This is a genomic window from Xanthomonas sp. D-109 (genome assembly GCF_017746095.1).
In the GTDB taxonomy this organism is placed as follows: domain Bacteria; phylum Pseudomonadota; class Gammaproteobacteria; order Xanthomonadales; family Xanthomonadaceae; genus Xanthomonas_A; species Xanthomonas_A sacchari.
In genome coordinates, this window is sequence record NZ_JAGHWV010000003.1 from 1 (window position 1) to 56,727 (window position 56,727).

Annotated in this window: 49 protein-coding genes, 1 tRNA gene and 1 pseudogene (1 of these 51 only partly in view); 24 read left to right on the forward strand and 27 right to left on the reverse strand. The window is 69.7% G+C overall.

Translation table 11 applies throughout. From position 1 onward, the window contains the following. Window positions 1–413: 413 nt before the first annotated feature. On the reverse strand, window positions 414–1,625 hold the full coding sequence (tyrS, locus tag J7357_RS04360; RefSeq protein ID WP_209245030.1) for a tyrosine--tRNA ligase: 1,212 nt from the start codon (window positions 1,623–1,625) through the stop codon (window positions 414–416). Between the two features lie 168 nt (window positions 1,626–1,793). On the opposite strand from tyrS, the gene J7357_RS04365 reads away from it, so the two are divergent. Then, window positions 1,794–3,248, forward strand: coding sequence for a peptidoglycan DD-metalloendopeptidase family protein (locus tag J7357_RS04365; RefSeq protein ID WP_209245031.1), 1,455 nt, complete (start codon window positions 1,794–1,796; stop codon window positions 3,246–3,248). 89 nt (window positions 3,249–3,337) lie between these two features. Then, complete coding sequence (locus tag J7357_RS04370; RefSeq protein WP_209245032.1) at window positions 3,338–4,468, forward strand: anhydro-N-acetylmuramic acid kinase; 1,131 nt, start codon at window positions 3,338–3,340, stop codon at window positions 4,466–4,468. A gap of 15 nt (window positions 4,469–4,483) precedes the next feature. Here J7357_RS04370 and J7357_RS04375 read toward each other — a convergent pair whose 3' ends face one another. The 3 genes from J7357_RS04375 to J7357_RS04385 form a co-directional block, all read right to left on the reverse strand. After that, on the reverse strand, window positions 4,484–4,711 hold the full coding sequence (locus J7357_RS04375) for a hypothetical protein (RefSeq protein WP_010342053.1): 228 nt from the start codon (window positions 4,709–4,711) through the stop codon (window positions 4,484–4,486). Between the two features lie 65 nt (window positions 4,712–4,776). Then, window positions 4,777–6,096 (reverse strand): MFS transporter, encoded by a 1,320-nt coding sequence (locus J7357_RS04380; protein ID WP_209245033.1) that lies wholly within the window; start codon window positions 6,094–6,096, stop codon window positions 4,777–4,779. After that, on the reverse strand, window positions 6,093–6,893 hold the full coding sequence (locus J7357_RS04385) for an exodeoxyribonuclease III (RefSeq protein WP_209245034.1): 801 nt from the start codon (window positions 6,891–6,893) through the stop codon (window positions 6,093–6,095). The genes J7357_RS04380 and J7357_RS04385 overlap by 4 nt, the downstream gene beginning before the upstream one ends. 129 nt (window positions 6,894–7,022) lie before the next feature. Between J7357_RS04385 and pyrE the strand changes: the two genes are divergently transcribed. Then, complete coding sequence (gene pyrE / locus J7357_RS04390; protein WP_209245035.1) at window positions 7,023–7,682, forward strand: orotate phosphoribosyltransferase; 660 nt, start codon at window positions 7,023–7,025, stop codon at window positions 7,680–7,682. A gap of 18 nt (window positions 7,683–7,700) precedes the next feature. Further along, window positions 7,701–8,372: a hypothetical protein gene (locus J7357_RS04395; protein ID WP_209245036.1), complete on the forward strand. Its 672-nt coding sequence runs from the start codon at window positions 7,701–7,703 to the stop codon at window positions 8,370–8,372. A 49-nt stretch (window positions 8,373–8,421) separates the two neighbouring features. On the opposite strand, the gene J7357_RS04400 is transcribed toward J7357_RS04395, so the two are convergent. From J7357_RS04400 to coaBC, 3 genes are read right to left on the reverse strand one after another with little or no spacing between them, the layout of a single operon-like run. Then, complete coding sequence (locus J7357_RS04400; protein ID WP_209245037.1) at window positions 8,422–10,755, reverse strand: phosphomannomutase/phosphoglucomutase; 2,334 nt, start codon at window positions 10,753–10,755, stop codon at window positions 8,422–8,424. Window positions 10,756–10,770: 15 nt separating this feature from the next. Beyond that, window positions 10,771–11,241 (reverse strand): dUTP diphosphatase, encoded by a 471-nt coding sequence (gene dut, locus J7357_RS04405; RefSeq protein ID WP_010342059.1) that lies wholly within the window; start codon window positions 11,239–11,241, stop codon window positions 10,771–10,773. Next, window positions 11,238–12,512, reverse strand: a complete 1,275-nt coding sequence (gene coaBC, locus J7357_RS04410) for a bifunctional phosphopantothenoylcysteine decarboxylase/phosphopantothenate--cysteine ligase CoaBC (RefSeq protein WP_209245044.1) — start codon at window positions 12,510–12,512, stop codon at window positions 11,238–11,240. Before coaBC ends, dut begins: the two co-directional genes overlap by 4 nt. A 96-nt stretch (window positions 12,513–12,608) precedes the next feature. Between coaBC and radC the strand changes: the two genes are divergently transcribed. The 6 genes from radC to J7357_RS04440 all read left to right on the forward strand — a co-directional run bounded on the left by radC (window position 12,609) and on the right by J7357_RS04440 (window position 20,800). Then, on the forward strand, window positions 12,609–13,283 hold the full coding sequence (gene radC / locus J7357_RS04415) for a DNA repair protein RadC (protein ID WP_209245046.1): 675 nt from the start codon (window positions 12,609–12,611) through the stop codon (window positions 13,281–13,283). A gap of 209 nt (window positions 13,284–13,492) precedes the next feature. After that, window positions 13,493–15,181, forward strand: coding sequence for an arginine--tRNA ligase (gene argS, locus J7357_RS04420; protein ID WP_209245048.1), 1,689 nt, complete (start codon window positions 13,493–13,495; stop codon window positions 15,179–15,181). A 15-nt stretch (window positions 15,182–15,196) separates the two neighbouring features. Then, window positions 15,197–16,033, forward strand: a complete 837-nt coding sequence (locus J7357_RS04425; protein ID WP_209245049.1) for an SPOR domain-containing protein — start codon at window positions 15,197–15,199, stop codon at window positions 16,031–16,033. A gap of 374 nt (window positions 16,034–16,407) precedes the next feature. Then, window positions 16,408–17,163, forward strand: coding sequence for an SDR family NAD(P)-dependent oxidoreductase (locus J7357_RS04430; RefSeq protein WP_209245051.1), 756 nt, complete (start codon window positions 16,408–16,410; stop codon window positions 17,161–17,163). A gap of 253 nt (window positions 17,164–17,416) precedes the next feature. Continuing rightward, the gene (locus J7357_RS04435) at window positions 17,417–19,468 is read left to right on the forward strand and encodes a TonB-dependent receptor (protein WP_209245054.1); all 2,052 of its coding nucleotides are present in this window, start codon (window positions 17,417–17,419) and stop codon (window positions 19,466–19,468) included. A 324-nt stretch (window positions 19,469–19,792) separates the two neighbouring features. After that, entirely contained in the window at window positions 19,793–20,800 is a 1,008-nt protein-coding gene (locus J7357_RS04440) for a pyridoxamine 5'-phosphate oxidase family protein (RefSeq protein WP_209245055.1), read from the forward strand. Window positions 20,801–20,818: 18 nt separating this feature from the next. On the opposite strand, the gene J7357_RS04445 is transcribed toward J7357_RS04440, so the two are convergent. From J7357_RS04445 to J7357_RS04455, 3 genes are read right to left on the reverse strand one after another with little or no spacing between them, the layout of a single operon-like run. Beyond that, entirely contained in the window at window positions 20,819–21,373 is a 555-nt protein-coding gene (locus tag J7357_RS04445; protein WP_209245056.1) for a DUF4865 family protein, read from the reverse strand. After that, on the reverse strand, window positions 21,370–21,768 hold the full coding sequence (locus tag J7357_RS04450) for a tautomerase family protein (protein WP_209245057.1): 399 nt from the start codon (window positions 21,766–21,768) through the stop codon (window positions 21,370–21,372). The genes J7357_RS04445 and J7357_RS04450 overlap by 4 nt, the downstream gene beginning before the upstream one ends. Beyond that, window positions 21,768–22,118: a carboxymuconolactone decarboxylase family protein gene (locus J7357_RS04455; protein WP_209245058.1), complete on the reverse strand. Its 351-nt coding sequence runs from the start codon at window positions 22,116–22,118 to the stop codon at window positions 21,768–21,770. Before J7357_RS04455 ends, J7357_RS04450 begins: the two co-directional genes overlap by 1 nt. Before the next feature lie 102 nt (window positions 22,119–22,220). Here J7357_RS04455 and J7357_RS04460 point away from each other — a divergent pair, with 102 nt between their 5' ends. After that, window positions 22,221–23,132, forward strand: a complete 912-nt coding sequence (locus J7357_RS04460; protein WP_209245059.1) for a LysR substrate-binding domain-containing protein — start codon at window positions 22,221–22,223, stop codon at window positions 23,130–23,132. 14 nt (window positions 23,133–23,146) lie between these two features. On the opposite strand, the gene J7357_RS04465 is transcribed toward J7357_RS04460, so the two are convergent. The 3 genes and pseudogenes from J7357_RS04465 to speA all read right to left on the reverse strand — a co-directional run bounded on the left by J7357_RS04465 (window position 23,147) and on the right by speA (window position 27,087). Then, window positions 23,147–23,806 carry a carboxypeptidase-like regulatory domain-containing protein gene (locus tag J7357_RS04465; protein ID WP_209245060.1) on the reverse strand — a complete coding sequence of 220 codons (660 nt, stop codon included), beginning with the start codon at window positions 23,804–23,806 and terminating at the stop codon, window positions 23,147–23,149. A 92-nt stretch (window positions 23,807–23,898) separates the two neighbouring features. Continuing rightward, window positions 23,899–24,998: pseudogene (locus J7357_RS04470) on the reverse strand (acyltransferase). 199 nt (window positions 24,999–25,197) lie between these two features. Beyond that, window positions 25,198–27,087 carry an arginine decarboxylase gene (speA, locus tag J7357_RS04475; RefSeq protein WP_209032645.1) on the reverse strand — a complete coding sequence of 630 codons (1,890 nt, stop codon included), beginning with the start codon at window positions 27,085–27,087 and terminating at the stop codon, window positions 25,198–25,200. A 300-nt stretch (window positions 27,088–27,387) separates the two neighbouring features. On the opposite strand from speA, the gene speE reads away from it, so the two are divergent. Together speE and J7357_RS04485 are read left to right on the forward strand one after the other, a co-directional pair. Further along, window positions 27,388–28,239, forward strand: a complete 852-nt coding sequence (gene speE, locus J7357_RS04480; RefSeq protein ID WP_017916998.1) for a polyamine aminopropyltransferase — start codon at window positions 27,388–27,390, stop codon at window positions 28,237–28,239. A 239-nt stretch (window positions 28,240–28,478) separates the two neighbouring features. Continuing rightward, window positions 28,479–29,210 carry a hypothetical protein gene (locus J7357_RS04485; protein WP_209245061.1) on the forward strand — a complete coding sequence of 244 codons (732 nt, stop codon included), beginning with the start codon at window positions 28,479–28,481 and terminating at the stop codon, window positions 29,208–29,210. Between the two features lie 161 nt (window positions 29,211–29,371). Here the strand turns inward: J7357_RS04485 and J7357_RS04490 are convergent, their stop codons facing one another. Then, window positions 29,372–29,710: a P-II family nitrogen regulator gene (locus J7357_RS04490; protein WP_010341856.1), complete on the reverse strand. Its 339-nt coding sequence runs from the start codon at window positions 29,708–29,710 to the stop codon at window positions 29,372–29,374. A gap of 176 nt (window positions 29,711–29,886) precedes the next feature. Between J7357_RS04490 and J7357_RS04495 the strand changes: the two genes are divergently transcribed. Both J7357_RS04495 and J7357_RS04500 read left to right on the forward strand, forming a co-directional pair. Beyond that, window positions 29,887–30,156 carry an accessory factor UbiK family protein gene (locus J7357_RS04495; protein WP_017908021.1) on the forward strand — a complete coding sequence of 90 codons (270 nt, stop codon included), beginning with the start codon at window positions 29,887–29,889 and terminating at the stop codon, window positions 30,154–30,156. A gap of 13 nt (window positions 30,157–30,169) precedes the next feature. Next, window positions 30,170–31,690: a YifB family Mg chelatase-like AAA ATPase gene (locus J7357_RS04500; RefSeq protein ID WP_209245063.1), complete on the forward strand. Its 1,521-nt coding sequence runs from the start codon at window positions 30,170–30,172 to the stop codon at window positions 31,688–31,690. A gap of 216 nt (window positions 31,691–31,906) precedes the next feature. Here the strand turns inward: J7357_RS04500 and J7357_RS04505 are convergent, their stop codons facing one another. From J7357_RS04505 to J7357_RS04515, 3 genes are all read right to left on the reverse strand, one after another. Next, window positions 31,907–33,982, reverse strand: a complete 2,076-nt coding sequence (locus tag J7357_RS04505) for a hypothetical protein (RefSeq protein WP_209245064.1) — start codon at window positions 33,980–33,982, stop codon at window positions 31,907–31,909. 130 nt (window positions 33,983–34,112) lie between these two features. Further along, window positions 34,113–34,958 (reverse strand): alpha/beta hydrolase, encoded by an 846-nt coding sequence (locus J7357_RS04510; RefSeq protein ID WP_209245065.1) that lies wholly within the window; start codon window positions 34,956–34,958, stop codon window positions 34,113–34,115. A gap of 238 nt (window positions 34,959–35,196) precedes the next feature. Beyond that, a tRNA-Arg gene (locus J7357_RS04515) sits at window positions 35,197–35,273 on the reverse strand. A 334-nt stretch (window positions 35,274–35,607) separates the two neighbouring features. Here J7357_RS04515 and ubiA point away from each other — a divergent pair. Then, entirely contained in the window at window positions 35,608–36,510 is a 903-nt protein-coding gene (gene ubiA, locus J7357_RS04520) for a 4-hydroxybenzoate octaprenyltransferase (RefSeq protein ID WP_209245368.1), read from the forward strand. 132 nt (window positions 36,511–36,642) lie between these two features. Here ubiA and J7357_RS04525 read toward each other — a convergent pair whose 3' ends face one another. Further along, window positions 36,643–37,122 carry a preprotein translocase subunit SecD gene (locus J7357_RS04525; protein ID WP_244667277.1) on the reverse strand — a complete coding sequence of 160 codons (480 nt, stop codon included), beginning with the start codon at window positions 37,120–37,122 and terminating at the stop codon, window positions 36,643–36,645. Window positions 37,123–37,380: 258 nt separating this feature from the next. Beyond that, complete coding sequence (locus tag J7357_RS04530; RefSeq protein WP_209245069.1) at window positions 37,381–38,112, reverse strand: ComF family protein; 732 nt, start codon at window positions 38,110–38,112, stop codon at window positions 37,381–37,383. Between the two features lie 49 nt (window positions 38,113–38,161). On the opposite strand from J7357_RS04530, the gene bioB reads away from it, so the two are divergent. The 6 genes from bioB to bioC all read left to right on the forward strand — a co-directional run bounded on the left by bioB (window position 38,162) and on the right by bioC (window position 43,996). Beyond that, the gene (gene bioB, locus J7357_RS04535; protein WP_209245071.1) at window positions 38,162–39,205 is read left to right on the forward strand and encodes a biotin synthase BioB; all 1,044 of its coding nucleotides are present in this window, start codon (window positions 38,162–38,164) and stop codon (window positions 39,203–39,205) included. A 105-nt stretch (window positions 39,206–39,310) separates the two neighbouring features. After that, the gene (gene bioF / locus J7357_RS04540) at window positions 39,311–40,516 is read left to right on the forward strand and encodes an 8-amino-7-oxononanoate synthase (RefSeq protein WP_209245072.1); all 1,206 of its coding nucleotides are present in this window, start codon (window positions 39,311–39,313) and stop codon (window positions 40,514–40,516) included. Then, window positions 40,513–40,866 carry a hypothetical protein gene (locus J7357_RS04545; RefSeq protein WP_209245074.1) on the forward strand — a complete coding sequence of 118 codons (354 nt, stop codon included), beginning with the start codon at window positions 40,513–40,515 and terminating at the stop codon, window positions 40,864–40,866. The genes bioF and J7357_RS04545 overlap by 4 nt, the downstream gene beginning before the upstream one ends. Before the next feature lie 49 nt (window positions 40,867–40,915). Continuing rightward, on the forward strand, window positions 40,916–41,677 hold the full coding sequence (gene bioH, locus J7357_RS04550; RefSeq protein ID WP_209245076.1) for a pimeloyl-ACP methyl ester esterase BioH: 762 nt from the start codon (window positions 40,916–40,918) through the stop codon (window positions 41,675–41,677). A gap of 521 nt (window positions 41,678–42,198) precedes the next feature. After that, window positions 42,199–42,981, forward strand: coding sequence for an SDR family oxidoreductase (locus J7357_RS04555; protein WP_209245078.1), 783 nt, complete (start codon window positions 42,199–42,201; stop codon window positions 42,979–42,981). Between the two features lie 124 nt (window positions 42,982–43,105). Next, window positions 43,106–43,996, forward strand: coding sequence for a malonyl-ACP O-methyltransferase BioC (bioC, locus tag J7357_RS04560; RefSeq protein ID WP_209245081.1), 891 nt, complete (start codon window positions 43,106–43,108; stop codon window positions 43,994–43,996). Here the strand turns inward: bioC and J7357_RS04565 are convergent. From J7357_RS04565 to J7357_RS04580, 4 genes are all read right to left on the reverse strand, one after another. After that, a complete protein-coding gene (locus J7357_RS04565; protein WP_209245082.1) occupies window positions 43,964–45,478 on the reverse strand; it encodes a glycosyltransferase family 39 protein in 1,515 nt (504 codons plus the stop codon). The two genes, bioC and J7357_RS04565, sit on opposite strands and share 33 nt — an antisense overlap. Window positions 45,479–45,594: 116 nt before the next feature. Then, window positions 45,595–46,023 carry a ketosteroid isomerase-related protein gene (locus tag J7357_RS04570; RefSeq protein WP_010341872.1) on the reverse strand — a complete coding sequence of 143 codons (429 nt, stop codon included), beginning with the start codon at window positions 46,021–46,023 and terminating at the stop codon, window positions 45,595–45,597. A gap of 31 nt (window positions 46,024–46,054) precedes the next feature. Further along, complete coding sequence (locus J7357_RS04575) at window positions 46,055–46,690, reverse strand: YdcF family protein (RefSeq protein WP_209245083.1); 636 nt, start codon at window positions 46,688–46,690, stop codon at window positions 46,055–46,057. After that, window positions 46,675–47,634: a pyridoxal-phosphate dependent enzyme gene (locus tag J7357_RS04580; RefSeq protein WP_209245084.1), complete on the reverse strand. Its 960-nt coding sequence runs from the start codon at window positions 47,632–47,634 to the stop codon at window positions 46,675–46,677. The genes J7357_RS04575 and J7357_RS04580 overlap by 16 nt, the downstream gene beginning before the upstream one ends. A gap of 164 nt (window positions 47,635–47,798) precedes the next feature. On the opposite strand from J7357_RS04580, the gene J7357_RS04585 reads away from it, so the two are divergent. Both J7357_RS04585 and mnmG read left to right on the forward strand, forming a co-directional pair. Next, window positions 47,799–48,317: a hypothetical protein gene (locus tag J7357_RS04585; protein ID WP_209245086.1), complete on the forward strand. Its 519-nt coding sequence runs from the start codon at window positions 47,799–47,801 to the stop codon at window positions 48,315–48,317. Between the two features lie 507 nt (window positions 48,318–48,824). After that, window positions 48,825–50,714, forward strand: coding sequence for a tRNA uridine-5-carboxymethylaminomethyl(34) synthesis enzyme MnmG (gene mnmG, locus J7357_RS04590; RefSeq protein ID WP_209245087.1), 1,890 nt, complete (start codon window positions 48,825–48,827; stop codon window positions 50,712–50,714). Between the two features lie 352 nt (window positions 50,715–51,066). On the opposite strand, the gene J7357_RS04595 is transcribed toward mnmG, so the two are convergent. From J7357_RS04595 to J7357_RS04610, 4 genes are all read right to left on the reverse strand, one after another. Next, the gene (locus J7357_RS04595) at window positions 51,067–52,020 is read right to left on the reverse strand and encodes an alpha/beta hydrolase (RefSeq protein WP_209245089.1); all 954 of its coding nucleotides are present in this window, start codon (window positions 52,018–52,020) and stop codon (window positions 51,067–51,069) included. 268 nt (window positions 52,021–52,288) lie between these two features. After that, window positions 52,289–53,146: a PA4780 family RIO1-like protein kinase gene (locus J7357_RS04600; RefSeq protein WP_209245090.1), complete on the reverse strand. Its 858-nt coding sequence runs from the start codon at window positions 53,144–53,146 to the stop codon at window positions 52,289–52,291. A 429-nt stretch (window positions 53,147–53,575) separates the two neighbouring features. Beyond that, window positions 53,576–55,024, reverse strand: coding sequence for an efflux transporter outer membrane subunit (locus J7357_RS04605; RefSeq protein ID WP_209245091.1), 1,449 nt, complete (start codon window positions 55,022–55,024; stop codon window positions 53,576–53,578). Then, window positions 55,021–56,727, reverse strand: partial view of an efflux RND transporter permease subunit gene (locus J7357_RS04610; protein ID WP_209245093.1) — the 3' portion only. It continues 1,422 nt past the right edge of the window; the window shows 1,707 of its 3,129 coding nt (coding positions 1,423–3,129); its start codon lies off the right edge, out of view — the gene reads right to left on this strand; its stop codon occupies window positions 55,021–55,023. The genes J7357_RS04605 and J7357_RS04610 overlap by 4 nt, the downstream gene beginning before the upstream one ends.

Below are 56,727 nucleotides of genomic sequence, written 5' to 3' on the forward strand. Positions count from 1 at the left end.
ACACCTTTTTGATCAGGTGGTTGGCGCCGCTTCTTCGTCCAAACCCGTAGGCTTTTCCTCGAAGCTAGCCGGCCATATTAGCCGACTTTTTCACTTCGTCAACACCTTTTTGAAGAGGTTTTGACGCCCTTGCCGCGTTGCCGTGAAGGCGTTGCGTCAGGGGAGGGAAAGTATGGCCCCAAATCGTCCATTTGGGAAGAGGGTGTGAAAAATTTTTTCACTCTCCCGTCGCGGCAAGCCTGCTGGCAGGTCGTCAGGCCCCGCTGGGGCCATCCACACCTGGAAGTAGCCGGCGTCTCTGTCGATAGGCAGACCGACTGTAGATCGACCGCTATCTAAATAGAGAGCATGCGCCGCACGCATGCCCTTGACCTCCCGCCACTGCGGACCAGCCGCAGTGGCGAGGCGCGGCCTTACCCGGCGATCAGTTGCACCCGGGCGAACGTCCGCTTGCCGACCTGCAGCACGCCTTCGAAGCCCGGCGCGAAGCTCTGCTGCGGATCCTCGACCACTTCGCCAGCCACGCGCACCGCCCGCTCCTTCAGCTTGCGGCTTGCCTCGGAGTTGCTGGCGGTCAGCCCGGCAGCGGTCAGCAGCGCGGCGATCCGCAGGCCTTCCGCCGGCACGGCGACTTGTTGCAACGGCAAGGCGCTGGTGTCGCCCTGCCCGGTCACCACGGCGTGCCAGCCGACGATGGCCTGCTCGGCGGCGGCGGCATCGTGGAAGCGGGTGGTCAATTCGCGTGCCAAGCGCAGCTTCACCTCGCGCGGATGCAGGCTGCCGGTCTGCACCTGCTGGCGCAGCGCCTGCGCTTCGTTCACGCCGATATCGAAGGACAGCAGTTCGATCCAGCGCCACATCAGCTCGTCGCCGATCTTCATGGTCTTGGTGACGATGTCGATCGCCGGTTCGCTGATGCCGATGTAGTTGCCCAGCGACTTGGACATCTTGTTGACCCCGTCCAGCCCCTCCAGCAGCGGCATCGTCAGCACGATCTGCGCCGGCTGCCCGTAGTGCTCCTGCAGGCCGCGGCCCATCAGCAGGTTGAACTTCTGGTCGGTGCCGCCCAGTTCGACGTCGGCCTTCAGCGCCACCGAGTCGTAGCCCTGCACCAGCGGGTACAGGAACTCGTGGATGGCGATGGACTGCTGCGCCGCGTAGCGCTTGGCGAAGTCGTCGCGCTCGAGCATGCGCGCCACGGTGTGCTGGCCGGCCAGGCGGATCATGTCGGCCGCACTCATCTGCCCGAACCATTCGGAGTTGAAGCGGACCTCGGTGCGCTCCCGGTCCAGCACCTTGAACACCTGCTCCTCGTAGGTGCGGGCGTTGGCCAGCACGTCCTCGCGGGTCAGCGGCTTGCGGGTGACGTTCTTGCCGGTGGGGTCGCCGATCATGCCGGTGAAGTCGCCGATCAGGAAGATCACCTGGTGCCCCAGGTCCTGGAACTGGCGCATCTTGTTCAACAGCACGGTGTGACCGATGTGCAGGTCCGGCGCGGTGGGATCGAAGCCGGCCTTGATCCGCAGCGGGCGGCCGCTGCGCAGGCGGGCCTCCAGTTCTTCGCGCTTGAGGATTTCGTCGGCACCGCGGCCGATCAGGGCAAGGGACTCTTCGATCGTGGACAAAACAGGAACTCCGGCGAATGGCGTCAACAAACGTGAATGGCGTTAAGAGCGAGTTAACCGTGCGGCCAGATGAAAATTCGAGCCGGCTCAATGGTTTGACGCGCTGTGGAACGATGTTTATGGTAGCCGAGTTTTGAGCTCGCGCTTCGGGCTCGTGAGGAAGCCTTGATGCCCAACAGTGATCAGGAACGCGCGCGCCGGCAGCGGTTCCAGCAACGCCTTCACGTTCTCCACGACACTGCGCTGCATCGCAAGTTGAAGGAACATCTTCCCGCCGGCCGCTGGACGCGCCGCCACTGGATCCACGCCAGCCTGTTCGCCACCATCGGTGCGATGGTCGCCACCATCGTCCCGGGCTTCTCCAACGCCATCGACGTGCCGCTGCAGACCACGCAGGCGACGCTGGCGCTGCCGTTGCCGCCGATCTCGCTGGCGCAGCAACAGCAGGCGGCGATCACCGACAACTGGCAGGTGGTGCGGATCGAGTCCGGGCAGACCCTGGGCTCGGTGTTCGAGAAGCTCGGCATCCCCGCCACGGTGATGCAGCGGGTACTGGACCATCCGGGCACGCACGACGCGCTGACCAAGCTGCGTCCGGGCGCCGAGATCGGCTTCGACCTGGCGACGACCGGCGATCTGCGCGCCCTGCGCTTCGACCGCGATGCCACCCACCGGGTGGAACTGTCGCTGCTGGACGACGACATCAAGGAGAAGGTGATCGAGCGCGAGACCAGCACGCGCACCGTGGTCACCAGCGGCGAGATCACCAGCTCGCTGTACGTGGCCGCACGCAAGGCCGGGCTGTCGCCGTCGGCGATCGCGACGATGACCGACGAGATCTTCAAGTACGACATCGACTTCGACAAGGACCTGCAGCCGGGCGACCGCTTCAGCGTGGTCATGGACGAGACCTGGCGCGAAGGCGAGCGCATCGACACCAGCAAGATCCTGGCGGCGACCTTCACCACCCGCGGCAAGACCTACAGCGGCTTCCGCTTCGAGCGCGGCGGCAAGCCGGCCGAGTATTTCGACGTGACCGGGCGGCCGCTGAAGAAGAGCTTCATCCGCATGCCGGTGTCCTACAGCCGCATCAGCTCCACCTTCGGCGCGCGCAAGCACCCGGTGCTGGGCACCATGCGCATGCACAAGGGCATCGACTACGCGGCGCCGACCGGCACCCCGATCATGGCCGCCGGCGATGCGCGGGTGCAGTTCGTCGGCACCCAGCGCGGCTACGGCAACGTCGTCATCCTGGATCACGGCAAGGGCTACAGCACGCTGTACGGGCATATGTCGCGCTTCGGCGGGATCAGGGCCGGCCAGCGCATCAACCAGGGCACGGTGATCGGCTACGTCGGCATGACCGGCATGGCCACCGGTCCGCACCTGCACTACGAATTCCGCGTGGACGGCGTGCAGCGCAATCCGGCCTCGGTGACGATGCCGCCGCCGACCCCGCTGGCCGGGGCCGAACTGGCCGCGTTCCGTGCGCAGACCTCGCCGGCGCTGGCGCGCATCCAGCGCGTGGAAAAGCTGATCTACGCCGATGCCGACGAGCCGGGGGCGAAGAAGAAGAAGGTCGTCGCCTCGTCCAAGGCCGCCGCCTCGCACGACGCCGGCTGAGCACTGGCGTCCGCGTCCGCCGCGCCGCGCATTGACGGGCGGCGGCGCCTGGCACACGCTGCGGCGCCGACCGCCGCCTGGTGCCCAGCATGTCTTCTCCTTCCGCCGTTCCCGACGACGCCCTGTTCCTGGGCCTGATGTCCGGCACCAGCGCCGACGGCATCGATGCCGCGCTGGTGCGCTTCGGCCACGACGGCAACCCGAAGCTGCAGCTGGGCCGCACCTATGCCTGGGCACCGCAGCAGCGCGCGGCGCTGATCGCGCTGGGCGAAGGCGGCGACATCGCCTCGCTGGACGCGCTGGGGCAACTCGATGCCGAGGTCGCGATCGCCTTCGCCGAGGCGGCGCTGCGCCTGCTCGACGACGCCCGGGTGGCGCCGGCCGCGGTGCGCGCGATCGGATCGCACGGGCAGACCGTGCGCCATCGCCCGCTGGCGAACCCCGCCTTCACCTGGCAGCTCGGCGACGGCAACCGCATCGCCGAACTGACCGGCATCGCCACGGTCTGCGATTTCCGCCGCCGCGACGTCGCCGCCGGCGGCCACGGCGCGCCGCTGATGCCGGCCTTCCACGCAGCGATGCTGGGTGCGGCGCACGAGGACCGGGCGGTGCTCAATCTCGGCGGCATCGGCAACCTGACCCTGCTGCCGGCGCACGGCGCCGTGCGCGGGTTCGACACCGGCCCGGCCAACGCGCTGCTCGATGCCTGGTGCCAGCGCCATTGCGGCCAGCCCTACGATGCGGGCGGCGCCTTCGCCGCCAGCGGCGCGGTCGACGCCGACCTGCTGCAGCGCCTGCTGGCCGATCCGTGGTTCGCACTGCCGCCGCCCAAGAGCACCGGGCGCGAGCAGTTCCACCTGCGCTGGCTGGAGGCCTGCCTGGACATCCCGGCGCCTACGCCGGCCAGCGTGCAGGCGACGCTCCTGGAGCTGACCGCGGCCACTGTCGCCGATGCATTGCTGGCGCAGCAGCCGGGGACCCGGCAGTTGCTGGTGTGCGGCGGCGGCGTGCACAACCCGCTGCTGCTGGCGCGGCTGCAGGCGCGCTTGCCGGGGGTGCAGGTGCAGTCGACCCAGGCACAGGGCCTGGACCCGGACTACATCGAAGCGATGGGCTTTGCCTGGCTGGCGCGGCAGACCCTGGCCGGGCTGCCGGGCAACCTGCCGTCGGTCAGCGGCGCGCGCGGGCCGCGCATCCTTGGCGCGATCCACCCCGCGTAAGCGAGGCGTCGGGATTCAGAAACCGCTGCCGGCGGGCAGCGCGCGCAACGCCGCGATCGCCTCCGACAGCGCATCCACTTCGCGGTGCTCGAACCCGCTGCGTACGTCGTACTCGCTGGAGAACAGGCCCTGCTCGATCAGCGCCAGCACCGCCTGGCGCTGGGTCCAGCCGCGCGCGACGGCGATGCGGCGGATGCGTTCGAGCAGGAACGGGTCGATATCGCGCAACACAAGGTCGCTCATGCGGACTCCCGGACGGCGGCGCACGCATGCGCCGCTGCCCATCATCCCTGCCCGGGGACGGCCTTTCAATCGCTGGAGGCGGCCGCCAGTGGCGTCTGCTCGCGGATCCGCGGCCACAGCCAGGCCAGCAGCAACAGGGTCGGGATCACGGTGAAGGCGCTGAGCACGAAGAAGGTGCTGTAGGAGGTGGCTTCGACAATGTAGCCGGAGACGCCGCCGACGAACTTGCCCGGCAGGTTGGCCAGCGACACCAGCAGCGCGTACTGGGTGGCGGTGAAGTTGCGGTCGGTCAGCGAGGACATGAAGGCGACCAGCACGGTGCCGGCGAAGCCCTGGAACAGGTTGTCGGCGCTGAGCGCGGCGTAGAACGACCAGAGTTGGCCGGGGTTGTGCGCCATCAGCAGGAACGCCAGGTTGGACAGCGCCACGCCCAGCGCGGCGACGAGCAGCATGCGTCGGAAGCCGAAGGCGGCCACCGCCAGGCCGCCGGCGAAGGCGCCGGCAATCCCCATCCAGACCCCGAACAGCTTGGAGACGGTGGCGATGTCGGCCTTGTCGAAGCCCGAGTCCAGGTAGAACGGGCCGGACATCACCCCGATCACCTGGTCGGGGAACTTGAACAGGCCCACGAACAGCAGCAGGGCCAGGCCCAGCGCCAGGCCGTTGCTGGAGAAGAAGCTGGAGATCGGCTGCCAGAACGCACCGACCACGTCGATCCTGCGCACCACGGTCGACACCGGCACTTCCGGCTCGCGGCACACCAGGGTGGTGACGATCGGCAGCAGCATCAGCCCGGCCATGACCAGATAGGCCAAGGTCCAGTTGCCGAACTGCGCCAGATACAGCGCGCCGGCGCCGGACAGGATCAGGCCGATGCGATAGCCGAAGGTGTAGGTCGCGGCGAGCGCGGCCTGCGCCGAGGACGGCGCGATCTCGATGCGGTAGGCGTCCACCACCGAGTCCTGGGTGGCGCCGGCGAGGGAGGCGATCAGCACCCACAGCACCAGCGCGCCCACGCTCAGCTCCGGGCGGGTGAAGGCCAGCGCCACCAGGCCGATGGCCACGCCCAGCTGCGCGACCAGCAGCCACGAACGGCGCCGGCCGAGGAAGCCGAACAGCGGGAAGCGGTAGCGGTCCAGCAGCGGCGCCCACAGGAACTTGAGCAGGTAGAAGAAGCTGGCCAGGCTGATCAGGCCGATGCTGCCCAGGTCCAGGCCGACGTCGCGCAGGCGCGTGGACAGGGTCTGCGAGGCGATCAGCAGGAACGGCAGGCCGCTGCCGAAGCCCAGCAGCGCCATCGTCGCCGCCGATGGCGTGGCGAAGGCGCGCTTGATCCCGGCCCAGCCCTTGTAGGACACCGGCGCCGCGGAGGTGCCGCCGCTCATTCGCGGTAGTCCACCGTGAACGGCGCATGGTCGGAGAAGCGCTGCGCGGTATAGATGGAGCAGCCCTGCAGGCGCTCGCGCAGGGTCGGGGTAACGAACTGGTAATCGATGCGCCAACCGACGTCGTTGGCGCGCGCCGCGCCGCGGTTGCTCCACCAGGTGTAGTCCTGGCCGTCCGGATGCAGCGCGCGGTACGCATCCACCCAGCCGCGGCCGCTGGCCGGGTCGGCCTCGTCGGCACGGTCGGCGCACAGGCCGTTGAGCCAGTCGCGCTCGGCCGGCAGGCAGCCGGAGTTCTTCTGGTTCGACTTCCAGTTCTTGATGTCCAGCGCCGAGCGCACGATGTTCCAGTCGCCGCACAGCACGTAGTCGCGGCCGCTGTGCAGCCACTCCACCAGGATCGGCCGCAGCCAGTCCATGACCTGGAACTTGTAGCCCTGGCGCAGCTCGCCGGAGGACCCGGAGGGAATGTAGAAGGACACCACGCTCAGGTTGCCGAAGCGCGCCTCGAGGTAGCGGCCTTCCTCGTCGAACTCCGGCCAGCCCAGCGCGGTGCGCACCTCGTCGGGTTCACGCTTGCTGTAGATGGCCACGCCGCTGTAGCCCTTCTTGGTGCTGGCGTCGCGGAACCAGACCCGGTAGCCGTCCGGCAGGAACGCCGGCCCGGCCAGTTGATGCTCCTGCGCCTTGGTCTCCTGCACGCACAGCACATCGGCCTGCTGGGTGGCGAACCACTCGAAAAAGCCCTTGGTGGCGGCCGACCGCAGGCCGTTGGCGTTGAAGCTGATGATGCGCATGGAAGAGCCGGGAATGGGGAAAGGGGAATAGGGAATGGTGAAAAGCATAGCGGTTGTTCCGTCTTCGCGGTCCTGCTGGGGTACGCTTTATCGATTCCCTATTCCCGTTTCTCCATTCCCGGCCCCCCAATGACCGACTACCGGCACCGTTTCCTGCAACTGGCCCTGGACGCGGAGGCGCTGCGCTTCGGCGAGTTCACGCTGAAGTCCGGGCGCCTCAGCCCCTATTTCTTCAACGCCGGGCGCTTCGACTCCGGTACCAGCATGGCGCGGCTGGCGGCGTGCTACGCCGATGCGGCCGACGCGGCCGGGCTCGACTTCGACCTGCTGTTCGGCCCGGCCTACAAGGGCATTCCGTTGGCCACGGCGGTGGCCTGCGAATACGCGCGGCGCGGGCGCGACCTGCCGCTGGCGTTCAACCGCAAGGAAGCCAAGGCGCACGGCGAAGGCGGCAGCCTGATCGGCGCGCCGCTGGCCGGCCGCCGGGTGCTGATCGTGGACGACGTGATCACCGCCGGCACCGCGATCCGCGAGGCGCTGGGCATCATCCGTGCCGCCGGTGGCGAGCCGGCCGCGATCCTGGTCGCGCTGGACCGCCAGGAGATCGCCGCCGAGGACGACCGCCGCTCGGCGGCGCAGGCGGTGGCCGCCGAAGCCGGCGTTCCTGTGGTGTCGGTCGCGCATCTGGGCGACCTGCTTGCATTCATCGACGGAAACGCAGACCTTGTCGGCTTCCGCGAACCGCTGCTGGCCTACCGGGCCCGCTACGGTTGCGCTTCGTCTGGCTGACAGCAGGGGGCTGCCACGATGCCGATCCGACCACGCAACCGCGTCCTGCCGGCCGTGTTGGCGCTGCTGGCCTTGCCGGCCACCGCGCAACAGGCGTCGGCACCGTCCAAGAAGCTGTATTGCTGGAACCAGGGCGGCCAACGCACCTGCAGCGATGCGCTGCCGCCGGAAGCGGTGAACCAGGCACGCGACGAGTTCAACGCCACCAGCGGCATGCGCAGCGCCGAGGTCGGGCGTGCGCTCAACGCCGACGAACGCGCCGCGGCCGCGGCCGATGCCGCGCAGCAGCGCGCCGACCAGGCCGCGCTGGAGACGCGCAAGCGTACCGACCAGGCGATGCTGCTGTCGTACCAGACCGAGGACGAACTGCGCCGGGTGTTCGCCGAGCGCATCGGCATCGTCGACAACAACATCAACACCGCCCGCTACAACGTCGACAGCCTGCGCCAGGGCCTGATCGGCCTGCTGTCCGGCGCTGGCGCGCGCGAACTGGCCGGGCAGAGCGTGCCGGCCAAGATCGCCGACGACGTGCAGCAACGCCACCGCGCCCTGCTGTGGCAACTGCGCATGCAGAAGAACTTCGAACAGCAGCGACTCGGCCTGGACCAGGAAATCGAGGACGTGCTGCAGCGTTATCGCGCGGCCCGCGGCGGCGGCCCGGCAGCGACCCCGACCACCGCCGGCGGCTGAGCCGCCGCGGTGCCCGGCGCCCGGACCGGCCCGGGCGCGTGCCGCTGGCTCAGAAGGTCGGCGCCAGGCCCGGCAGCACCGCCTGCACCTGGGCGCGGAACAGCGCCTTGATCCGCTCCAGCGCCGCCGCGTTGTCGGCCTCGAAGCGCAGCACCAGCACCGGCGTGGTGTTGGACGCGCGCACCAGCCCCCAGCCATCCGGGAAGTCGACGCGCAGGCCGTCGATGGTCAGCAGCCGCGCGCCGGCGAACGGCGAGCCCTCCTGCTGCGCCTGGGCGACCAGGTCGGCGACCAGCGCGTGCGCGTCCCGCCCGTCCACCGGCAGCTTGATCTCCGGCGTGGCCACGCTGTCGGGCAGTTCGGCCAGCACTTCCGACGGCGATTCCTCGCGCTGGGCCAGGATCTCCAGCAGCCGCGCCGCCGCGTACAGGCCGTCGTCGAAGCCGTACCAGCGCTCCTTGAAGAAGAAATGGCCGCTCATCTCGCCGGCCAGTTCGGCGTCGGTCTCGCGCATCTTCGCCTTGATCAGCGAATGCCCGGTCTTCCACACCAGCGGGCTGCCGCCGTTGCGCAGCACGTAGTCGGACAGCTTGCCGGTGCACTTGACGTCGTAGATCACCAGCGCGCCGGGGTTGCGTTGCAGCACGTCGGCGGCGAACAGCATCAGCAGGCGGTCCGGGTAGATCACCGTGCCTTCCTTGGTGACCACGCCGAGGCGGTCGGCGTCGCCGTCGAAGGCCACGCCCAGGTCGGCGTCGAAGCGCCGCACGGTCTGCACCAGATCCTCGAGGTTGTGCGGCTCGCTGGGATCGGGATGGTGGTTGGGGAAGGTGCCGTCGACGTCGCAGTACAACGGCACCACCTCGGCGCCGATCGCTTCCAGCAGCCGCGGCGCCAGTTCGCCGCCGACGCCGTTGCCGGCATCGGCCACGACCTTGAGCGGGCGGTCCAGCTGCACGTCGTCGGCGATGCGCTGGATGTAGTCGTCGCCGACGTCGCGCTGCTGCAGCCGGCCCGGCTCCTCGGCCGTGGGCAGGCGGCCGGCGCTGATCCGCGCGTACAGGTCGGCGATGGCAGCGCCGGACAGCGTCTCGCCGCCGACCACGATCTTGAAGCCGTTGTAGTCGGCCGGGTTGTGGCTGCCGGTGACCGCCACGCAGCTGCCGGCGCGCAGGTGGTAGGCGGCGAAGTAGACCACCGGGGTCGGCGCCAGGCCGATGTCGGTGACATGGCACCCGGCGCGGCGCAGGCCTTCGATCAGCGCGGCCGACAGTTCCGGCCCGGACAGGCGGCCATCGCGGCCGACCACCACCTCGTTGAGTCCCTGCTCCTGCATCACCGCGCCGACCGCCTGGCCGATCAGCGCCGCGACCTGCGGGCTGAGGTCGCGGCCGACCACGCCGCGGATGTCGTAGGCGCGGAAGATCTCCGGCGCCACCGCGAACGCCGGCACCGGCTTGGCCGGCGCGACCTCCTCGGCGGCAGGCGGCGGCGGGGGCGGCTCCTGGCGCTGCAGGCTCTGCTGCAGAGTGTGTTCTTCGGTGGCCGCGGCGTCGGCGCGGCGTACCCGCGGCTGCGGCAGGCGCCCGCGCGCGGCCAGCAACAGCAGTGCGCCCAGCACCAGGCAGAGGCCGGCGACCAGCAGGCAGGGCAGCGCCCCCAGCCCCAGCGGGCCGGCTTCGCTATCCGGCAGCGAGGCGACCATGCGCAGGCCGCTGTCGCCGACCGGGCGCGACAGCGCGTCGGCACGGTCGTGCAGCGCATTGTTGCCGGCGGCAATCACGTCGTAGTTGCCCTGGCGCAGCGCCAGATAGCCGCTGCCCGGCACCGGCGCCTGCGCGACCGGGTCGGTCAACAGCGCCAGCGGCAGGCGCAGGTAGGCCACCGCGGCGTTGCCGCTCAGCGACACCGGCGCGGCCAGCCCGAGGCGTGGGCCGCCGCCGTCGCGAATCACCGCGCTGGCGACCTTGTCGCTCAGCAGGGTCTTTTCCAGCAGCGCCAGGCGGCCGTAGCCGAAGCGCGCCGCATCGGCATAGCCCGGTTCCAGGTCGGCCGGCAGCACCTGCGCGTCCTCGGCCTGCGCCCAGTCCGCGCGCAGCGCCTGGGCCGCGGCCGCGGCGTCGCCGCGGCTCAGGGCCGCCTGCACGGCCGGCTGCTGCAGGCGCTCGGACAGGCGTTTGCCCGCCCCCGCCAGCGCCTGCTGGGTCTGCGTCACCGCGGTATCGCGCGCCTGCTCCAGGGTGGTGGCGGCCTGTTCGGCGCGCCATTGCTCCACCCCGCTCCAGCCGAACCAGACGACCATCAGCACCAGCAGCACCGTCAGCAGAGGCGCCACCTTGCGCAGACCCTGCGGCACCGGCCGCGCTTGTGTTGCCTCGCTCATGCAGACGATCCCCTGTCAGCGCACTCCGGTATGGCCGAATCCACCCGTTCCCCTGGCGCTGTCGGCGAAAGTATCCACCACCTGCAGGGCAACACGCACGACCGGCATCACCACCAGTTGCGCGATGCGGTCGCCGGGGGCGATGGTGAAGTCCTCGCGGCCGCGGTTCCAGACGCTGATCAGCAGCGGTCCCTGGTAGTCGGCATCGATCAGGCCGGTGCCGTTGCCGAGCACGATGCCGTGGCGGTGGCCCAGGCCCGAACGCGGCAGCACCACCGCGCACAGCTGCGGATCGGCGATGTAGATGGACAGGCCGCTGGGGATCAGCGCGGTGTCGCCCGGGGCCAGGGTCAGCGGCGCCTCGGTGGCCGCGCGCAGGTCGAGCCCGGCGCTGGCTTCGGTGGCGTAGTCGGGCAGCGGCCAGCTGTCGCCGAAGCGCGGATCCAGCAGCTTCACCTGCAGCGGATGGGGCGTGGGAGTGCTCATGCGTGCAGCCTCTGCGCGATCAGGTCCAGCAGTTGTTCGGCCAGCTGCGTCTTGGAGACCGCCGGGAAGTCGCGTTCGCCATCCTGCCAATAGGCGGTGGCCGCGTTCTGGTCGCTCTCGAAGCCGTTGCCGGCCACCCCCACCCGGTTGGCCACGATCAGGTCCAGGTGCTTGTCGGCGAGTTTGCCACGGGCATAGCGCTCGATGTCGTGGGTCTCGGCGGCGAAGCCGACCACCAGCTTCAGCGCCTGGGTCTGCGCGGCGACCTCGGCCAGGATGTCCGGGGTCCGGGTCAGCTCCAGGGTCAGGGTCTCACCGCTCTTCTTGATCTTCTGCGCCGCCACCTGTTTTGGCGTGTAATCGGCGACGGCGGCAGTGCCGATGTAGATGTCCGCCGGCAGCGCGCCCAGCACCGCCTCGCGCATCTGCGCGGCCGAGCGCACGTCGATGCGCTGCACGCCATCGGGCGTAGACAAATGCACCGGACCGCTGACCAGCACCACCTCGGCGCCCTGCCGGGCCGCGGCCGCGGCCAGCGCGTAGCCCATCTTGCCGCTGCTGCGGTTGCCCAGGTAGCGCACCGGATCCAGGTCTTCGTAGGTGGGACCGGCGCTGATCAGCACGCGCAGGCCGCGCAGGGCGCCGGTGGCGCCAGTACCGGAACGCGACGGGACAGCGGCGGCGGCCGGCATGGCCGACGCGGCGCCCTGGTCCGTGCGCCCAGCGAGCGCCGCGACGATCTGCCCGGGCTCGGCCAGGCGGCCGGGGCCGGACTCGCCTTCGGCCAGCGGGCCGTCGTTGGGGCCGACCACCTGTGCGCCGCGCTGGCGCAGGGTGGCGATGTTGGCCTGGGTGGCCGGGTGCAGCCACATGCGGTGGTTCATCGCCGGACACACGGTCAGCGGGGCGGTGCTGGCCAGGCACAGCGTGCCGACCAGGTCGTCGGCCAGCCCGTGCGCCAGGCGCGCCAGCAGGTCGGCAGTGGCAGGCGCCACCACGATGTGTTCGGCCCAGCGGGCCAGTTCCAGATGGCCCATCGCCTGCTCCGCACCGCTGTCCCACAGCGTGGTGCGGGTGAGATGGCCGGACAGCGCCTGGAAGCTCAGCGGGGTGACGAACTGCTGCGCGCCGGCGGTCATCGCCACCTGGACCTCGGCGCCGGCATCGCGCAGCCGCCGCACCAGTTCCAGCGCCTTGTAGGCGGCGATTCCCCCGCCGACGCACAACAGCACACGTCGCCCCGGCAGGGGCCTCTCGAAAATCGCGGTCACGTCGGGAATGTCCTACCCATACAAGGACGATTAGCTTACCCGATGGCTTTTGGCGGCCTGATACCGTTGCGCCATGTCGGCCGGCACCCTGGCGATATGCACATCTCCGACTGGCCCTGCGAAGAACGTCCCCGGGAAAAGCTGCTGGCGCGCGGTCCCCGGGCCCTTTCCGACGCCGAACTGCTGGCGATCTTTCTCGGCTCCGGCCTGCCCGGCAGCGACGCAGTACGCACCTCGCGCGACCTGCTGCACCGGCACGGGCCGCTGCGCACGCTGCTGGACCGGTCGCCCAGCGACCTGGTGCGCCTGCCCGGGCTGGGGCCGGCGCGGGCCTGCCAGCTGTCGGCGGCGCTGGAACTGGGCCAGCGCCACCTGGCCGCGGAACTGCAGCGCGGCGACACCCTCAGCAACCCGGTCACCGCCGGCCGTTACTTCGCGCAACGCCTGCGGGCGCGGCCATACGAGGTCTTCGCCGCCTTGTTCCTGGACACCCGGCACCGCTGGCTGGCCTTCGAGGAACTGTTCCAGGGCACCGTGGACGGCGCCGAGGTGCATCCGCGCGAGGTGGTCCGGCGTGCGCTCACGCTCAACGCCGCCGCGGTGATCATCGGCCACAACCACCCGTCCGGGAACCCGGAACCCTCGCCCGCCGACCGCGCCGTCACCGACCGGCTGAAACAGGCGCTGGACCTGATCGACGTGCGCCTGCTCGACCACTTCATCGTCGGCGACGGCGTCCCGGTCTCGATGGCCTCGCGCGGCTGGGCCTGAACCGATGCGCGTGGCGGGCGGTGCCGGGGTGGCGCGCGCGCCCCACAAGGCGACAGCCGGCCCGGCGGGCTCCCAGCGGGCCCGGGGCGCGGGCCTGCGCCCGGTCACGGCGTCACGGCGCCACGGCTGAGGTCGGGCTGAACCCGGGACGGGCCGGGAGGCGGCGGGTCGGGTAAAATCGCCGGTTCCGCGCTTCAAGCAGAGATCTCGTGAAATCCCAACTCCGCGCCCTGATCGGTCAAGGCATCGAAGCCTTGCGCGCCAATGGCACCCTGCCGGCCGACACCCTGCCGCCGGACTTCGTGGTCGAGCGCCCCAAGACCCGCGAGCACGGCGACTTCGCCACCAACGCGGCAATGCTGCTGGCCAAGGCCGCGCGCACCAATCCGCGCGCCCTCGCCCAGCAATTGGTGGACGCGCTGCCGGCCAACGACGATGTCAGCAAGGTCGAGATCGCCGGCCCCGGCTTCATCAATTTCCACCTCGGCCCCGGCGCCTACCAGCGCGAGGTGCTGGCGGTGCTCAAGCAGGGCGAGGACTACGGCCGCAGCCTGGTCGGCAACGGCCGCACCGTGGGCGTGGAATACGTGTCGGCCAACCCGACCGGGCCGCTGCACGTCGGCCACGGCCGCGCCGCGGCCATCGGCGACTGCCTGGCGCGCCTGCTCGAGGCCAACGGCTGGAATGCCAAGCGCGAGTTCTACTACAACGACGGCGGCAACCAGATCGAGAACCTGGCGCGCTCGGTGCAGGCGCGCGCCCTGGGCAAGACCCCGGACAGCCCGGACTGGCCGGAAGAAGGCTACCGCGGCGACTACATCCAGGACGTGGCCGAGGCCTACATGGCCGGCGCTGCAGTCGACCTGGAGGGCCACGTGGTCACCGGCGCCAAGGACCCGCAGGACCTGGACGCGATCCGCCGCTTCGCCGTGGCCTATCTGCGCAACGAGCAGAACCACGACCTGGCCGCGTTCGGCGTGGATTTCGACATCTACTTCCTGGAAAGCTCGCTGTACCGCGACGGCAAGGTCGAGGAGGCGGTGCAGAAGCTGGTCGCCTCCGGCCACACCTACGAGGACGGCGGCGCACTGTGGCTGAAATCCACCGATTTCGGCGACGACAAGGACCGGGTGATGCGCAAGTCCGACGGCACCTACACCTACTTCGTGCCGGACGTGGCCTACCACCTGAGCAAGTGGCAGCGCGGCTACGTGCGCGCCATCACCGAACTGGGCGCCGACCACCACGGCTCGCTGGCGCGCGTGCGCGCCGGCCTGCAGGCGATGGACCTGGGCATCCCCAAGGGCTGGCCGGAATACGTGCTGCACCAGATGGTCACGGTGATGCGCGGCGGCGAGGAAGTGAAGCTGGGCAAGCGCGCGGGGGGTTACGTTACTCTGCGCGACCTGATCGAAGAGACTAGCGCAGATGCGGTGCGCTGGTTCTTGATCGCACGCAAGGCCGATTCCCAGCTCACCTTCGACATCGACCTGGCGCGCCAGCAGAGCAACGACAACCCGGTGTTCTACGTGCAGTACGCGCATGCCCGCGTATGCAGCCTGCTGCGCCAGGCGCAGGAGAAGAAGCTGGACTACGACCAGGCCGACGGCCAGGCGCAACTGAACCGGCTCAGCGACGCGACCTCGCTGGAACTGATGCAGGAACTCTCGCGCTACCCGGAAGTGGTGGAGAATGCGGGACATGCGCTGGAGCCGCACCTGATCGCGCAATACCTGCGCGAACTGGCCACGGCCTTCCACACCTGGTACCACGGCACTCCGGTGCTGGTGGACGACGCCGGCGAACGCAACGCCAAACTGACCCTGGCGGTGGCGGCGCAGCAGGTGCTGGCGAACGGTCTGAATCTCCTGGGCGTCTCGGCCCCGGAAAAAATGTGAGTGGAGAAGCGGTAAATGGCAGCACGACGCGGTAAGACCCAGGCCCGGCGCAACACCGGCAACGGCACGCCCGGATGGGTGTGGCTGATCGCCGGCGCGGCGATCGCCGCGGTGGTGTTCCTCGGCGCGCCGGGCCTGTTCAAGAAGGACGGCGACTTCCTGCGCGTGGGCGGCCCGCGCGCCAATCCGGACGCGCAGCCCGCACCGGTGGCCGATGCCGACGTCGATGCGGCCCCGGAGCTGCCCAAGCCCGCCGCCAACGCGGCCGGCAGCACCAAGCCGGAGGCGAAGAAGGACGCGCAGACCCAGTACGACTTCTACACCCTGCTGCCCGGCAAGGAAGTGCAAATGTCCGACGCCGAACTGGCCGCCAGCGCGCGCGCCGAGGCCATTCGCCAGGCCAAGGCACAGGCCGCCGCAGGCACGGCGGCCGGCGGCACCACCCCGGCCGCGGTCGCCACTGCGCCGACCGCGACGGCCGCCAATCCGACCCCGCTGCCGGAAACGCCCAGCGCTGCGGCCAGCGCCACGCCGGCCGCCTCCAGGCCAGCGGCCGCGGCGGCAACGCCGGCCGCGACCACCGCACCGGCGGCGGCCGCAGCGGCCGCGGCCCCCGACACCGCACGCTACATCCTGCAGGCCGGCTCGTTCGGCGCCTCCGGCGACGCCGAGTCGACCAAGGCCAAGCTGGCGATGCTGGGCCTGTCGGCGCGCGTGGAATCGGCGCAGATCAGCGGCAAGACCGTGTACCGCGTGCGCATGGGGCCCTACGGCACCGCCAGCGAACTGGCCGAGGCCAAGCAGAAGTTGAACGGCAGCGGGCTGTCGGCGATCGCGATCAAGGCGCAGTAGAGCCGGGATTGGGGAATCGGGATTGGGGAATGGGTGAAGCGGTCTGCGTGCCGTTTTCACCTGTATGTGCGCGGATGCGTTGTCGCCGCTGACATTGGGCCGCGCTGGCCCCGATATGACGCTGCAGTTCCACGACGGCGATCTGCCGGGGGCTACGCGAGACTTGGTCGCCAGGGAATCTGGAATGGGGACGCGAGCACGTTCCGTTCCGCGCGACGAGGCCTGAAGACGCTTCGGATCCGCGCGCCGTCGCGCCGCGCTGACGTCATCACTCATCGAAGCCGCCCCCCCCGGGCACACGCGCTGTCGACGCGCGCGACCGGGTTTTGCTTTTACCATTCCCGATTCCCCCCTCCCCATTCCCGGCTCCCCCAATGACCCAGACTGCCCTGATCACCGGTGCCACCTCCGGTTTCGGCGCCGCCGCCGTGCGCCGCTTCGTCGACGCGGGCTGGCGCGTGATCGCCACCGGCCGCCGTGCCGAGCGCCTGCAGCCGCTGCTGGACGCCTTCGGTGCAGAACGCGTGCACATCGCCGCCTTCGACATCCGCGACACCGATGCGCTGGACGCGATGCTGGCGGCGCTGCCCGAGGCGTTCCGCGGCATCGACCTGCTGGTCAACAATGCCGGCCTGGCCCAAGGCACCGCGCCGGCGCAGGCTGCGCAACTGGACGACTGGCGCACGATGATCGACACCAACATCACCGCGCTGGTGACGCTGACCCATCGCCTGCTGCCGACGCTGATCCAGCGCCGCGGCGCGATCATCAACATCAGTTCGGTCGCCGCGCTGTATCCCTATCCCGGCGGCAACACCTACGGCGGCACCAAGGCCTTCGTCAGCCAGTTCTCGCTGGGCCTGCGCTCGGACCTGCATGGCACCGGCGTGCGCGTGACCGCGATCGAACCGGGCATGGCCGAGACCGAGTTCACCCTGGTCCGCACCCATGGCGACCAGACGGCCTCGGACACGCTCTACCAGGGCGCACAGCCGATGACCGCCGAGGACATCGCCGAACAGATCTTCTGGGTGGCGACGCTGCCGCCGCATCTGAACATCAATCGGCTGGAAATCATGCCGGTGACGCAGTCCTTCGCAGGCTTCCAGGTCGCGCGGCAACCGGCCTGAACGGCCGCGGGGCCTACGCGCGGCCCCGCCACGACGCTTCTTTTCTCACGCTCACGCGGCGGAGCCCCTCTACCGCCACGCGGCAGCGACGCGCATCGACTGCGCCGGTCGGATGGCAATTCCGACAATGCTTTAACGAAATGATATAACATATCTTTCATGGAGCCACGCCCGGGGATCGGGCGGCGCACCACTTGCTCGCCTGCAGCCCACCGCTGCCGCCAGCCTCCCTTCCGCTTCGTCCACAGCCACCATGAAGACCTACACCCATGCCCTCGCCGTGCTGGCCGGGCTCGCGGCCGGCGACGGCGCCGCGCAGACGTCGACCGACACCACCACCACGCTCGGCACCGTGGAAGCGCGGCGCCACAGTGCCGCCTCGCTGTCCACGCGCAATATCCTCAGTTCGGTCGACGTGCTCGGCAGCGAACAGATCGGCGACAAGGCCGTCATGAACAGCTGGGAGCTGCTCGGGCAGATGCCCGGCATGCAGCTCACCGAAACCCGCCAGGGTGCCGAGTCCGGCAAGGTCACCTTCCGCGCCTTCAATGGCGAGGGCTACATCAACGGCATCAAGGTGCTGATCGACGGCGTGCCGAGCAACGTCAACAGCGGCAACCAACGCTTCATCGACATGATCTTCCCGCTGGAGATCGCCTACATCGAGGTGGTGCGCGGCACCAACGATCCGCGTTACGGCCTGCACAACATCGGCGGCAACTTCAACATCGCCACCCGCCAGGGCGGCGACTACCAGGACCTGCGGCTGCGCTATGGCAGCTTCGCCACCGGCGAACTGCAGTACGCTGTCGGCCATGAGGCCAATGGTCTGGCGCAGAACTATTTCGTCGGTGCGCAGGCCGCGCATGGCTATCGCCAGCACGACAGCTCGCGCAAATACACCCTGGGCGGCAAATGGTTCTATGGCGAAGACGAAGATGCCGCCCGCATCGGCCTGATCGCCCGCGCCTACCATCACGACGCCGACGAACCGGGCTTCCTCACTGCCACCGAGTTGGCCGAGGACCGCGAACAGTCGCCGCCGAAGAACGCCAACGACGGCGACGACCGCGACATGCGCCAGGCCAGCGTGCATGCCGACTTCAAACTCGGCGACGGCCTGCACCTGCGCAATACGCTGTACTTCAACCGCTATGAAGACGACCGCCGCGTCACCTTCACCAATTACCCGCTGGGCAATGCGCCGCGGCAGCGTCGGCAGTGGGACGAAACCCAGACCGGCCTGCTCAGCACCGTCACCTGGCAGGCCAGCGACCTGCTCAGCGTGGAAGCCGGCGTCAACGCCGAGCACCAGGACAACCGCTACCGACGCGCGCGCTACGCGTACAGCGTGCCGACCGACTTCGACCGCGCCCCGGCACGCGTGCAGAACGACGACCGCTACAGCCTGGACAACCTCGGCCTGTACCTGCAGGCGGTGCTGCAGCCGACCGATGCGCTGAAGATCGTCCCCGCATTCCGCGCCGACCGCTTCTCCGGCGAGACCGCGCTGCCTGGCGGCATCCACGCGCCGCTGCAGCGCTATGGCTGGATCGACCAGCCCAAGCTCAGCGTGATCTACGCGCTGACGCCGCAGCTGAGCGTGTACGCCAATTGGGGCCGCACCTTCCAGATCCTCACCGGCTCCACCGCGCCGGCCTATCTCATCCCGGGCCAGCCTGCGTTCCGGCCCTCGATCAACACCGGCAAGGAGCTGGGCCTGAAACTGCAGCCGGTGGCCGGCACCGAGGCGCGCGTGGCGGTCTGGCGCCAGGACGCCACCGACGAAGTGGCGAACATGCCCAGCACCGGCACCACGGTCGGCCTCGGCCGGACCCGTCGGCAAGGCGTGGACCTGCAACTGAGCACACAACTGGGCGAACGCTGGACGGCGTGGATCTCGCACGCGCTGCAGGAAGCCAAGGTGGTCAGCGCCTACACCGCCACCGGCGAGTCGCTGCGCGGACGCGAGGTGTTCTCCACGCCGCGCTACATCAGCAACGTCGGCCTCGACTACCGGCCCGACGCGCGCTGGAAGTTCGGCGTGCAGGCGCGCGCGCAGGGCGACTACTACATCGACGAACGCAACACGCAGGGCAAGTACGGCGGCTTCCGCGTGGTCGATGCCAGCATGCGTTACCAGCTCAGCCCGCGCGCAAGCCTCGACCTGCAGGTGAAGAACCTCACCGACGCGCGCTACGCCTACGTCTGGTACGACAACTTCTTCTGGGGCGGCAACGACCAGCCGATGTTCTCGCCAGCGCCCGGACGTTCTGCCTATCTCGGTTTCGAACTGCGGCTGTAGGGCACCCTCGCATCACCTGCATCCGCCATAGCGTGCTGCGTAGGAGCGGCTTCAGCCGCGACCGGCTTCACCGCGAACGCCACCATCGCGTCTCAAGAAACCGCGCCGATGGGACACGTCCCGGGGTGAGAAGTGCCCGGCAGCGGCGTTTGCCTGGGCAAGGATAGCCGCGCAGTCGTCGGATGCGACGTCCTCGCCGCATGTGGTACGTTTCCGGCGTCGCCAGCCTTCGCGCAAGCCTCCCGTCCGTTCATCGGAGTGCTTTGCGATGTCCTCTTCCTCTCTGCTCGACCGCGCCGTCCTTCCCTCACGGGAGCCGCGGCGATGACCGACTTCATTACCGACGCGGCACAGCTGCAGGATTGCGTGGGCCGTCTGCCTGGCCCGCGCGACATGAAGGTGATCGACCATCTGGACGCGCACGCGTTGCACTGGCTGGCCGCCAGCCCGCTGCTGTTCGCCGGCTTCGCCGGCCAGCGCTTGGCGCTGAGCGTGGGCAGCGGTGCGCCCGGCTTTGCGCGCGGCGACACCCCGCACCTGCTGTCGCTCCCGCTGCAGGCGCTGGATGCGGCCCACACGCCTGTCGGCGCCGGCTTCGGCTCGCTGTTCCTGGTGCCCGGCTTGGGCGAGACCCTGCGCATCAAGGGCCGCATCGCCGGCGACGACGGCACGCGCGTGTTCGTTGCCGTCGAGGAATGCTATCTGCACTGCGCCAAGGCCCTGCTCCGCGCCGAGTGGTGGCGGGCCGCGGAATCCACCGACGAAGCGCCGCCGCAGACGCCGGCTGGATTTCTGGGAAGTTGCCGGCTGCTGGTCCTGGCCACCGCCGATGCCGAAGGCCGCGTCGATGTCAGCCCGCGCGGCGATCGCGCCGGCGCCTTGCTGCAAGCCCACCGCGACGCCTGGTGGTTCGCCGACCGCCCAGGCAATCGCCGCGTCGACAGCCTGGGCAATCTGCTGGCGCGGCCGCAGATCGCCCTGCTTGCGCTGCGCCCCGGCAGCGCGCGCTGCGTGCGCATCGAAGGGCTCGCCCGTCCCAGCGCCGATGCGGCGATCCGCAGCGCGCTCGCGGTCGATGGACGCGTTCCGCATCTGGCGGTGCGGGTGCTGCCGGCAGTGCTCGAAGACATCCACAGCGTTGCGCTGGGCCGCTTCGACCACTGGCCGCCCACCGCCATCGCACACGACCTGGACCCGCCGACGATCTTCCGCGACCACGTCAGGCGCAGCGGCGCGCGCGGCGCCCAGGCCACGCTGCTGCGCGCAGCGGTCTCGGTGCCCGGCATGGTCCGCAAAGGACTGCAGGCCGACTACAAGAAGAACATGTACTGAGCGCGCAACGCCGCCGGTTTACCCGTCTGCGTCGATCGCGCCGGGCGCGCTGAGGTGATGCACCGCATAGCAGTGCGCATCGTCGTCCGCCGGCGGCAACTCGCGCCACAGGCGGAACCGCAGCCGCGTCCATCCCAGCGGTTCGTAACCGTGCACCGTGGCCAGCATGCGTTCGTCGGGCGCGCGCACGGCGTCGGTGTCGTTCTCCAAGGCCGGCGCCGGCGCTTGCAGCACGCACGTGGCGTAGCGCGCCGTGCGCAGCGCCGCGGACGTCCATGCCGTGCCGACCATCCACGACTGCACCGCCGGGCGGCCAAAGGCCTCGCACAGTGCGGCGAACGCGGGACCGGCGAGAAACGCATGCATCGCTGCCGCATCGCGCCACAGATAGAACGGCGCATACAGGTTCTGCCGGGCGTGCAGGTGCGGATCGTGTCGGTCGGCGACCAGGTAGGCCTTGAACCGCAGCCCCGGCAGCGTGTTGAGTAACGGTCCTTTGTCGGCGATGCGGTGGCGGATGATCGCCATGTCGTAGTCCGCCGGCAACGCGATGCTGTACTGCATGGCGATCATGCCGGCGCTCCGCTGGCGGCGATGCCCGCGCGACCGCCGCCGAAGGACCAGTCCTGCGCCGTGGTGGTGACGATGGTGACCATCACGTCTTCCGGGGCGATCCCCGGCGCGATCGCCAGCAGCTCGACCAGGCGCCGGTAGAACGCCTGCTTGCAGGACGCGCTGCGCTCGCGGCCGGCGGTGATGGCGATCAGCACGAAGCCATCCGAGCGCCGCCCGCCCAGGTAGTGACGGTCGAACACCAGTTCGTCCGGGTCGTGCTGGTGGATGACCTGGAAACAGTCGCCAGCCGGCACGTCGAAGGCCTCGTGCATGGCCTGGTAGAGGCTGGCCGACAGCGCGCGCAGATAGGCAGGCGGATGACCGCGCAGCAGCGAAATGCGGGCGTACGGCATCAGCGCGTCTCCGTCGTGGCTGGCTTCGCCGCGCCGGCGGCGCGCAGCAACGGCAGCGCCGATGCCGCGCACGGCCAGCCGGCATAGAACGCCAGGTGGGTGATGGCTTCGGCCAGGGTGTCGCGATCCAGGCCATTGTCCAGCGCGCGCGCCAAGTGAAACGGCAGTTGCTCAAGCCGAGACAGCGCCACCAGCGCCGCCACCGTGACCAGGCTGCGCTCGCGCGGCGACAGCCCCGGGCGCTGCCACACCTCGGCGAACAGCACCTCGTCGGTCAGGCGGGCGAAGGCCGGCGCGATGTCGCCGAACGCGGCCTGCGGGGAAGGAAACGGCGTGGATGGGTCGGACATCGGGCAGGCCTCGCAGTGGGAACGGGCACAGCCTAGTCGCGCACAATCTTCCGAAAAATCGGAAAATATCGAAACGACCATCCGGAAAATCAGGATCGACCGATGCGCCCCATCACCTTCGACCTCGACGCGCTGCGCAGCTTCGTCGCCGGCGTGGAACTGGGCAGCTTCGCCAAGGCGGCCGACCGCCGCGGGCGCTCCACCTCGGCGATCAGCGCGCAGTTGAAGAAGCTGGAGGAGCAGGCCGGGCAGCCGGTGCTGCGCCGCCAGGGCCGCGGCCTGGTCCTGACCGAGGCCGGCGAAGCGTTGCTGGGCTATGCGCGGCGGCTGCTCGAGCTCAACGACGAGGCGGTCGTGGCCCTGCAGGACACGGCGCTGCAGGGCTGGGTACGGCTGGGGCTGCAGGAGGACTTCGGCGAGCACATGCTGCCTGACGTGCTGGGGCGCTTCGCCCGCGCCCACCCGGAGGTGCGGATCGAAGCGCGCATCGCCCGCCACCAGGAACTGCTGGCACGGGTGGAGGCGGGGCACCTGGATCTGGCCCTGGCCTGGGATGGCGGCACGGCCTCGGCGCATCGGCAGGCGCAGGCGGCGTGGCCGCTACGCTGGATTGCCGCAACCGACCGCAGCAGCATGCCGGCCGCGCCCCTCTGGAGCGGCACGGTGCCGCTGCCGCTGGTGATGCTGGAAGCGCCCTGCCTGCTGCGCACCGCCGCGACCACCGCCCTGGACCGCGCCGGCATCCCGTGGCGCATCGCCTTCACCAGCGCCAGCCTCGGCGGGGTGTGGGCGGCCGTTCGCGCCGGGTTGGGCATCACCCTGCGCACCCCGGCCGGCGTGCCGGCCGGACTGACCCTGCTGGCGCCCGGCGCCGGCGGCCTGCCGACGCTGCCGGCACTGGGGCTGGCCCTGCACCGCGCGGTCGCCGCGCCGCCGCCGGCGGTGGCGCGGCTGGCTGAGATCCTGCAACAGCGCCTGCAGGCCGCGCATGCCGCGCTGGCCGGGGATGGGTGACGCGTCCCGAGCGCTTACTTGCCGCCCTTGCAGGGCAACATCTTGGCGACCAGACCGCCGCCGCTGGTGACCGCGGTCTTGACGATGCTGCCGTCGCTCTTCACTTCCACGTCCTTGAACAGTTCGTCGTCGCGCGCCACCGAGTAGTCCTGGCGGTCGTAATGCTCCACCTCGTAGGCACCGGAATAGCTGGAGCCGGCATACACATCGCGCGACTTGGCCTGGTTGAACTGGAACGGCACCACCAGAATGTAGCGGCCCGGCAGCATCTCGGTGAACTGGAACGCGCCGGAAGCGTCGGTCTTGGTCTCGACACGCGTGTTGAAGGCGGGGTCGGACATCAGCACCGACTCCTTGCTGCGGTCGGACTTCCTGCGCAGGGCGGCCCACTGCTCGAAGTACGGCGTCGCCGGGAACAGCATGACCGTGCGGTTGTCGGCGAGGAACAGGCGGTTGTCGTGGTACGCGCAGGCCGAACCGGTGATGGTCGCATGGCCCTTGGCCAGCGCGGCTTCGGCCGCCGCCTTGTCGAATGGCAGGCTCGGCGAGGTCTGGCGGATCTTCGGCGTGCTGTCCACGGTCGGCGACGTGCGCACCTGCGCGGCGCTCTGGCCGGCGGCGGCCAGTCCGAAGCTCAGCAGCAGGACCCAGCCACGGCGAGTAATCGTCGGCATTGCATTCCCCTATTCGTCCATGAAGCCGCGAACGCTAACACGATCCGCGGCGAGGCGACACAGGCCTTCCGCGCGCGTAGCGCATCTTGTGTTCAGCCACGGGCCGCGACCGCAACGCTGCGCCACTCGCGCAGGCGCAGGAACGGCCGCTCCACCGCGTAATGCAGCAGCGCCGCGCACGCCAGCGCCATGCCGGCATAGACGGCGAAGGCGAGCGGCCCACGCCCGTGCAGTTGCGCACCGAACCACACCTGGGTCAGATGGAAGGCGGCCTTGTGGCTCAGGTACAGGCTGTAGGACACCGCGGCCAGCCAGGCCACGCCCGGCACCCGGCAACGCCCCAGCCATCCCTGCGTGGAGGCACCGACGCCGACCAGCAGCGCCAGCCCCACCGAGAGCACCGGCCAGCCGACCGCATTGCCGAGCAGGCCGGTGCGGTCGCGGAACAGCCACATCGCCAGCGCGCAGACCACGATCCCGGTAAGCGCGACGGTGCTGGCATGGCGCTGCAGGCGCTGCCACTGCTGCGGCCGGAAGGTCTTCAGCACCGCCAGCGCCACGCCGGCCAGCAGGCCGTCCCAGGTGGAGTAGTAGAGATCCTCGATGAACCAGTTGCGCTGCAGTCCGGCGCCGATGCGATCCAGCGCGCTGTCGTGCAGCCAGATCGCACTGCGCAGGGCGATGCCGGCCAGCACCACGGCCACGCACAGCGCCACGAAACGCGGCGCGGACGGCCGCCGTAGCATCCAGGCCGCCAGCAGCGGGAACACCAGGTAGAAGTGCTCTTCCACGCACAGCGACCAGGCATGCGAGAACGCCTGCTGGTTGGCGTAGTCGATACCCAGGTTGAGGGTAAAACTGGCGAACGGCCACCACGGCGCGATCCCGGGCGCCTCGCGAAAACCGGGCCAGGCCAAGTACAACGCCAGCACCACCGCGTACACCGGCAGGATGCGGTAGCGCGGCGGCGATAGAACTCGCCGTAGCGCAGCCGCTCGCCACGGGCCAGCGGCGCCAGTACCTGGCCGCCGATCAAAAAGCCGCTGAGCACGAAGAACAGGTCCACGCCCATCCAGCCATAGCGCGACAGCCATTCCCAATCCGCGCCCAGCCCGCCGACCACAAAGGAGTGGAACAACATCACCCAGACGATGGCGGTGGCGCGCAACAGGTCGAGGCCGGGATAGCGCATCGCGTGAAGGTGACAGTGGGGAGGGCGCAGCTTACTGGTTGCATCGCCGGTTGCGGCAGCAGCCGTCTACCGACGCCCAAGCGATCGTGCCTGGAAGATGCAGCCGCGGCGCCAGGCGCCCCCATGCTTGCTTGCACGGGCGTACCCTCACCCCAACCCCTCTCCCGAGGGGAGAGGGGCTTGAGTGGGTCGCGCGCTTTCAGCCCAGCGGTTCGTCCGACAGGTAGGTGTAGCCGGTCAGGCCGGCCTCGAGCGCGTCGGCCAGTTCCGTGGCCTGCGCGGCCGGCAACTGCGCGGCGGCCACGCGTTCGGCGTAGGCGGCGCGCAGGTCGTCCAGGCGATAGCCGACGTAGTCCAGCATCACGTCGGTGGTGTCGCCGCGGCGCTGCTGGGCGATGCGGTAGCCGTCGCCGTCCACCGCCACTTCCACCGCGTCGGTGTCGCCGAACAGGTTGTGGATGTCGCCTAGAATTTCCTGGTAGGCGCCGACCAGGAAGAAGCCGATGCGGTAGCTCTCGCCCGGACGCAGCGCGTGCAGCGGCAGGGAGCTGTCCAGGCTTTCGTTCTCGACGTAGGTCTTGACCATGCCGTCCGAATCGCAGGTCATGTCGCAGACCACGCCGCGCCGTGCCGGCGCCTCGTTCAGGCGTTCGATCGGCACGATCGGGAACACCTGGTCGATCGCCCACACGTCGGGAATCGATTCGAACACGCTGAAGTTGACGAAGTACTTGTCGACCAGGCGCTCGTTGAGCTCGTCCAGCACCGGGCGGTGGCTCTTTTCCTCGTGGCTCAGCCGCGCCCGCACGCCATGGGCGATGGCATAGAACAGGTCGTCGATGCGCGCGCGATGGGTCAGGTCGATCTGGCCCAGGGCGTAGCCGCTGAGGCCTTCGGCGTGGAAATGCTGCGCCTCCTGGAACAGTTCCACCGCCGGGCGCTGGTCCAGTTCGGCATGGATCTCGCGCAGGTGGCGGATCGCCGCCGGTTCGTCGTCGTGCGCGTCGGGCACGCGGCCTTCCGGCGCCTGCTCCACCTCGGACACGTTGGCGATCAGCACCGCGTGGTGCGCGGTCATCGCGCGCCCGCACTCGGTGACGATGCGCGGCGGCGGCAGGCCGTGCTCCTCGCAGGCGCTGGCCAGCGGCTGCACGATGTTGCTGGCGTAAGAATGCAAGCCGTAGTTGATCGAGCAGTAGCTGCGCGAGCGGGTGCCTTCGTAGTCGATGCCCAGGCCGCCGCCGACGTCGACGTGGCTGATCTTCGCGCCCAGCTTGGACAGCTCGACGAAATAGCGGGTGGCCTCGCGCATGCCGTTGGCGATGTCGCGCACATTGGAGATCTGCGAGCCCATGTGGAAGTGCAGCAGGTTCAGCGCGTCGGCGTACTCGGTGTCGCGCAGGGTCTTCCACAGGTCCAGCACCTGCCGCGGCGACAACCCGAACTTGGCCTTGTCGCCGCCGCTGTTCTGCCACTTGCCCGCGCCCAGCGAGGCCAGGCGCATGCGCACGCCCAGGCCCGGCTTCACGTCCAGCGCGCGCGCCTCCTCCAGCACCAGCTTCAGCTCCGACGGCTTCTCGATGACGATGAAGGTCTGCAGGCCGAGCTTGCGCCCGATCAGCGCCAGGCGGATGTACTCGCGGTCCTTGTAGCCGTTGCACACGATCAGCCCGCCCGGCCGCGACAGCGCCAGCACCGCCATCAGTTCCGGCTTGCTGCCGGCCTCCAGGCCGAAGCCCTCGCCCTGGTGGCTGGCCAGGGTGCCGGCCACGCCGCGGTGCTGGTTGACCTTGATCGGGTACACCGCAGTGTAGCCGCCGGTGTAGTCCCAGTCGGCCTGGGCCTGGGCGAAGGCGGCCTGCAGCTTGCCCAGGCGCTCGCCGAGGATGTCGGGGAAGCGCACCAGCATCGGCAGCTTGGCCCCGGCCGCGCGCGCCGCGTCCACCACCTCCGGCAGCGCGATCGCCACGCCGTCGGCGCCCTGCGGCCGCACCACCACCCGGCCGGCCGCGTCCACGTCGAAGTACCCGTCGGCCCAATGCGGGATCGAGTAGGTCTTGCGGGCTTGGTCGAGGGACCAATCGCTCATCGTGGCGGCTCGGCTGACGGAAAAAGGGCGTGGATTGTAACCCCTGCTACGCGTGGGGTCCGTTACAATCCGCGCCGTTCCGACGCCCTCGGCTCCTGGCGGAGCCGGGCCGGGTTCGCGGGCGCATGGTGCGGGCTGGATGCGCGAGGCTGCGCCCGACCCTCATCCGGGAAGGTGTGGTAACAGCGTCGCGTGGCCTGGCTGCACGAGGCTGCGCCCGACCCTCATCCGGCGCTTCGCGCCACCTTCTCCCGGGGGGAGAAGGAAACGCTGCATTCTTTTGCTTTCCTAGGACATTCCATGAGCGCCAACGACAACTGGTACATCGAACACTTCCAGCCCACCGGCTCGGCCATCGGCTACCGCATCACCGGCAAGCTGGACGAGGTGCAGTCGCCGTTCCAGAAGATCGAGATCTACGACACCACCGACTGGGGCAAGCTGATGGTGATCGACGGCGCGGTGATGCTGACCACGCGCGACAACTTCTTCTATCACGAGATGATCAGCCACCCGGCGCTGTTCACACACGCCGCGCCCAAGCGCGTGGTGATCATCGGCGGCGGCGACTGCGGCACCCTGCGCGAAGTGCTCAAGCACCCGGGCGTGGAAAGCGCCACCCAGTGCGACATCGACGAGCAGGTCACGCGCATGGCCGAGAAGTACTTCCCGGAGCTGTGCGACTCCAACAACGACCCGCGCGCTGAACTGCTGTTCGACGACGGCGTGGCCTACATGGCCAACTGCCCGGCCGGCAGCGTGGACATCGTCATCGTCGACTCCACCGACCCGGTCGGCCCGGCCGAAGGCCTGTTCAACAAGGCCTTCTACGAGAGCTGCTTCAAGGCGCTGAAGGACGACGGCATCCTGGTGCAGCAGTCCGAATCGCCGCTGGCGCTGCTGGACCTGATCAAGGAAATGCGCGCGGAGATGGGCAAGGCCGGCTTCGCCAGCTTCCACACCGTGCCGTTCCCGCAGCCGTGCTACCCGACCGGCTGGTGGAGCGTGACCATGGCGCGCAAGCAGGGCGGCTTCGACTTCCGCCAGGACGACGCCGCGGCCAAGCCGTTCGCCACCCGCTACTACAGCGCGCACCTGCACACCGGCACCCAGGTGCTGCCGCCGTTCGTGGCCGAGGCGCTGGGCGGCTAAGCCCCCGGTCCTCTTCGGCATCGGCGCGCGCCTGACGTGCGCCGATGCCGCGGATCGCCGGCGCTGTCCCGGCCCCTGCCCCGACGTTCGCATCCGCATCGACGGGCGCGTTGCATCGCGCATGGCATCGCCTCGCCGGTTGCCGCGATCGCGCGCTGTGAGCACCAACGATGCCGCGCGCCCTGGCCGGCGCGTGCGACGATGCGCGGGCCTCCATCGCACCACACCGCGAGCCTCCCATGCGCTCCCAGACGACGTCGCCGTGGACCCTGTGCGCGCTGGCCGCGATCGGCTTCGTCGTCGCCTGCGTCGCCCACGAAGCGGTGGGCCATGGCCTGGCCTGCCTGGGCAGCGGCGGCACCGTCCGCTGGCTCACGTCGGTGTACTTCCGCTGCCAGCCTGGGCGCCCCTTCGTCGATGCCGCCGGGCCGCTGGCGAATCTGTGCGTGGCCGCACTCTGCATTTTGGCGGCACATCGCCGTCGCGCGGACATGCCGCGCCTGGCGCTCGCGCTGATCGCCGCCTTCAACGGAATGTGGGGCGCCGGCTACCTGCTGTTCTCCGCGGTCACCGATCACGGCGACCTCGCCTTCGTCCTGCGCGATCTCGCCCTGCAGCCGGCCTGGGCCTGGCGGCTGGGGATGGGACTGGCCGGTGCCTGGCTGTATCTGCAGGTGCTGCGCGCCATCGCCCCGTGGCTGCCGAAAGGCAGGCCAATGCTGGCGGCCTACGCCACTGCCGGCACGGTGGCCTGCGTGAGCGTGCTGTTTCATGCCGGGCCGGTACTGCCGGCATTACGCGAGGCGGCGCAGGAAGGCCTGTTGGCACCGATCGGCCTGGTGGTCATTGCGTTGTCGCGCCGGTCGCGCGCGCCGCTGCCGCTGCCGTCCAGCCGCGCCACGGTCATCGTGGCGGTGCTGGTGGTGGCGACGTTCTGGCTCACCCTCGGCCGCGGCTACGGCGGCGTCTGAGCCTGTGCCTGACGTAAACGTGCCTGGCCTATCCAACGGGCCCGCCACGCCTGTAGGGGCGGCTTCAGCCGCGACAGGTTTTATCGGGAACGCCCATCGCGGCTGAAGCCGCTCCTACACGACACCATCCATGCCACGGCGATGCAGGCGCGGTGACCGCGTTACAGCGCGTCCGCGTCCAGTTCGCCGGTGCGGATCCGCACCACCGTGCCCAGGTCGTAGACGAAGACCTTGCCATCGCCGATCTTGCCGGTGGCGGCAGCCTTGACGATGGCCTCGACCACGCGCTCCACCTGGTCCTCGCTGACCGCCACTTCCAGCTTCACCTTCGGCAGGAAATCGACCACGTATTCGGCGCCGCGGTACAGCTCGGTGTGGCCCTTCTGCCGGCCGAAGCCCTTGACCTCGGTGACGGTGATGCCGGCCACGCCCTGCGCGGCGAGCGCTTCGCGCACGTCGTCGAGCTTGAACGGCTTGATCACGGCCATGATCATCTTCATGCGGCGTTCTCCAATCACAATGGCGTCAGGATAGCGCGGTTGCGCGATTCCCGGCCGTCGGGTTCAATGATCGCGCGCCCCCAACGCCGGAATTTTCCGACAGCGCGCCGCGTCCGATCCCGATGGTCCCGACCTGCCGGGTGCCGCACTCTGACGCCACCTGCCGGAGCACAGCCATGATCGACCTCAACCATCTCGACGACCTCGCCCGCCGCCTCAGCGACCTGGTGCCGCCGGGCTTGCGCCAATCCCGCGACGAACTGCAGAGCACTTTCAAGAGCGCGCTGCAGGCCGGGTTGGGCAAGCTCGACCTGGTTACCCGCGAGGAGTTCGAAGTGCAGCGCGCGGTGCTGCTGCGCACCCGCGAGAAGCTCGAAGCGCTGGAGCGCAGCGTCGCCGCGCTGGAAGCGGCACGCAGCGGGCAGTCGCCCAGCCCCACCGCCTGATCCATCCGCCACCATGAGCCTGGCGCTGGTGCACAGCCGTGCCCGCGCGGGGGTGCTTGCGCCTCCGGTTCGGGTCGAAGTCCATCTCTCCGGCGGCCTGCCCTCCACCCAGATCGTCGGCCTGCCCGAAGCCGCGGTACGCGAATCGCGCGATCGCGTCCGCGCCGCCCTGCTCTGCGCGCAGTACGAATTCCCGGCACGGCGCATCACCGTCAACCTGGCGCCGGCCGACCTGCCCAAGGAGGGCGGCCGCTTCGACCTGCCGATCGCGCTGGGCATCCTCGCCGCCGCCGGCCAGCTCGACCCGCAGGTGCTCGGCCAGTACGAATTCCTCGGCGAACTGGCCCTGACCGGCGAACTGCGCCCGGTCGACGGTGTCCTGCCAGCCGCGCTGGCCGCTGCCGAGGCCGGGCGCACCCTGATCGTCCCGGCCGACAACGGCGCCGAGGCGGCACTGGCGCAACACGTGCAGGCCTTCACCGCGCGCACCCTGCTGGAAGTCTGCGGATTGCTCAACGGCAGCAAGACCTTGCCGGCGGCGACGGCGCCGCCGGCGGTCGCCGCGCCCTTTCCCGACCTGAGCGACGTCCGCGGCCAGGCGCAGGCGCGGCGCGCCCTGGAGATCGCCGCGGCGGGGCATCACCACCTGTTGCTGATCGGCAGTCCCGGCTGCGGCAAAACCCTGCTGGCCTCGCGCCTGCCCGGGATCCTGCCCGAAGCCAGCGAAGCCGAGGCGCTTGAGAGCGCGGCCATCGCCTCGGTCAGCGGCCGCGGCGTGGATCCGGCGCGCTGGCGGCAACGCCCGTACCGCGCACCGCACCACACCGCCAGCGCGGTATCGCTGGTCGGTGGCGGCAGCCATCCGCGCCCCGGCGAGATCTCGCTCGCGCACCATGGCGTGCTGTTCCTGGACGAGCTGCCCGAGTGGAACCGGCATGCGCTGGAAGTGCTGCGCGAACCACTGGAGTCGGGCCAGGTGACCGTATCGCGCGCGGCGCGCAGCGCCGAGTTCCCTGCGCGCTTCCAGTTGGTCGCGGCGATGAATCCCTGCCCCTGCGGCTGGGCCGGCGACCCCAGCGGCCGCTGCCGCTGCAGCGAGGACGCGGTGCGGCGCTATCGCGCACGCATCTCCGGGCCGCTGCTGGACCGCATCGATCTGCACGTGGACGTGCCGCGGCTGCCGCCACAGGCTTTGCGCGCCGATGCGCCGCCAGGCGAGTCCAGTGCCGCCGTGCGTGCGCGCGTGAAACAGGCGCGGCAACGCCAGCAGGCCCGCGCCGGCCGGCCCAACGGCCAGCTCGGCCACAGCGACACCTTGCGCGACTGCCGCCTGCAACCGCGCGACGAGGCGCTGCTGGAACAGGCCATCGAACGCCTGCGGCTGTCGGCGCGCTCGCTGCACCGGATCCTGCGCGTGGCCCGCACCATTGCCGACCTGGATGCCAGCGACGCCATCGCCACCGCGCACCTGACCGAGGCCATCGCTTACCGGCAGTTGGACCGTGGGGAGGCGCCGCTGGCGCGTAGCGCGTAGCCATGACAGGAGCTGATAGCGACACAATAGGTCCCGGCAGCCAAGTTGGTCGCGGATCTGCGTCGGCCGCAGCAATGTAGGCGAGGGCCCCTGCCTAGCTATATGCAGGAATGCTTAACTACATTGCGCTCCAGCGCATGCTACCGCGCTAAATTTCGCCACGCGTGCGTCGCTGCTTGCAGCCGGGCTACCGTGTGATAACAACGAGGTAATTCTCTAGCCATCGCTTAAGCGGGATAAAGGCGTAGCAGGCGACAAATCCTCTATCGCACTTGCTTGCTCCCTAAGAGCAAGCGGAGTACCCCCAGCGATGCATTCCATCATCATTACATAGGCGGGCCAATCAGCATCATTCACCGCATACATAGGGACAGTCCTTCCGCGCAGCCCCTCTACAAATCGCTGCATTTGCGGTGGCGACTCAAAGTACTTCGGAGCTCGAATTTCCGCCTCCGCGGAATCCGCATAGAAGATATTCTTCAGAATTCTCGAGGAAGCAGGATCATCAACCCGATGCTGAATATCTTCAATTTCCCCATCCAGATATCTACAGAGAATATGCTCATCAACAACAGGCACCGATAGCGCAGAAATACCAACGTGAGTGCTAGTGCTTAAAACTAGTAATGGCACCACCTTGAAGTCTTCAGACAGGCTGATACCAAATCGACGAATGTCTGCACAAAATTCAGCTCGATTGCTTTCAATAAATTTAGCCTTACGAATCACTTGCTCTGCTGCGCCCAGCACAGTTTTCCTATGAAGTGCCACACCCTTGGAGGTGGTCGGCTCGAGTATACATTTAGCCTCTGCAATAAATAACGTTTTCCCAATGCAGAAAATTAAATCCAACTGCTCCGTGCTACCCGAGATAGTTTTAAAGGTGTAATCTCTTTCAATAGATTTAGCGACGGCCACCAAACGATCCGAATGTCTGATTCTTTCCGCAACTACTTGGCGGATATAATCTTCAAATGCGGGGCCGCGCTTTGCCAAATCAATGCCTGCCTGCCGCATCCATATGTCTATTAAACGTCGAAGATTCGGGGAGGCAATCGCAGCAAAGACCGGCGCAACTGTCTGTGGTCCAACAGGCACAAGCGGCTGCGCCCATATCTCCTGATCTGATTTTCCATGGAAAGTAAAAAAATCGACAATCTTTTTACCATTTGTCTTGTTGATGCCAGCAGCCGATTCAAGAGCGGCTAGAATCGCGTCAATCTGTAGCGTCGGAACATAATCAGATATCCAATCAGACGGGCTATCAGATGATATTTTTCTCGTATATTTTTCTCGCGCGGATTGGAGTAGAAAATTTGAAGCAGAAGAAATAACCATCCAAGCATTCAAAAGCGAAGACAGCGTTAGGCCATTGATAGATTCAAGCTTTTCTTCAATCAAATCCCGGTAATACGGTTCAACGGCCAATGCTCTTTGTATGGCGAGGCCTTGAATGAAATCCCCTGGCTCAACCCCAGCCTTTGCAATACTGATGTATTGCTTTTTGCCTTCCCGCTTGATAGCGCAAACCTCGCGGACCCACAACCTCCCACCTCTAGCTAACGCGAGGCGCTGAAATTGTCCAGCCATAATACTGAACCCGATTGTTAGAGATAATTTGCGCGCCAATCCAACCCTATAAGCACGAATTGCATCCAAGTCTCCCGGCAGGAAAACTTTGAATGAACCTCTATCAATCATCTTATACCCATTCCACAAGCAATCATTCCAGACGTCTTTCGCGAACTGGTACATGACGCCCAAATTGAGTTCACGATTTGCTTCTATCCAATCCACATCTTTACATTGCGGATTGCCAGCCAAACTAGGATTATTCTGCAATACAACTTTAATTCCAAGCTCGATCCCGTCAACAAGGCTTTCCATAACCTCCTGAGGCATCCAATTGAAACCACCAGGGAGTTCTAGCTTCAGACTACTCATTTCCTCTAAAGAGTAGACCTCATCTAGCTCACCCTCTCGATCGGACTTAAACTTATCGATTGCCTTCTCGGTCTTTTCATGCGTCACAAAAAAATTTCGATTAACAACAGCTAGAAAAGCACGAACCTTTGTAGTTGCTGAAATATGCTTAGCAGGAGATATCTTTAATGCGCCACGAATAGCTTCGAATTTTTTGTGCAGCGCAATTCCTGAGGCATATATCTCATGATCGAAGCTATCCGGCTGATTTAGTTGATTAAAATCCCTTTGCCATTTCTCAAGGGAGAATTTTCTTTTTAGCGGGTCAGATATTTTCCCATCTCGGACGAAATTTGTGAACTCACCCATGCTAAACCCCTCCTTGGTGTCAATAAATAAGCGAAGACTAAATATACTAAAAATTAGTTAACATCAACATATATTTTCAAAGAATAGACCATCGAACGCCTGCAGCTTTCGGCACGTCTGCCGTACGCGCTCAGCTCCTCGCCGCAGCGTCCACCCACTCGGCAAGCAAGGCATTGCACCGCCTGGCATGGGTGAAGGTCATGCCGTGCGACGCGCCGGCCAGCACCTCATGGCGCGCCTGCGGCAGCCAGGCCGCCAGCGCGGCGGCGTTGTCGCGGTACTGGTCCGGACTGCGTTCGCCAGCGACCAGCAACACCGGCATCGTCAGGGTGGCGGCCTGCTCGGGTCGGTACGCCGGCAGCGCGTCGGCGATCTGCGGCACCAGGGTCTGCGCGTTGTCGCGCACCATCTGCCGGAAGCTCGCGCTGCTGCGCGCCCAGGCGCCGGGCTGGCTGACCGAATCGACGAAGCATTCCAGGCCGGCCTCGACCTGACCGCCCTGCAGCAGCGCGATCGCCTGCGCGCGGACCGCCTGTACTGCGGCCGGCAGGCCCTGCGGTTGCGGGCCGCCGGGATCGAACAGGGTCAGGCTGGCGATCGCGTCCGGACGCTGCAATGCCGCCTGCCAGGCGACGGCCGCGCCGCGGGAATGGCCGACCAGGTGCACCGGCCGCGCTTCCTCGGCGATGAAGGCGGCGAGCTGCTGCGCATGCCAGCGCCAGCCGAACGCATGCCGCGACGCCGACGGCAACCGCGGGTAGTACTGGCCCAGGCTCAGCGCACTGAGCTGGAAGCGGTCGGCCAGGCCGCGCAACTGCGGCGCCCAGTAGCGGTAGTCGCACAGCGCCCCGTGCACCAGCAGCACCGGCGTGCCCTCGCCCACCCGCAGATAGGCCAGCGCATCGTCAGCACCGAGCCGGCGGACGGCGGGCTTGGGCAACGCGGTGCGTGGACTGACGGTACGCGGAATGGTCATGTCCGAGCGCAAGTCTGCGCGGCGCGCCCGATGCGCAGGCACGGGCCGACGATGCCGGCGTCTGCGGCGCAACAGGCGGCAGGATGGGTAGGCACAAGAGCAGGAATGGGGACGATGAGCGCTGGCATGCGCATACGATAGCCGCGTCGCCGGCATGCGCGTGCGGCGCCTGCGGGCCTGTCGACCAAGCACGCGCTCGTCGAAAAGACGATGCGGAGGACGCAGGGGCAGGACTGGATGGCGCGCCCGGAGGGATTCGAACCCCCGACCAATGGCTTCGGAAGCCACTACTCTATCCGGCTGAGCTACGGGCGCAACGGACGCGCATTCTAACGACATTCGCGGGCCGCGTCTCCCCCGGCCGCAACTCGCTGCAGCAGCGGCGCCACGGCCAGTCCGATCCGGCTGCGTCACTGTCCAGGCAAGCGGTGCGCGGCACGCGGATGACGCAGGGGCCGATCGAACGCCGGGCGTCGCAGGCGCGCCGGCGCGTCGTCCGTCTGGCGCCGGACAGAACACCAGCGCGCATCCGCAGCGCCACCAGCACCGCCGACGCCTCGCGCTGCCGCCGCCGGCGCGCGGAGCGGGCCAAGCAAGCCCAGGACACCGCGTGCTGCCGCCCACACCACCCGGCTGCTACCCTTGCGCGATGGGTTACGAACGCTACGAAACGCCTGCCGCGCTGCCGCCGCGCGCGCGCCTGGGCCAGTACTGGAAACTGCTGCGCGGCGACCGGCCGATCGGCGTGCTGCTGCTGCTGTGGCCGACCTGGTGGGCGCTGTGGCTGGCTGCCGACGGGGTACCGCCGCTGTGGACGCTGTTCGTGTTCACCGCCGGGGTCTGGCTGACCCGCTCGGCCGGCTGCGTGATCAACGACTACGCCGACCGCTGGCTGGACCCACAGGTCGAGCGTACCCGCAGCCGACCGCTGGCCACCGGTGCGGTCAGCGGCCGCGAGGCGCTGGCGGTGTTCGCGGTGCTGATGCTGGTGGCGTTCGCACTGGTGCTGACGATGAACGCGCTGACCATCGGCCTGAGCGTGGTCGGGCTGTTCCTGGCCGCCAGCTATCCCTACCTGAAGCGCTACACCTACCTGCCGCAGGTCTATCTGGGCATGGCCTTCGGCTGGGGCATCCCGATGGCCTTCGCCGCGGTGCGCGGCGAGGTGCCGGCGCTGGGCTGGCTGCTGTACGCGGTCAATATCCTGTGGGCCACCGCCTACGACACCTGGTATGCGATGGTCGATCGCGAGGACGACCTGCGCGCCGGCTCCAAGTCCACCGCGATCCTGTTCGGCGAACTGGACCTGGTCATCCAGGGCGTGCTGTACGCGCTGATGTTCGTCGCCCTGGCCTTCGTCGGCCACCGCGCGGACCTGGGCGTGTGGTACTGGGTCGGGCTGGGCGTGGCGGCGCTGCTGGTCGCCGCCGAGTTCCGCATGGCCCGGCACCGCGAACGCGCGGCGTGCTTCCGCGCCTTCCTGCACAACAACTGGGTCGGCCTGGCGATCTTCGCCGGCATTGCCGCGGCGCTGGCGTTGCGCGCCGGCTAGGAGCTACCGGGCTCACGCGCAGCGCGCGTCCTGCGGTGGAACTGACGTCAAGCCCTCGCAAAGGCCGCTGCTCCGGCGCTCGCCGAGATGAGCCAGAGCGCACCCCGCCGCGGCTCCTTGCACCGATGCGTTCTAGCGTTTGGCGGCCGCTGCCGGCACGGTCGCGGCAGGCGCGCGGGTCAACAGCGCCAACATCCGCCGCTGTTCCTGCATGTCCTGCAATCCGCTGATCCGCAGGCTGTCGCCCGGCAACGGCGCCATGATCGTGGCCACGGTCAGCACCTGACCATCGGCGAGCAGGGCGACCGGCTTGCCGACGTTCTGCGCGGTGGCCTGGGTCAGCCGTTGGCCATGCCCAGGAAAGCGCAGGTCCAGCGCAGGCTGGCCATCGCCGCTGTCGGCGGACGCGACGGTCGCCCCCTCTTCCACGACAAACAGCGCCTGCGGTGCCAGGTACACCGGCTGTCCGTGGTCGTCGGCCTGGACATAGGCGTGGATGGGCGTATGGCTGGCCAGGCGCCATTCGATCTTCGCCTTGACCTCGCTGACAGCGACGGCGTCCGACGCCTTGCCAGCCCCACACCCGGCGACACCGAAGGCGCCCAGCGCCATCGACAGAGCCAAAGCCTTCCAGCGCATCGCACGCTCCTTTCGTTGTTGGCGTCTTCACCAGCATAAAGCCGCGCGTGTCTACCGACCTTTCATGCGCCAAGGCGTCGGCGCCCTGGCAGAGATCGCCACTGCGGCACGCCGGCCGATGCGCGCGGCGCAGTGCGTAGCGGCCGGCGCTCACGACAGACAATGCGCCGCGCCGCACGCGCGCTTCGCTGGCGCCCTACCCTCTGCCAGCGCGCGATAGACGCATCACGCTCACGGCACCCGCGCCACCACCCACGCGTCGACCCGTTCCACACCGGCGCGGCGCAGCGCCTTTCCCGCGGCGTGCAGTGTCGCGCCCGTGGTCATCACGTCATCGATCAGCGCCACATGTGCCGGCAATACTGCCGAAGCCGGCACCGCGAACGCGCCGCGCAGGTTGCGCCGGCGCGCGCGGGCGTCCAGTTCGGATTGCGCCGCGGTCGCCCGCATCCGCTGCAGGTCCAGGCACAGCGGCAACGCCAGCGCGCGGGCCAGTGGCCGCGCCAGTTCCAGCGCCTGGTCGTAGCCGCGCTGGCGCAGCCGGGCCGGATGCAGCGGCACCGGCAACAGCGCCTGCGGCCGCGGCAAGGCCGCGCAGCGTGTCTGCAGCAATGCGGCGAGCAGGCGCCCGGCCGCCAGATCCTGGTGGAACTTGAAGCGGCGCAACAGGCCATCGACCGGCGCGGCGTACACGCAAGCGCTGGCGACCCGCTCCAGCAACGGCGGCCGACGCTGGCACGCGCCGCAGACCTGCTCTGCATCCAGCACCGGCAGCGGCAGTGCACAGCGGCAGCAGGCCGCCGCATTCCATGGCAGGCCACCGCGACAGGCGGCACACAGGTCCAGGCCCGGCACGCCTGGCTCGCCGCACACCAGGCAGCGTTCCGGCAGCAGGCGGCGCTGCAGCCAGCGCCAGCCGCCGTCAACCAAACCAGCCTTCATGAAGTTGACAGGACTTTGCATGCTCACCAGACTGCCCGCTTTCCCAGCCGCTGACCGTCAGGAAACCCCCATGTCCGCTGTCGTCCGACACGACTGGCAACGCCAGGAATTGCTCGCCCTGTTCGACCTGCCGTTCCCGGAACTGCTGCACCGCGCCGGCGCCGTGCACCGCGAACACTTCGATCCGGCGCAGGTGCAGGTGTCCACGCTGCTGTCGGTGAAGACCGGCGGTTGCCCGGAAGACTGCGCGTACTGCCCGCAGGCGCAGCGCTACGCCACCGGCGTGGAGGCGCAGAAACTGATGAGCACCGAGGCGGTGCTGGACAAGGCGCGCCAGGCCAAGGCCGCCGGTGCCTCGCGGTTCTGCATGGGCGCGGCCTGGCGCTCGCCCAAGGACCGCGACATCCCGAAGGTGGCGGAGATGATCCGCGAGGTGAAGGCGCTGGGCCTGGAGACCTGCGCCACCCTCGGCATGCTCGACGGCAACCAGGCGCAGGCGCTGAAGGCGGCCGGGCTGGACTACTACAACCACAATCTGGACACCGCGCCGGATTTCTACGATTCGATCATCCACACCCGCCAGTACCAGGACCGCCTGGACACGCTGACCCACGTGCGCGACGCCGGCCTGAAGACCTGCTGCGGCGGCATCGTCGGCATGGGCGAGTCGCGCGACCAGCGCGCCGGCCTGCTGCAGGCGCTGGCCAACCTGCCGGTGCATCCGGATTCGGTGCCGATCAACCGCCTGGTGCAGGTCGCCGGCACCCCGCTGCACGGCACGGTGGAGCTGGACCCATTCGAGTTCGTGCGCACGATCGCCGTTGCGCGCATCGCGATGCCGCGGGCGATGGTGCGGCTGTCGGCCGGGCGCGAGAGCATGAGCGACGAACTGCAGGCGCTGTGCTTCTGCGCCGGCGCCAACTCGATCTTCTATGGCGAGAAGCTGCTGACCACCGGCAACCCCGACACCGAGCGCGACCAGGCGCTGTTCGCACGCCTGGGGCTGCGGCCGATGCAGGTGATGGTGGACGCCGATGCGCACGACCATCCCGGGACCGTGCACGCCGACATCACCACCCAGCCGACTGCGGCGATCGCCGCCGCCCTGGTCTGAGCCCAGGCCGCGCGTCCGTCCGCCGATCCGGCCGTCCATCGCCGGCGGCGTCCGGCCCGGCCGGGGACGCGCTACGCTAGCCCGCCAGATGCCCGTCCCGCGCCCATGGCCCGTCCCGACCTGCACGACCGCATCCAGTCCGCGCGCGCCTTGCGCGAAGCGCAGGGGCGCCTGCGCGTGCGCCGCAGCGTCGGCCGCCGCGACGGCGTGCGCCTGGAAGTCGACGGCCGCTGGCTGACCGGCTTCTGCAGCAACGACTACCTGGGCCTGGCGCAGCAGTTCGAAGTGGTCGCCGCCCTGCAGGACGCGGCCGCGCGCGACGGCGCCGGCGCCACCGCCTCGCACCTGGTGTGCGGCCACCACGCGCTGCACGAGGCGCTGGAACGCGAGATCGCCGACTGGCTCGGCTACCCGCAGGCGCTGCTGTTCGGCAGCGGCTTCATCGCCAACCTGGCGGTGCAGCAGGCGCTGCTGAGCGAGGAAGAGGACGTGTGCGTGCAGGACCGGCTCAACCACGCCAGCCTGCTCGACGCCAGCCGCCTGGCCGGCTGCCGCCTGCGCCGCTATCCGCACCTGGATGCCGAAGGCGCGATGCGCCAGCTCAAGCACGCCGCCGACGGGGCGGCGATGCTGGCCACCGATGGTGTGTTCAGCATGGATGGCGACGTCGCCCCGCTGCGCTCGCTGGCGCTGGTGGCGCGCACGCAACAGGCGCTGCTGTACGTGGACGACGCGCACGGCGTCGGCGTGGTCGGCCCGCATGGGCGCGGCAGCGTCGCCGAGGCCGGCCTCGGCGTCGACGACGTTCCGCTGCAACTGGTGACCCTGGGCAAGGCACTGGGCGGCTACGGCGCGGCAGTGGTCGGCGATGCGGCGCTGATCCGCCACCTGGCCGAAACCGCGCGGCCGTATCTGTACACCACCGCGCTGCCGCCGGCGCAGGCCGCCGCGTCGCTGGCGGCGGTCAAGCTGGCGCGGCGCGACCAGTGGCGGCGCGAGCGGCTGGTCGAGCTGATCGCCCTGTTCCGCGGCGGCGCCCGCCGTCACGGCCTGGAGCTGATGGCCTCGGACACGCCGATCCAGCCGCTGCTGTGCGGCGAGGAGCGCGCCGCGCTGGCGTGGTCGGCGGCGCTGGAACAGGCCGGCTACCTGGTCTCGGCGATCCGCCCGCCGACCGTGCCGGAAGGCAAGTCGCGGCTGCGGGTGACCCTGTCGGCGCTGCACACGCCGGCGCAGGTGCAGGCGCTGCTGGACGCGCTGGCGCTGGCGCGCGATCGCGTGGCCGCGCACCCGCCCGGCGTGCCGGCGTGAGCACAACCGACCTCGCCGCGCGACGCGCGGTGTGGGACGCGCTGGCCGAGTTGTACCTGGACGATGCGGTCGACGCGCGACATGCGCAGATCGCCGCGGTACTCGCCGCCTCGCCGTTCGCCACCGACACGCTGTGGCAGATGCTGCGCGAGGACGTGCATCCGCGGCTGGCGCCGAACCTGCTGACGCCGGCCGGCGCCTGGCAGGGCATCGACGGCGACTGGCTGAGCGCGGCGATCCAGCAGCGCCGCGGTGCGCATCGCGTATTCGCCTGGCGCACCCGCGACTATCCGCGCCGACAGTGGCACCTGCTGCTGCCGCAGGTGCTGGCGCGGCGCGCGGCGCACTGACGCGTTGGCCGACGCGGCCTTTCCTGTTCCTTCGCAACGACGGACGACGATGCATATCGACACCCTGGGGCAGGGCCCCGATCTGGTCCTGCTGCACGGCTGGGCGTTGAACGGCGGCATCTTCGCGCCATTGGTCGAGCGCCTGTCGGCGCAGTACCGCCTGCATCTGGTGGACCTGCCCGGGCACGGCCACAGCCGCGGCGACGACACGCCGCTGGCGCTGCCGCACGTGGTCAGCGCGATCGCTGCGGCCACGCCGCCGGCGGTGTGGCTGGGCTGGTCGCTGGGCGGGCTGTTCGCGCTGCACGCCGCCGCCACGCAACCGCAGGTGCGCGGGCTGGCGATGCTCGCGGCGACGCCGCGCTTCGTGCGCGGCAGCGACTGGCCGCACGCGGTGGAGCCGCAGGTGTTCGCCCAGTTCGGCCGCGATCTGGCCGAGGACTACCGCGGCACCCTCGACCGCTTCCTGGCGCTGGACACGCTCGGCTCGGCGCACGCGCGCGCCGAACTGCGCACCCTGCGCGAAGCGCTCGACGCGCGCGGCGCACCCGATCCGCACGTGCTGCAGGACGGCCTGACCCTGCTGGAACGCACCGACCTGCGCCGCGCCCTGCCCGGCCTGCGCGTGCCCAGCCTGTGGATCGGCGGCCAGCGCGACCGCCTGGTCCCGCCCGCAGGCATGGAGGCCGCCGCCGCGCTGGCGCCGAACGCGCGCGCCCTGATCGTCGCCGGCGGCGGCCACGCCCCGTTCCTCGGCCATGCCGACACCGTGGCCGAAGCACTGCGCGAATTCCTGGCAACGCTGGACTAGCGGCGTCGTGCTGCGCGTTCCACGATGCTGTCGTAGGAGCGGCTTCAGCCGCGACACGCCTGCTGCATCTGGTCGCGGCTAAAGCCGCTCCTACAGGCGCTTGCGGCGAGCCCGCCGGGTGCACTTCAGTCCCGACGCATTGCGCCATCGGAAAGCGCACACCACCTCGCGCGTCGCGCGCTGCATGACAGTTGACTCCCACATTGCATCACGCGACCCGCACCGACGTCAGAAAGACGCAAGCGGCTCCGCCGTGGGGCTCAACTGTCGTGACGCCGCGACAAGCGACGCCGAAAGCCGACTGACAGCCTCCGTCGTCGGGACTGAAGTCCCTCCCACAAGGATGCCGGCCCCCCCTGTGGGAGTGACTTCAGTCGCGACGCATGGCAGCAAAATGCTGCGCAGCGAAGCCGCTCCTGCATCTGCCGTGCGTACTCAATGTCCTCAACGTCGCGGCGCGACGCTGGCCGCCCCAGCGCCGATGTCCGATCATCGCGGTTCCATCGAACCGGAGTGCAAGCATGGACCTGGGAATCGCCGGCAAATGGGCGCTGGTGTGCGCCGCGAGCAAGGGGCTGGGACTGGGCTGCGCGCAGGCGTTGGCCCGCGAAGGCGTGCACGTGGCGATCGTGGCGCGCGGCCAGGCCGGGCTGGATGCGGCCGCGGCGCAACTGCGCGCGCTCGACTGCGGTGGCGAGGTGGTCGCGGTGGCCGCGGACATCGCCACCGAGGCCGGACGCGCCGCTGCACTCGCCGCCTGCCCGCAGGTCGACATCCTGATCAACAACGCCGGTGGGCCGCCGCCCGGCGATTTCCGCGAGTGGGAACGCGAGGACTGGCTGCGCGCGCTCGACGCCAACATGCTGGCGCCGATCGCACTGATCCGCGCCACGGTCGATGCGATGCAGGCGCGCGGCTTCGGCCGCATCGTCAACATCACCTCCGCCGCGGTGAAGGCGCCGATCGACAGCCTCGGCCTGTCCAACGGGGCGCGGGCGGGCCTCACCGGCTTCGTCGCCGGGCTGGCGCGGCGCACGGTGGCGCACAACGTCACCATCAACAACCTGCTGCCCGGGCAGTTCGACACCGACCGCCTGCGCGGCAACATCGCCCACGCCGCGCAGCGCGAGGGCATCGACCCCGCCGACCTGGCCGAACGCAAGCGCCGGCAGATCCCGGCCGGGCGCTTCGGCACCGCGGAGGAGTTCGGCGCGGCCTGCGCCTTCCTGTGCAGCGCGCAGGCCGGCTACCTGAGCGGACAGAACCTGTTGCTGGATGGCGGCAGCTATCCGGGGACGTTCTGAAGAGCCGGGAGTGGGGATTTGGGAGTCGGGATTGGTAAGCCGAGATGCGCCGCGCGTGCGCAGAACGCGGTGATGCAGGCGCCACCGCTGGCCGCGGCGCGACGCCGGCGGCGATAATGCGCGGATGGATCCTTCCGCGTTCGACTCCCAGCACATCCGCCGCGCGTTCGCGCGCGCCGCCGCCAGTTACGATGCCGCCGCGGCGCTGCAACGCGAGGTGCAGGGGCGCTTGCTGGAATCGCTGGACTACCTCGGCGACCGCGTGCCGCAGGTGGTGCTGGACGTGGGCAGCGGCCCGGCGCATGCCGCCGCGGCGATGAAGAAGCGCTGGCCGCGCGCGCAGGTGATCGCGCTCGACCAGGCCCTGCCGATGCTGCAGCAGGCCAAGCGCCAGGCCGGCTGGTGGAAGCCGTTCGGCCGCGTCTGCGCTGACGCGCGCGCGCTGCCGCTGGCCGAGCACAGCGTCGATGTGATCTTCAGCAATCTGTGCCTGCAGTGGGTCGAGGACCTGCCGGCGGTGTTCGCCGGGTTCCGCCGCGTGCTGCGTCCCGGCGGCCTGCTGCTGTGTTCCAGCTTCGGTCCGGACACCCTGGTCGAGCTGCGCGAGGCCTTCGCCCAGGCCGACCGGACCACGCCGCACGTGAGCCGCTTCGCGCCGATCGCGCAGTTCGGCGATGCGCTGATGCTGTCGGGCTTCCGCGATCCGGTGCTGGACCGCGACGTGTTCAACCTGACCTATCCTGACCTCGCCGCGCTGATGCGCGAACTGCGTGCGATCGGGGCCACCAACGCGCTGCAGGCGCGCCGCCACACCCTCACCGGCCGCGGCCGGTTCGCCGCCGCCACTGCCGCCTATGAGCCGCTGCGTGGCGCCGACGGCACCCTGCCCAGCACCTGGGAAGTGATCTACGCGCACGCCTGGGCGCCACCGCCGGGCGCACCGATCCGCGAGGGTGGCGGCGAGATCGCCGCGGTGCCGCTGTCAGCGATCCCGATCCGCCGCCGCGGCGACTGAGCCGGGCCGCACCCGGAACAGCACCCGGCCCTGGTAGGGCGCCCCCAACACCTGCGCCTGCGCCCCCTGCGCGGCGATGCGCGCAGCGACCAGCGGCCAGGCCTCCTGCTTGCACACCCACACGCGCCCGGCGCGCGGTTGCCGCAGCACCGTGAGCAGATCGGCGTCGTATTCGGGTCCGAAGCGCGGCGTGTCGGACAAGGGATCCAGGCGGATCTTGCGCACCTGCGCGCCCAGTTCCAAGCGCAGGCCGTAGCGCGCCATGTCCTCGACGAACACCATCTCGCGCACCGGCGCATCGGCACGCTGCGCGATCGCCTGCGCCCAGGCGCCGGCATCCTTGTGCGTGGGCAGCAGCGCCACGGCCAGTTCGATCGCCAGCAACAGCCCGCACCAGCCCAGCAGCCACGGCCAGCGCCACGGTGCGCGCCCTTCCTGCGCGCGCTGCCATGCCGCCAGCAACGCCAGCGGCACGAACAGCGGCAGCACGTACAGCGGCAACCGCGAGCGCGACAGGCACAGCACCAGCAGCGGCAGCAGCAGCCACAGCGTCAGCAGCAGCGGCGCAGCCTGCTGCAGGCGCAGCGCCGGATCGCGCCACCACCGCCGCAGCCGCCGCGGCAACTGCCAGGCCCAGCGCGCCAGCGCCGGCGTCCACGGCAGCGTGCCCAGGACCAGGATCGGCGCGTACGCCACCGCCCAGCCGTACCACTGCGCGTTGCGCCCGAACGCGTCGCTGGCCACGCGCTTGACCACTTCGTCGCCGACGAAGTACTGCAGCAATCCCGGATGGCCGTGGATCACCGCCAGGTACCAGGGCAGCGCCAGCACCACGAACAGGACGATGCCGGAGAGCTGCAGCGCGCGCCGCGGCGGCCCCGGCGTCACCGCGTTGAACAGCAGCAGCGCCGGCAGCGGCAGCAGGCCCGGCGGGCCCTTGGTCATGAACGCCAGGGCGAAGCCGGCCCACATCGCCGCGATCCAGCGCTTGCCCTGGCCGGGCGGATGCGCGCGCGCTTCGACGAAGGCCCACACCGCCAGGGTCTCGCAGGCGGCGAGCAGGAAGTCGGTGGAGATCCACTGCGCCGCGCCGAACGGCGCCAGCATGGTCGCGTACAGCAGCGCCGCCTGCGCCGGCAGCTCAGGGCGTTCGGGAAACAGCCGCGCGGCCAGGCGCCACACCAGCAGCACGCACAGCAGGTAGGACAGCGCCGACGGCAACCGCGCCGCCCAGGGCGAGGGCCCGAACACGGCGACGCTGGCGGCGATCGCCCAGTAGGTCAGCGGCGGCTTGGTCCAGTGCGCCACGTCCTCGCTGCGCCGCGGCGTGAGCCAGTCGCCGCTGTGCAGCATGTTCAGCGCGACATTGGAATAGCGGCCCTCGTCGGCGTCCCAGATGCCGCGGGCGCCCAGCAGGGCCAGCGCGAGGGTGCAGGCCAGCAGCGCCACCGCGACGGCCGGGGAACGGAGCAGCGCGCGCATCGGCAATCCTCTCGGTCGACGCGGCGACCATAGTCACCGCGCCCGCGGCCGCAGATGACGGCCGGCGGACAGTTTTGCGACAGCGCGAACGCGCCGGCCTCGGGCCGGCGAGCGGCTCAGGCGGAGACCTGCGCGATCCAGTCTTCCAGGTTGTAGTAGTTGCTGACCCGGGCGATCCTGCCGTCGCGGATGTCGAAGAACGCCCCGCCCGGCAGCACGTAGCGCTGGCCGCGTGCCTCCGGCAGGCCGGTATCGGTGTGGTGGTATTCGCCATGCACCACGTACTCGGCGGCGGCGCGGCGGCCGTCCTGCGCGGCCAGCACCACGATGTCGTGCAGTTGCTCGCGGTAGCTGGCGTTCATGCGCTGCAGGAAGGCGGCGAACGCGTCCTTGCCGGTCTCGCGCGCGCCCTGGTTGAGATCGTGGGCGACATCGTCGCTGAGCATGCCCAGCATGCCGTCCCAGTCGCCACGGTTGAACGCGGCGTAATAGGCCTGGACCAGGGCGATGGCCTGGTCCTGCGCAGGAACTCCGTGGTTACTCATGGCTGCCGCCCTCCGGCCGGGGAAAGGCCCATCATACGGTCTCGCCGCCGTGCTCAACGCCCCGCTCCAGCAGGTCGCGATGGAAGAAGTACAGCTCCTGCAGCAGGAAGCGCCAGCGGGTCTGGAAGCTACGGAAGCGGCTGCTCGGCGTCGACGAGGCCAGCGCGTCGATCTGCAGTTCCTGGCAGAGCCGCAGCGCCCGCGCCATGTGCAGCGGATCGCTGACCACGATGGCCCGGTGCAGGCCGTGTTCGCGCATCAGCCGGCGTGCCTCGATCAGGTTCTGCCGGGTGGTGCGCGACACCGTCTCGATCAGGATCGCGTCGGCCGGCACGTCGTGGCGCAGCGCATAGCGCCGGGCCACCTGCGACTCGGCGAAGCGCGCGCCGTTGCCGAAGCCGCCGGTGAAGATCAGGGTCGGCGCGTAGCCGCGCTGGTACAGGTCCAGGCCGTGACGGATGCGCTCCTCGAACACCGGCGAGGGCTTGGCGTCGTAGGCCGCCGCGCCGAGCACGATGATCGCGTCGGCCGGCGCCGCCTGGTCGCGGTCGCCGACCCAGACGATGTAGATCGCCACGCCCAGCAGCCACAGCCCCAGCAGCGCCGCCAGGCGCAGCAGCCAGCGCAGCCAGCGGAAGCCGCGCCGCGCGCTCATGCCGCGCCCCACGGCAGGGCGTCCAGGTCGACGTTGCCGCCGGACAGGATCACCCCCACCCGGCGCCCGGCGAAACGCGCCGGCTGCGCCAGCACCGCCGCCAGGGCGATCGCCGAGGACGGCTCCACCACCTGCTTGAGCACCTGCCACAGCAGCCGCATCGCCGCCACGGTGGCCGCGTCCTCGACCACCAGCACCTCGGCATGGCCGTGCAGCAGGTCGAAGTTCGGCTCGCCCAGGCTGCCGCGCAGGCCGTCGCAGACGGTGTCCGGGACCATGTCAACCCGGCGCTCGCCGGCAGCCAGCGAGCGCGCGGTGTCGGCGGCGCCGGCCGGCTCGGCCAGCAGCAGTTGCGCCTGCGGCGCCCGCGTCGACAGCGCCAGGCGGCTGCCCGCGGCCAGGCCGCCGCCGCCGACCGGCACCACCAGCAGGTCCAGCCCGCCGCTGGCGTCCAGCAGTTCCAGCGCGGCGGTGCCCTGCCCGGCGATCACCGCCGGATCGGCATAGGGGTGCACCAGGGTCGCGCCGGTATCGCGCTGCACCTGCGCGCACAGCGCCTCGCGTGCGGCGATGCTGGGCGCGCAGCGCCACAGCGTGGCGCCGTGGCGGGCGATGTTGGCGAGCTTGGCGGCGACCGCGCCCTCCGGCACCACCACATGGCAGCCGATGCCGCGGGTGCGCGCGGCCAGGGCCAGCGCTGCGCCATGGTTGCCCGAGGAGTGGGTGACCACCCCGCAGGCCGCCTGGGCCGGGTCCAGCGCCCACACCGCGTTGCAGGCGCCGCGGAACTTGAACGCGCCGCCGCGCTGCAGGTGTTCGGCCTTGAAGTACAGGTGCGCGCCGGTGGCGGCATCCAGCGCCCGCGAACGCAGCACCGGGGTCGGCCGCGCGTGCGCGGCAATGCGTGCGGCGGCCGCCAGGACGTCGCCGAACTCGGGCAGAAAACGTGAGACCATGCGCGAAAGGGTAGCGTATCGTCGCCAAACTGCAGCGTCCGCAACCGGCGCAGGTTCGCCGCCGTTGCGCGCGACTTAAGCGTTCAAGTGCATCGCGGGAAGTTAAGGGGGGATTCAATGCAACGGACCGAACCTGTCAGCCAGCCTGCTGGAGGGCAAACGCCATGAAACTGCGCCTGATCTGCGCCGCTGGACTGCTGGCCGCACTGGGCGGCTGTGCCACCTACGACTACGCCGGAGGCGGCGAGGGTGGCTACTACCGTGGCGCGCCCTCGGTCGAATACCGGTATCCGCCCGGTTACTCCGAGTACTACTCGCCGTACGGCGCCGTGCCCTACTACGGTTACGGCCCGGCCTACTACGGCTACTACGGTTACGGCGTGCCGTATTACTACTATCGCGGCTACGACGGCCCGCGCCACCGCCCGCCGCCGCGTCCGCGGCCGGACGACGGTGGGTCGGCACCGCCGCCGCCACCCAGCGTCGGCGGCCGGGTGCCGTCGCCCTGGCGCAACCTGGACCGCCTGCGCCGTCCGGACGCGCTCAATTCGGCGCCGCGGCCGCAGTCGATGCAGCCGCCGCGACCGGCGATGCAGCGCCCCGAGGGGGTTCAGCGGCCGCCCGCACCGCGCCCTGGCAATATGGGACGCAGCAATGGGACACGTCGCACACTCGAGCCCTGAGAAAGGGCTTGCGTTCGCCTGTCCCAGCACGCACTCTACGTCCTACGGGGTGACCGCCTGCGTCGCTTTATGACCCGAAGGGGTTGACCCCACCGTCTATGTCGATGTCCGACAGGGAAATCTGGATCCCCCCTGTTCCGGCCCTGTCGGGCGTCGGCGCCTCACAACGAAAAGCCCCGGTCCGCCGGGGCTTTTCGCGTTGGGGCCTTGCCGTTGCTGGCGCGGCACCGGCGACCGGCGAAAAACGGGCATAAAAAAGGGCCGGTAGTCCCCCGACTACCGGCCCCCAGCTCCCCCAACGTGCGCGTGACTGGCCCCTGTTCCAATTCCAGTCATACGCCCCTGACGCATTGCCACGTTGGGTGCAGTGGGAATATCTGCAGATTGCGTGCCAACTTGAGGCCGAGATCTGCAATTTGTGATGCAACCGCTAAAATTCCTGTTCACACCCTGGGCGACCTGCCGTGCCGCCCCCTGCCACCGGCCCCGCCGGCCGACGAGACCCCGATGAGCGACTCTTTCTACCGCCATGACGTGATCGTGATCGGCGGCGGCCATGCCGGCACCGAGGCGGCGCTGGCGTCCGCGCGCGCCGGCGCGCGCACCCTGCTGCTGACCCACAACGTGGAGACCGTGGGGGCGATGAGCTGCAACCCGGCCATCGGCGGCATCGGCAAGGGCCACCTGGTCAAGGAGATCGACGCGCTGGGCGGGGCGATGGCCCAGGCCGCGGACCTGGCCGGCATCCAGTGGCGGACCCTCAACGCGTCCAAGGGCCCGGCGGTGCGCGCGACCCGCTGCCAGGCCGACCGCAGCCTGTACCGTAGCGCGATCCGGCGCCTGGTCGAGGCGCAGCCGAACCTGACCGTGTTCCAGGCCGCGGTGGACGACCTGGTGATGGACGGCGAGCGCGTGCGCGGCGTGCTGACCCAGACCGGGCTGCGTTTCGAGGCGGGCGCGGTGGTGCTGACCGCCGGCACCTTCCTGGCCGGCAAGATCCACATCGGCCAGACCCAGTACGCCGGCGGCCGCGCCGGCGATCCGCCGGCCACCGCGCTGGCGCAGGCCCTGCGCGACGGCCGCTTCGGCGTGGACCGGCTCAAGACCGGCACCCCGCCGCGCATCGACGGGCGCAGCCTGGACTACGCGGCGATGGAGGAACAGCCCGGCGACGATCCGTTGCCGGTGATGTCGTTCCTGGGCGAGGTGGCGCAGCATCCGCGCCAGGTCTCGTGCTGGATCACCCACACCACCGAGCGCACCCACGCCATCATCCGCGGCGCGCTGGACCGCTCGCCGCTGTATACCGGCCAGATCGAGGGCATCGGCCCGCGCTACTGCCCCTCGATCGAGGACAAGGTGGTGCGCTTCGCCGAGAAGGCCAGCCACCAGATCTTCGTCGAGCCGGAAGGCCTGGACGTGGTCGAGATCTATCCCAACGGCATCTCCACCTCGCTGCCGTTCGACGTGCAGCTGGAGCTGGTGCGCTCGATCCGCGGCTTCGAGCGCGCGCACATCACCCGCCCCGGCTACGCCATCGAATACGACTTCTTCGACCCGCGCGGGCTCAAGGCCTCGCTGGAGACCAAGGCCATGCCCGGGCTGTTCTTCGCCGGGCAGATCAACGGCACCACCGGCTACGAGGAAGCGGCCGCGCAGGGCCTGATCGCCGGCCTCAACGCCGCGCGCCAGGTGCGCGGGCTGGAACCGTGGTCGCCGCGCCGCGACCAGGCCTACATCGGCGTGCTGATCGACGACCTGATCACCCATGGCACCAGCGAGCCGTACCGCATGTTCACCAGCCGCGCCGAATACCGGCTGCAACTGCGCGAGGACAACGCCGACGCGCGCCTGACCGGCATCGGCCACGACCTGGGCATCGTCGACGAAACGCGCTGGGCCCGCTTCCAGGCCAAGCAGGACGCGGTGGCGCGCGAGAACGAGCGTCTGCGTGCGCTGTGGGCCACCCCGGGCAACGCGCTGGGCCGCGAGGTCGCGACGACGCTGGGCGTGGCGGTGAGCCGCGAGACCACCGTGCTGGACCTGATCAAGCGCCCGGAGCTGGACTACGCCGCGCTGATGCGGGTGCCGTCGCTGGGTCCGGGCGTGGCCGACGCGCAGGTGGCCGAACAGGTGGAGATTGGCATCAAGTACGCCGGCTACCTGGACCGCCAGCGCGAGGAGATCGCGCGCCAGCAGCGCCACGAGGACACCCCGATCCCGGCCGCCTTCGACTACGCGCAGGTGCGCGGCCTGTCGGCCGAAGTGCAGCAGAAGCTCGAGCGCGTGCGCCCGCAGACCGTCGGCCAGGCGCAGCGCATCCCCGGCATGACCCCGGCGGCGATCTCGCTGCTGCTGGTGCATCTGGAGCGGGCGCGCCGCAGCCGGGTGGCGTGATCGTCGCATACGCGCATCGCGCGCAGCACCCCCACGCAGGAGCGGCTTCAGCCGCGACCTGGGCGTGCCGGCAATGCCCCGTCGCGGCTGAAGCCGCTCCTTTGTTTTTCCCTTCTCCCCTCGGGAGAAGGTGCCCCGAAGGGGCGGATGAGGGTACGGATGGTGCACTAAGGTCCGGAGGCGGCGCTGCGCTCCCGGACCCTCACCCCAACCCCTCTCCCGGCGGGAGAGGGGCTTTGACTACGGAAGCCGACGCATCCGCGCGACTGGCACATGGTTCCAGCCGAGGCAGCGCGTGCCAGCACCGGCGGCGATTGCCGGGAGGTGGTACACGCTGCGGTAGGGCTCAGTCCTATGCAGCCACCGGCAGCAGCCGCTGGCGCAGCAGCAGCGCGGCCAGGTCCAGGGTTTCGCCGGCCACGCGCATCACGCTGCCCATGTTGATGAAGCCGTGGATCATGCCGGGGTGGACGCGCACCAGGGTTTCCACGCCGGCTTCGCGCAGGCGCTGCGCGTAGTGCAGGCCTTCGTCGTGCAGCGCGTCGCGGTCGGCGAGCACCACCAGCGCCGGGGCGACGCCGGCCACATCCGGCGCGACCACCGGCGAGATGCGCCAGTCCGACCCCAGCGACGGGTCGGGCAGGTACTGACGGTCGAAGAAGCGCATCGCCGCGTCGGTCAGCGGCGGGATGCCGGCGTTGTGCACGCGCGAGGGGAAGGGATTGTCCGCACGCAGGTTGGTCAGCGGATAGATCAGGATCTGGCAGCGCAGGGCGATGCCGGCATCGCGCGCGGCCAGCGCGGCGCTGGCCGCCAGGGCACCGCCCATGCTGTCGCCGGCAATGGCCAGGCGCTGCGGATCGGCGCCGACCTCGCCCGGGTGCGCGGCCACCCAGTGCACCACCGCGATCACGTCCTCGATGCCGGCCGGCGCCGGATGTTCGGGCGCCAGCCGGTAGTCCACCGCCAGCACCTGGCAGCCGGCGCGCGCGGCCAGTTGCCGGCACACGTCGTCGTGCGAATCGAGGTCGCCGACCACGCCACCGCCGCCGTGCGCGTAGACGCAGGTCGGCGCCGGGCCGGCGTCGAGGCCGTGCGGGCGGTACAGGCGCAGCGGAATCGGGGCGGCCGGGCCCGGTGCCTGCAGGTCGCGGACCTCGGCCATCTCCACGCGTGGGAAACCGAACTGCGCGGCGACGCCGCGCATCATCGCCCGTGCCTGGGGCAAGGGCAGTTCCTCCATCGGCGGCTGCCCGGACTGCTGGGCCTGGGCGAAGAAACGCACGACGTCTGGATCGAAATACATGGGTGGCCCTCCCGGGGCGGCTGCGCAAGCGGCGTCGGGCAGATTGTTATTTTCTATAACCATTTTCGCAAATAAGCGAACCTGGACGCCCGTGCGCGCCAGCGGCGGATCAGCGACAGGCGGCCGATCGTCGCGCCGCGGATGCGCGTGCAATGCAGGCACGGCGAGGCATTGCGCCGCCTGCGGCACGCGCTGGCGGCGGGCGCGCACGCGGTGCCGCCACATTGCGGCGCAGCATGGACTTGCGCGCTGCGTGCCGGAACGCGGCTCAGTCGTCCTGCGCGGCGGCTTCGCGGCCCTGCTGGCGGATGATGGCCTCCTGCCGCGCGTCCTCGATCGAGGCGCGCACGGCGCGCACGTCGGCGCGACGGGTGTCGAAGGTGAAGCGGCCGGTGAGCACGCTGTCCGGGCGCAGCGCGCCCTTCTCGTACAGCGCCCACATCTCCTCGCCGTAATGGGTGGCGTTGAGCTCGGGCGCGAAGCGGCCCAGGCAGTCGCGCAGGTTGTGCACGTCGCGCAGCAGCATGCTGCGGGCGGCGTTGTTGCCGGCGGCGCTGACCACCTGCGGGAAGTCGATCACCACCGGGCCGTCGGCGCCAACCAGCACGTTGTATTCGGACAGGTCGCCATGGACCAGGCCCAGGCACAGCATCCTGACCACGTCGCCGACCAGTTGCGCGTGGAAGGCCTGCGCCTGCGCCGGCTCCAGTTCGACTTCGCCCAGCCGCGGCGCGCTCTGCCCGTCGGCATCGGTGACCAGGTCCATCAGCAGCACGCCATGGAAGTAGCCGCGCGGTTGCGGCACGTGCACGCCGGCGTCCACCAACTGGTACAGGGTGTTGGCCTCGGTGTCCTTCCACGCCGCTTCCTGCTCGCGCCGGCCGAACTTGCTGGCCTTGCCGATCGCCCGCGCATGGCGGCTGCCGCGCACCTTGCGGCCTTCCTGGTACTGCACACGGGCCTGGAAGCTGCGCTGCGCCATGTCCTTGTAGACCTTGGCGCACAGCACGTCGTCGCCGGCCTGGACCACGTAGACCGCAGCCTCCTTGCCGCTCTTGAGCGGGCGCAGCACGCCGTCGATGACGCCATCGTCGATCAGCGGCTGCAGGCTCGGGGGAATCTTCATCGGGTGCGGCATACCTGGAGTGAGTCGCCGCGATTATGGCGCAAGCCTGGTGCAGTGCCCGGCATGCCGCTGTGGCGTCGAGGGTGTCGCCAATGCGCTGAAGAGGCGTCCGGCGCGGCCTGCGGCTTGTGCGACGAACGATCGGCGGCGCGGCGGCGTCCGGCATTTGTCTACGACGTCCGCCGAGGTGCAACGCCGCGTTCAGCTATCGAGATGGTGGCGCAGGGCTGTCGTGTCGTGTGCGGCAAGGGCGCGCGCGAGGCGTTGCCTGGGTGGATGGCTGGATAGGCGTTCGACTGCCGTCGCGTCGGGACTGAAGTCCCTCCCACAAGGGAGCGTCGTGGGTGACGACGCTCCTGCTCGCTCAGGCTCGCACAGGCCTGCTTCGCGCTCGCCGCAGGCCCGCCTGGGGCCTGCCTCGATCGCGGTTCAGGGCGCGGTAGCGGCCTGAGCCGGGGCCTGGGCGTCGGCGCCGCCGCCGAGCACCTGGTACAGGGTGACGCGGTTGCTGGCGTCCTGCAGGCGCAGCGCGATCAGCGCCTGCTGCGCGGCGAACAGCGAACGCTGCGCGTCCAGCACCGGCAGGTGGCCGTCCAGGCCGGCGCGGTAGCGCGCGTCGGCCAGGGTGTAGCTGCGCTGGCTGGCGTCGACCAGGGCCTGCTGTGCGGTCAACTGCGCCTGCAAGTGGTCGCGCGCGGCCAGGGCGTCGGCCACTTCGGCGAAGGCCGACTGGATCGCCTTCTCGTACTGCGCCACGGCGATGTCCTTGCCGAGCTTGGAGGCGTCCAGCGAGGCCTTCAGCGCGCCGGCGTGGAAGATCGGCGCGGTGATGCTGGGCACGAACGACCAGGTGCGGCTGCCGGCAGAGAACAGCGTGGACAGCGCATCGCTGCTGCGCCCGGTGGACGCGGTCAGGCTCAGCGACGGGAAGAACGCCGCGCGCGCAGCGCCGATGTCGGCGTTGGCGGCCTGCAGGCTGTGCTCGGCGGCGAGTACGTCCGGACGCTGCAGCAACACCGTCGAGGACAGGTGCGCCGGCAGCGGCGCCAGCGCGACGCTGCCCTGCATCGCCTGCGCGGTGGGCAGCAGCGCTGCGTCCACCGGCGCGCCCACCAGCAGCTGCAGCGCATCGCGCGCCTGCGCCAGCTGGGTAGCGGCGCTGGCGACGGCCACGCGTGCCGACTCCACGCTGGTCTGCTGCTGCGCCAGGTCCAGCCCGGACGCACTGCCGATGCTGTGCCGGCGCTCGGTCAGTTGCAGGGTCTGCGCCTGGCTGTCCAGGGTCTGCTGCGCCAGCTCCAGTTGCGCCTGGTCCGCGCCCACGGTCAGCCACGCTGCGGCGACCTGGGCGACCAGGCTCAGGCGCACGTTGCGCTGGTTCTCGGCGCTGGACAGCCAGTTCTGCAAGGCCTCCTGCTTGAGGCTACGCAGTTGCCCGAACAGGTCCAGCTGCCAGCTGCTGAGCCCGACCTGCAAGGTGTCGCTGGTGCTGACCTCGGGGATGCCGTCGTCATTGCTGGCGGCGCTGGTACGGCTGCGGCTCATGCTGGCGTTGGCGTCGAACGAAGGCAGTTGCGCGGCGCGCTGGATGCGGTACTGCGCGCGCGCCTTGTCGATGGACAGCACCGCCACGCGCAGGTCGCGGTTGTTCTGCAACGCCAGCGCGATGGTCTGGCGCAGGCGCGGATCCAGGAACACCTGCTGCCAGTCCGGCATCGCCAGCGTGTCGGTGGCGGCGCCGGCGGCGGGCGCCGCATCGACCGCGGCCAGGTCGGCCGGCACCGGCGCCGCCGGGCGCACGTAGGTCGGCGCCAGGGTGCAGCCGGACAGGGCCAGCAGCGTGGCCACCGCCACGCTCATGCGAGCGATCGCGCTCATGCCTGCGCCTCCGACTTGGCGACCGCCGGCCCGAGGAACAGGCGCCGCACGATCACGTAGAACAGCGGCACGAAGAACAGGCCCAGGGTGATCGAGGCCAGGGTGCCGCCGGTGACGCCGGTGCCCAGCGAGTGGCGCGCGGCCGAGCCGGCGCCCTTGCTGAACACCAGCGGCAGCACGCCGAGCAGGAACGCCAGCGAGGTCATCAGGATCGGCCGCAGGCGCATCTGCACCGCGTGCAGGGTGGCGGCGAGCAGGCTCTCGCCGCGATGCTCGAGGTCGCGCGCGAACTCGACGATGAGGATGCCGTTCTTCGCCGCCAGGCCCACCGTGGTCAGCAGGCCGACCTGGAAGTAGACGTCGTTCTCCAGCCCGCGCAGGGTCATCAGCAGCACTGCGCCGAACACGCCCACCGGCACCGCCAGCATCACCGCGAACGGAATCGACCAGCTCTCGTACAGCGCCACCAGGCACAGGAACACGAACAGCAGCGAGATCGCGTACAGCGCCGGCGCCTGGTTGGCCGACAGCTTTTCCTGGTAGGCCATGTCCGACCAGGCGTAGCCGAAGCCGTGCGGCAACTGCTTGCTGAGTTCGGCCATCGCGTCCATCGCCGCGCCGGAGCTGACCCCGGGCACCGCCTGGCCGGTCAGCTCCATCGCCGACACGCCGTTGTAGCGTTCCAGCGCCGCCGGCGCGCTGGTCCAGTGCGAGCGGGTGAACGCCGACATCGGCACCATGTCGCCGCCGCCGTTGCGCACGGTCCAGCGGTCCAGGTCCTGCGGCGCCATGCGCGCATCGGCGTCGCCCTGCACGTAGACCTTCTTGATGCGGCCCTTGTAGATGAAGTTGTTGACGAAGTCGCCGCCAAGCGCGCTGTTGAGCGTGGCGTTGATGTCGCCCGGGTCCACGCCCAGCGCCTGCGCCTTGGCATCGTCGATCTTGACCGCGTACACCGGCGCGTCTTCCAGGCTGGCGTAGCGCACGTTCATCAGCTTGGGATCGTGCTGGGCCAGGCGCAGCAGCTTGTCGCGCGCTGCGACCAGGGCGGCGTGGCCGGCGCCTTCGTAGTCCATCAGCTCGAAGGTAAAACCGGAGGCGTCGCCGAGGCCGGTGATCGCCGGCGGCGAGGTCACGAACAGCTCCGCGTCGGGCACGTCGGCCAGCGCCTTGTTCAGATGGTCGGCGATGGTCGCCGCGTCGTCGTCGCGGTCGTCCCAGTCCTTCAGCCGCACGAACGCCATGCCGACGTTCTGGCCGGCGCCGGTGACGCTGAAGCCGGCCGAGGACAGCACCGAGCGCACGCCCGGATCCTTCAGCGCGGCCTTGGTCAGCCGGTCGGTCACCGCCAGGGTCTGCTCCAGGGTGGAGCCGGCCGGCAGCTTGACCAGCACGTTGAGCATGCCTTCGTCCTCGTCGGGCAGGAACGCGCCGGGCAGGCGCCACAGCAGCAGGCCGGTGACCGCGATCAGCAGCGCATAGGCGACCAGGCCCAGCGCGCGCTTGCCCAGCACCCGCTCGACCAGCGTGCGGTAGCGCTCAGACAGGTGCCGGAAGCGGGTGTTGAACCAGATGAAGAACCAGCCCAGGCGCCCGTGCGAGCCGATCGGGGCCTCGCCCTGGTGCAGCGGCTTGAGGATGGTGACGCACAGCGCCGGGGTCAGGGTCATCGCCACCAGCACCGACAGGATCATCGAGGCGGC

Coding starts and splice junctions, on each gene's coding strand:
- J7357_RS04365 (WP_209245031.1), top strand. CDS start 1,794: ATGCCCAACAGTGATCAGGAACGCGCGCGCCGGCAGCGGTTCCAGCAA.
- J7357_RS04370 (WP_209245032.1), top strand. CDS start 3,338: ATGTCTTCTCCTTCCGCCGTTCCCGACGACGCCCTGTTCCTGGGCCTG.
- J7357_RS04375 (WP_010342053.1), bottom strand. CDS start 4,711: ATGAGCGACCTTGTGTTGCGCGATATCGACCCGTTCCTGCTCGAACGC.
- J7357_RS04380 (WP_209245033.1), bottom strand. CDS start 6,096: ATGAGCGGCGGCACCTCCGCGGCGCCGGTGTCCTACAAGGGCTGGGCC.
- J7357_RS04385 (WP_209245034.1), bottom strand. CDS start 6,893: ATGCGCATCATCAGCTTCAACGCCAACGGCCTGCGGTCGGCCGCCACC.
- pyrE (WP_209245035.1), top strand. CDS start 7,023: ATGACCGACTACCGGCACCGTTTCCTGCAACTGGCCCTGGACGCGGAG.
- J7357_RS04395 (WP_209245036.1), top strand. CDS start 7,701: ATGCCGATCCGACCACGCAACCGCGTCCTGCCGGCCGTGTTGGCGCTG.
- J7357_RS04400 (WP_209245037.1), bottom strand. CDS start 10,755: ATGAGCGAGGCAACACAAGCGCGGCCGGTGCCGCAGGGTCTGCGCAAG.
- dut (WP_010342059.1), bottom strand. CDS start 11,241: ATGAGCACTCCCACGCCCCATCCGCTGCAGGTGAAGCTGCTGGATCCG.
- radC (WP_209245046.1), top strand. CDS start 12,609: ATGCACATCTCCGACTGGCCCTGCGAAGAACGTCCCCGGGAAAAGCTG.
- J7357_RS04425 (WP_209245049.1), top strand. CDS start 15,197: ATGGCAGCACGACGCGGTAAGACCCAGGCCCGGCGCAACACCGGCAAC.
- J7357_RS04430 (WP_209245051.1), top strand. CDS start 16,408: ATGACCCAGACTGCCCTGATCACCGGTGCCACCTCCGGTTTCGGCGCC.
- J7357_RS04435 (WP_209245054.1), top strand. CDS start 17,417: ATGAAGACCTACACCCATGCCCTCGCCGTGCTGGCCGGGCTCGCGGCC.
- J7357_RS04440 (WP_209245055.1), top strand. CDS start 19,793: ATGACCGACTTCATTACCGACGCGGCACAGCTGCAGGATTGCGTGGGC.
- J7357_RS04445 (WP_209245056.1), bottom strand. CDS start 21,373: ATGATCGCCATGCAGTACAGCATCGCGTTGCCGGCGGACTACGACATG.
- J7357_RS04450 (WP_209245057.1), bottom strand. CDS start 21,768: ATGCCGTACGCCCGCATTTCGCTGCTGCGCGGTCATCCGCCTGCCTAT.
- J7357_RS04455 (WP_209245058.1), bottom strand. CDS start 22,118: ATGTCCGACCCATCCACGCCGTTTCCTTCCCCGCAGGCCGCGTTCGGC.
- J7357_RS04460 (WP_209245059.1), top strand. CDS start 22,221: ATGCGCCCCATCACCTTCGACCTCGACGCGCTGCGCAGCTTCGTCGCC.
- J7357_RS04465 (WP_209245060.1), bottom strand. CDS start 23,806: ATGCCGACGATTACTCGCCGTGGCTGGGTCCTGCTGCTGAGCTTCGGA.
- speA (WP_209032645.1), bottom strand. CDS start 27,087: ATGAGCGATTGGTCCCTCGACCAAGCCCGCAAGACCTACTCGATCCCG.
- speE (WP_017916998.1), top strand. CDS start 27,388: ATGAGCGCCAACGACAACTGGTACATCGAACACTTCCAGCCCACCGGC.
- J7357_RS04485 (WP_209245061.1), top strand. CDS start 28,479: ATGCGCTCCCAGACGACGTCGCCGTGGACCCTGTGCGCGCTGGCCGCG.
- J7357_RS04490 (WP_010341856.1), bottom strand. CDS start 29,710: ATGAAGATGATCATGGCCGTGATCAAGCCGTTCAAGCTCGACGACGTG.
- J7357_RS04495 (WP_017908021.1), top strand. CDS start 29,887: ATGATCGACCTCAACCATCTCGACGACCTCGCCCGCCGCCTCAGCGAC.
- J7357_RS04500 (WP_209245063.1), top strand. CDS start 30,170: ATGAGCCTGGCGCTGGTGCACAGCCGTGCCCGCGCGGGGGTGCTTGCG.
- J7357_RS04505 (WP_209245064.1), bottom strand. CDS start 33,982: ATGGGTGAGTTCACAAATTTCGTCCGAGATGGGAAAATATCTGACCCG.
- J7357_RS04510 (WP_209245065.1), bottom strand. CDS start 34,958: ATGACCATTCCGCGTACCGTCAGTCCACGCACCGCGTTGCCCAAGCCC.
- ubiA (WP_209245368.1), top strand. CDS start 35,608: ATGGGTTACGAACGCTACGAAACGCCTGCCGCGCTGCCGCCGCGCGCG.
- J7357_RS04525 (WP_244667277.1), bottom strand. CDS start 37,122: ATGGCGCTGGGCGCCTTCGGTGTCGCCGGGTGTGGGGCTGGCAAGGCG.
- J7357_RS04530 (WP_209245069.1), bottom strand. CDS start 38,112: ATGCAAAGTCCTGTCAACTTCATGAAGGCTGGTTTGGTTGACGGCGGC.
- bioB (WP_209245071.1), top strand. CDS start 38,162: ATGTCCGCTGTCGTCCGACACGACTGGCAACGCCAGGAATTGCTCGCC.
- bioF (WP_209245072.1), top strand. CDS start 39,311: ATGGCCCGTCCCGACCTGCACGACCGCATCCAGTCCGCGCGCGCCTTG.
- bioH (WP_209245076.1), top strand. CDS start 40,916: ATGCATATCGACACCCTGGGGCAGGGCCCCGATCTGGTCCTGCTGCAC.
- J7357_RS04555 (WP_209245078.1), top strand. CDS start 42,199: ATGGACCTGGGAATCGCCGGCAAATGGGCGCTGGTGTGCGCCGCGAGC.
- bioC (WP_209245081.1), top strand. CDS start 43,106: ATGGATCCTTCCGCGTTCGACTCCCAGCACATCCGCCGCGCGTTCGCG.
- J7357_RS04565 (WP_209245082.1), bottom strand. CDS start 45,478: ATGCGCGCGCTGCTCCGTTCCCCGGCCGTCGCGGTGGCGCTGCTGGCC.
- J7357_RS04570 (WP_010341872.1), bottom strand. CDS start 46,023: ATGAGTAACCACGGAGTTCCTGCGCAGGACCAGGCCATCGCCCTGGTC.
- J7357_RS04580 (WP_209245084.1), bottom strand. CDS start 47,634: ATGGTCTCACGTTTTCTGCCCGAGTTCGGCGACGTCCTGGCGGCCGCC.
- J7357_RS04585 (WP_209245086.1), top strand. CDS start 47,799: ATGAAACTGCGCCTGATCTGCGCCGCTGGACTGCTGGCCGCACTGGGC.
- mnmG (WP_209245087.1), top strand. CDS start 48,825: ATGAGCGACTCTTTCTACCGCCATGACGTGATCGTGATCGGCGGCGGC.
- J7357_RS04595 (WP_209245089.1), bottom strand. CDS start 52,020: ATGTATTTCGATCCAGACGTCGTGCGTTTCTTCGCCCAGGCCCAGCAG.
- J7357_RS04600 (WP_209245090.1), bottom strand. CDS start 53,146: ATGAAGATTCCCCCGAGCCTGCAGCCGCTGATCGACGATGGCGTCATC.
- J7357_RS04605 (WP_209245091.1), bottom strand. CDS start 55,024: ATGAGCGCGATCGCTCGCATGAGCGTGGCGGTGGCCACGCTGCTGGCC.